At 61.7% G+C, this 56350-nt stretch carries 55 protein-coding genes and 1 tRNA gene; 29 read left to right on the plus strand and 27 right to left on the minus strand.

Annotated elements, in window-relative coordinates; genetic code table 11:
- The first annotated feature begins 547 nt into the window (after positions 1-547).
- Complete coding sequence (locus GGR20_RS13675) at positions 548-2386, plus strand: EAL domain-containing protein (RefSeq protein ID WP_183311932.1); 1839 nt, start codon at positions 548-550, stop codon at positions 2384-2386.
- Between the two features lie 2 nt (positions 2387-2388).
- On the opposite strand, the gene GGR20_RS13680 is transcribed toward GGR20_RS13675, so the two are convergent.
- Positions 2389-2556 carry a hypothetical protein gene (locus GGR20_RS13680; RefSeq protein ID WP_183311933.1) on the minus strand — a complete coding sequence of 56 codons (168 nt, stop codon included), beginning with the start codon at positions 2554-2556 and terminating at the stop codon, positions 2389-2391.
- A 184-nt stretch (positions 2557-2740) separates the two neighbouring features.
- Here GGR20_RS13680 and uxaC point away from each other — a divergent pair, with 184 nt between their 5' ends.
- The 3 genes from uxaC (at position 2741) to GGR20_RS13695 (ending at position 5709) form a co-directional block, all read left to right on the plus strand.
- Positions 2741-4198: a glucuronate isomerase gene (gene uxaC / locus GGR20_RS13685; RefSeq protein ID WP_420827448.1), complete on the plus strand. Its 1458-nt coding sequence runs from the start codon at positions 2741-2743 to the stop codon at positions 4196-4198.
- Between the two features lie 190 nt (positions 4199-4388).
- A complete protein-coding gene (locus GGR20_RS13690; protein ID WP_183311934.1) occupies positions 4389-5198 on the plus strand; it encodes an aminoglycoside phosphotransferase family protein in 810 nt (269 codons plus the stop codon).
- Positions 5199-5202: 4 nt separating this feature from the next.
- Positions 5203-5709 carry a CAP domain-containing protein gene (locus GGR20_RS13695; protein ID WP_183311935.1) on the plus strand — a complete coding sequence of 169 codons (507 nt, stop codon included), beginning with the start codon at positions 5203-5205 and terminating at the stop codon, positions 5707-5709.
- On the opposite strand, the gene GGR20_RS13700 is transcribed toward GGR20_RS13695, so the two are convergent.
- The 4 genes from GGR20_RS13700 to GGR20_RS13715 all read right to left on the minus strand — a co-directional run bounded on the left by GGR20_RS13700 (position 5706) and on the right by GGR20_RS13715 (position 8375).
- On the minus strand, positions 5706-6395 hold the full coding sequence (locus tag GGR20_RS13700) for a TlyA family RNA methyltransferase (RefSeq protein ID WP_183312142.1): 690 nt from the start codon (positions 6393-6395) through the stop codon (positions 5706-5708). The two genes, GGR20_RS13695 and GGR20_RS13700, sit on opposite strands and share 4 nt — an antisense overlap.
- A 41-nt stretch (positions 6396-6436) precedes the next feature.
- Positions 6437-7036, minus strand: coding sequence for an SCO family protein (locus tag GGR20_RS13705; RefSeq protein ID WP_183311936.1), 600 nt, complete (start codon positions 7034-7036; stop codon positions 6437-6439).
- A gap of 130 nt (positions 7037-7166) precedes the next feature.
- Positions 7167-7418 (minus strand): exodeoxyribonuclease VII small subunit, encoded by a 252-nt coding sequence (locus tag GGR20_RS13710; RefSeq protein WP_183311937.1) that lies wholly within the window; start codon positions 7416-7418, stop codon positions 7167-7169.
- A gap of 30 nt (positions 7419-7448) precedes the next feature.
- The gene (locus GGR20_RS13715; protein ID WP_183311938.1) at positions 7449-8375 is read right to left on the minus strand and encodes an arginase family protein; all 927 of its coding nucleotides are present in this window, start codon (positions 8373-8375) and stop codon (positions 7449-7451) included.
- Between the two features lie 113 nt (positions 8376-8488).
- Here GGR20_RS13715 and GGR20_RS13720 point away from each other — a divergent pair, with 113 nt between their 5' ends.
- Positions 8489-9427 carry an L-threonylcarbamoyladenylate synthase gene (locus tag GGR20_RS13720; protein ID WP_183311939.1) on the plus strand — a complete coding sequence of 313 codons (939 nt, stop codon included), beginning with the start codon at positions 8489-8491 and terminating at the stop codon, positions 9425-9427.
- Here GGR20_RS13720 and GGR20_RS13725 read toward each other — a convergent pair.
- Positions 9424-10377, minus strand: a complete 954-nt coding sequence (locus GGR20_RS13725; RefSeq protein ID WP_183311940.1) for a DnaJ C-terminal domain-containing protein — start codon at positions 10375-10377, stop codon at positions 9424-9426. The two genes, GGR20_RS13720 and GGR20_RS13725, sit on opposite strands and share 4 nt — an antisense overlap.
- A gap of 112 nt (positions 10378-10489) precedes the next feature.
- Here GGR20_RS13725 and pdxH point away from each other — a divergent pair, with 112 nt between their 5' ends.
- Both pdxH and GGR20_RS13735 read left to right on the plus strand, forming a co-directional pair.
- A complete protein-coding gene (gene pdxH, locus GGR20_RS13730) occupies positions 10490-11119 on the plus strand; it encodes a pyridoxamine 5'-phosphate oxidase (protein WP_183311941.1) in 630 nt (209 codons plus the stop codon).
- A 77-nt stretch (positions 11120-11196) separates the two neighbouring features.
- Positions 11197-12027 carry a DUF1499 domain-containing protein gene (locus tag GGR20_RS13735; protein ID WP_183311942.1) on the plus strand — a complete coding sequence of 277 codons (831 nt, stop codon included), beginning with the start codon at positions 11197-11199 and terminating at the stop codon, positions 12025-12027.
- Between the two features lie 2 nt (positions 12028-12029).
- Here GGR20_RS13735 and glpK read toward each other — a convergent pair whose 3' ends face one another.
- Both glpK and glpD read right to left on the minus strand, forming a co-directional pair.
- Entirely contained in the window at positions 12030-13520 is a 1491-nt protein-coding gene (gene glpK / locus GGR20_RS13740; protein ID WP_183311943.1) for a glycerol kinase GlpK, read from the minus strand.
- An 83-nt stretch (positions 13521-13603) separates the two neighbouring features.
- Positions 13604-15094 (minus strand): glycerol-3-phosphate dehydrogenase, encoded by a 1491-nt coding sequence (gene glpD / locus GGR20_RS13745; protein WP_183311944.1) that lies wholly within the window; start codon positions 15092-15094, stop codon positions 13604-13606.
- A 162-nt stretch (positions 15095-15256) separates the two neighbouring features.
- On the opposite strand from glpD, the gene GGR20_RS13750 reads away from it, so the two are divergent.
- Positions 15257-16192 (plus strand): AEC family transporter, encoded by a 936-nt coding sequence (locus tag GGR20_RS13750; protein WP_183311945.1) that lies wholly within the window; start codon positions 15257-15259, stop codon positions 16190-16192.
- Between the two features lie 21 nt (positions 16193-16213).
- Here the strand turns inward: GGR20_RS13750 and GGR20_RS13755 are convergent, their stop codons facing one another.
- The 3 genes from GGR20_RS13755 to GGR20_RS13765 are packed head-to-tail and all read right to left on the minus strand — an operon-like array spanning position 16214 to position 19395.
- Entirely contained in the window at positions 16214-17023 is an 810-nt protein-coding gene (locus tag GGR20_RS13755; protein WP_183311946.1) for a transglutaminase family protein, read from the minus strand.
- A 3-nt stretch (positions 17024-17026) separates the two neighbouring features.
- A complete protein-coding gene (locus tag GGR20_RS13760) occupies positions 17027-17971 on the minus strand; it encodes an alpha-E domain-containing protein (protein ID WP_183311947.1) in 945 nt (314 codons plus the stop codon).
- A gap of 2 nt (positions 17972-17973) precedes the next feature.
- A complete protein-coding gene (locus tag GGR20_RS13765) occupies positions 17974-19395 on the minus strand; it encodes a circularly permuted type 2 ATP-grasp protein (RefSeq protein ID WP_183311948.1) in 1422 nt (473 codons plus the stop codon).
- Between the two features lie 219 nt (positions 19396-19614).
- On the opposite strand from GGR20_RS13765, the gene GGR20_RS13770 reads away from it, so the two are divergent.
- Positions 19615-20544, plus strand: a complete 930-nt coding sequence (locus GGR20_RS13770) for a 2-hydroxyacid dehydrogenase (protein WP_183311949.1) — start codon at positions 19615-19617, stop codon at positions 20542-20544.
- Here the strand turns inward: GGR20_RS13770 and GGR20_RS13775 are convergent.
- Positions 20528-21016, minus strand: coding sequence for a GNAT family N-acetyltransferase (locus GGR20_RS13775; protein ID WP_183311950.1), 489 nt, complete (start codon positions 21014-21016; stop codon positions 20528-20530). The two genes, GGR20_RS13770 and GGR20_RS13775, sit on opposite strands and share 17 nt — an antisense overlap.
- A gap of 99 nt (positions 21017-21115) precedes the next feature.
- Between GGR20_RS13775 and GGR20_RS13780 the strand changes: the two genes are divergently transcribed.
- On the plus strand, positions 21116-22750 hold the full coding sequence (locus tag GGR20_RS13780; protein WP_183311951.1) for an alpha-glucosidase: 1635 nt from the start codon (positions 21116-21118) through the stop codon (positions 22748-22750).
- Positions 22751-22767: 17 nt separating this feature from the next.
- On the opposite strand, the gene GGR20_RS13785 is transcribed toward GGR20_RS13780, so the two are convergent.
- The 3 genes from GGR20_RS13785 to GGR20_RS13795 form a co-directional block, all read right to left on the minus strand.
- A complete protein-coding gene (locus tag GGR20_RS13785) occupies positions 22768-23106 on the minus strand; it encodes a hypothetical protein (RefSeq protein ID WP_183311952.1) in 339 nt (112 codons plus the stop codon).
- A complete protein-coding gene (locus GGR20_RS13790) occupies positions 23103-24173 on the minus strand; it encodes an AbrB family protein (RefSeq protein ID WP_183311953.1) in 1071 nt (356 codons plus the stop codon). The genes GGR20_RS13785 and GGR20_RS13790 overlap by 4 nt, the downstream gene beginning before the upstream one ends.
- Positions 24174-24242: 69 nt before the next feature.
- A complete protein-coding gene (locus GGR20_RS13795; protein ID WP_183311954.1) occupies positions 24243-25409 on the minus strand; it encodes a M20 aminoacylase family protein in 1167 nt (388 codons plus the stop codon).
- A 211-nt stretch (positions 25410-25620) separates the two neighbouring features.
- Here GGR20_RS13795 and GGR20_RS13800 point away from each other — a divergent pair, with 211 nt between their 5' ends.
- The 7 genes from GGR20_RS13800 to GGR20_RS13830 all read left to right on the plus strand — a co-directional run bounded on the left by GGR20_RS13800 (position 25621) and on the right by GGR20_RS13830 (position 32487).
- The gene (locus GGR20_RS13800) at positions 25621-26379 is read left to right on the plus strand and encodes an electron transfer flavoprotein subunit beta/FixA family protein (RefSeq protein WP_183311955.1); all 759 of its coding nucleotides are present in this window, start codon (positions 25621-25623) and stop codon (positions 26377-26379) included.
- Complete coding sequence (locus GGR20_RS13805) at positions 26379-27302, plus strand: electron transfer flavoprotein subunit alpha/FixB family protein (protein WP_183311956.1); 924 nt, start codon at positions 26379-26381, stop codon at positions 27300-27302. Before GGR20_RS13800 ends, GGR20_RS13805 begins: the two co-directional genes overlap by 1 nt.
- Before the next feature lie 68 nt (positions 27303-27370).
- Positions 27371-28555, plus strand: a complete 1185-nt coding sequence (locus GGR20_RS13810; protein WP_183311957.1) for an amino acid aminotransferase — start codon at positions 27371-27373, stop codon at positions 28553-28555.
- Between the two features lie 81 nt (positions 28556-28636).
- Positions 28637-29290, plus strand: coding sequence for a fructose-6-phosphate aldolase (gene fsa / locus GGR20_RS13815; protein ID WP_183311958.1), 654 nt, complete (start codon positions 28637-28639; stop codon positions 29288-29290).
- Between the two features lie 73 nt (positions 29291-29363).
- A complete protein-coding gene (locus GGR20_RS13820) occupies positions 29364-30422 on the plus strand; it encodes an Mrp/NBP35 family ATP-binding protein (protein ID WP_183311959.1) in 1059 nt (352 codons plus the stop codon).
- A gap of 124 nt (positions 30423-30546) precedes the next feature.
- Positions 30547-31860, plus strand: coding sequence for a GH1 family beta-glucosidase (locus GGR20_RS13825; protein WP_183311960.1), 1314 nt, complete (start codon positions 30547-30549; stop codon positions 31858-31860).
- Positions 31861-31905: 45 nt separating this feature from the next.
- A complete protein-coding gene (locus tag GGR20_RS13830) occupies positions 31906-32487 on the plus strand; it encodes a UPF0149 family protein (protein ID WP_183311961.1) in 582 nt (193 codons plus the stop codon).
- Between the two features lie 10 nt (positions 32488-32497).
- Here GGR20_RS13830 and GGR20_RS13835 read toward each other — a convergent pair whose 3' ends face one another.
- The 5 genes from GGR20_RS13835 to GGR20_RS13855 all read right to left on the minus strand — a co-directional run bounded on the left by GGR20_RS13835 (position 32498) and on the right by GGR20_RS13855 (position 40298).
- The gene (locus GGR20_RS13835) at positions 32498-34069 is read right to left on the minus strand and encodes a dipeptide ABC transporter ATP-binding protein (protein ID WP_183311962.1); all 1572 of its coding nucleotides are present in this window, start codon (positions 34067-34069) and stop codon (positions 32498-32500) included.
- Positions 34056-34904, minus strand: coding sequence for an ABC transporter permease (locus GGR20_RS13840; protein ID WP_183311963.1), 849 nt, complete (start codon positions 34902-34904; stop codon positions 34056-34058). The genes GGR20_RS13835 and GGR20_RS13840 overlap by 14 nt, the downstream gene beginning before the upstream one ends.
- Complete coding sequence (locus GGR20_RS13845) at positions 34901-35851, minus strand: ABC transporter permease (protein ID WP_183311964.1); 951 nt, start codon at positions 35849-35851, stop codon at positions 34901-34903. The genes GGR20_RS13840 and GGR20_RS13845 overlap by 4 nt, the downstream gene beginning before the upstream one ends.
- Before the next feature lie 144 nt (positions 35852-35995).
- Positions 35996-37474 carry an ABC transporter substrate-binding protein gene (locus tag GGR20_RS13850; RefSeq protein ID WP_183311965.1) on the minus strand — a complete coding sequence of 493 codons (1479 nt, stop codon included), beginning with the start codon at positions 37472-37474 and terminating at the stop codon, positions 35996-35998.
- 70 nt (positions 37475-37544) lie between these two features.
- Positions 37545-40298, minus strand: coding sequence for a histidine kinase dimerization/phospho-acceptor domain-containing protein (locus tag GGR20_RS13855; protein WP_183311966.1), 2754 nt, complete (start codon positions 40296-40298; stop codon positions 37545-37547).
- A 320-nt stretch (positions 40299-40618) separates the two neighbouring features.
- On the opposite strand from GGR20_RS13855, the gene GGR20_RS13860 reads away from it, so the two are divergent.
- Positions 40619-40695, plus strand: a tRNA-His gene (locus tag GGR20_RS13860).
- 14 nt (positions 40696-40709) lie between these two features.
- Here GGR20_RS13860 and GGR20_RS13865 read toward each other — a convergent pair.
- The 3 genes from GGR20_RS13865 to GGR20_RS13875 all read right to left on the minus strand — a co-directional run bounded on the left by GGR20_RS13865 (position 40710) and on the right by GGR20_RS13875 (position 43827).
- Positions 40710-42575 (minus strand): TadE/TadG family type IV pilus assembly protein, encoded by a 1866-nt coding sequence (locus GGR20_RS13865; protein WP_183311967.1) that lies wholly within the window; start codon positions 42573-42575, stop codon positions 40710-40712.
- Positions 42576-42620: 45 nt separating this feature from the next.
- On the minus strand, positions 42621-43250 hold the full coding sequence (locus GGR20_RS13870; RefSeq protein WP_338084731.1) for a L,D-transpeptidase: 630 nt from the start codon (positions 43248-43250) through the stop codon (positions 42621-42623).
- 157 nt (positions 43251-43407) lie between these two features.
- On the minus strand, positions 43408-43827 hold the full coding sequence (locus GGR20_RS13875; protein WP_183311969.1) for a response regulator: 420 nt from the start codon (positions 43825-43827) through the stop codon (positions 43408-43410).
- 471 nt (positions 43828-44298) lie between these two features.
- Between GGR20_RS13875 and GGR20_RS13880 the strand changes: the two genes are divergently transcribed.
- The 7 genes from GGR20_RS13880 (at position 44299) to GGR20_RS13910 (ending at position 50029) form a co-directional block, all read left to right on the plus strand.
- A complete protein-coding gene (locus tag GGR20_RS13880; protein ID WP_183311970.1) occupies positions 44299-44565 on the plus strand; it encodes a hypothetical protein in 267 nt (88 codons plus the stop codon).
- Positions 44566-44662: 97 nt separating this feature from the next.
- Positions 44663-46081 (plus strand): histidine--tRNA ligase, encoded by a 1419-nt coding sequence (gene hisS / locus GGR20_RS13885; RefSeq protein ID WP_183311971.1) that lies wholly within the window; start codon positions 44663-44665, stop codon positions 46079-46081.
- Positions 46078-47142 carry an ATP phosphoribosyltransferase regulatory subunit gene (locus GGR20_RS13890; RefSeq protein WP_183311972.1) on the plus strand — a complete coding sequence of 355 codons (1065 nt, stop codon included), beginning with the start codon at positions 46078-46080 and terminating at the stop codon, positions 47140-47142. The genes hisS and GGR20_RS13890 overlap by 4 nt, the downstream gene beginning before the upstream one ends.
- Entirely contained in the window at positions 47139-47825 is a 687-nt protein-coding gene (hisG, locus tag GGR20_RS13895) for an ATP phosphoribosyltransferase (protein WP_183311973.1), read from the plus strand. Before GGR20_RS13890 ends, hisG begins: the two co-directional genes overlap by 4 nt.
- A gap of 9 nt (positions 47826-47834) precedes the next feature.
- Positions 47835-47993 carry a hypothetical protein gene (locus GGR20_RS13900; RefSeq protein WP_183311974.1) on the plus strand — a complete coding sequence of 53 codons (159 nt, stop codon included), beginning with the start codon at positions 47835-47837 and terminating at the stop codon, positions 47991-47993.
- 64 nt (positions 47994-48057) lie between these two features.
- Entirely contained in the window at positions 48058-49272 is a 1215-nt protein-coding gene (locus tag GGR20_RS13905; RefSeq protein WP_210283188.1) for a glycosyltransferase, read from the plus strand.
- A 7-nt stretch (positions 49273-49279) separates the two neighbouring features.
- Entirely contained in the window at positions 49280-50029 is a 750-nt protein-coding gene (locus GGR20_RS13910) for a TSUP family transporter (RefSeq protein ID WP_183311975.1), read from the plus strand.
- Here the strand turns inward: GGR20_RS13910 and GGR20_RS13915 are convergent, their stop codons facing one another.
- The 3 genes from GGR20_RS13915 to GGR20_RS13925 form a co-directional block, all read right to left on the minus strand.
- On the minus strand, positions 50030-50263 hold the full coding sequence (locus tag GGR20_RS13915) for a BrnA antitoxin family protein (RefSeq protein ID WP_183311976.1): 234 nt from the start codon (positions 50261-50263) through the stop codon (positions 50030-50032). It lies immediately after the preceding gene.
- Positions 50264-50395: 132 nt separating this feature from the next.
- Entirely contained in the window at positions 50396-52039 is a 1644-nt protein-coding gene (gene groL, locus GGR20_RS13920) for a chaperonin GroEL (RefSeq protein ID WP_183311977.1), read from the minus strand.
- 60 nt (positions 52040-52099) lie between these two features.
- Positions 52100-52390: a co-chaperone GroES gene (locus GGR20_RS13925; RefSeq protein WP_104891883.1), complete on the minus strand. Its 291-nt coding sequence runs from the start codon at positions 52388-52390 to the stop codon at positions 52100-52102.
- A 197-nt stretch (positions 52391-52587) separates the two neighbouring features.
- Here GGR20_RS13925 and GGR20_RS13930 point away from each other — a divergent pair, with 197 nt between their 5' ends.
- From GGR20_RS13930 to GGR20_RS13945, 4 genes are all read left to right on the plus strand, one after another.
- Positions 52588-52947 (plus strand): DUF427 domain-containing protein, encoded by a 360-nt coding sequence (locus tag GGR20_RS13930; RefSeq protein WP_183311978.1) that lies wholly within the window; start codon positions 52588-52590, stop codon positions 52945-52947.
- Positions 52948-53008: 61 nt separating this feature from the next.
- The gene (locus GGR20_RS13935) at positions 53009-53200 is read left to right on the plus strand and encodes a hypothetical protein (protein ID WP_183311979.1); all 192 of its coding nucleotides are present in this window, start codon (positions 53009-53011) and stop codon (positions 53198-53200) included.
- Between the two features lie 18 nt (positions 53201-53218).
- Complete coding sequence (locus tag GGR20_RS13940; RefSeq protein ID WP_246349611.1) at positions 53219-54187, plus strand: DMT family transporter; 969 nt, start codon at positions 53219-53221, stop codon at positions 54185-54187.
- Between the two features lie 285 nt (positions 54188-54472).
- Positions 54473-54835: a hypothetical protein gene (locus tag GGR20_RS13945; RefSeq protein WP_210283189.1), complete on the plus strand. Its 363-nt coding sequence runs from the start codon at positions 54473-54475 to the stop codon at positions 54833-54835.
- Here GGR20_RS13945 and GGR20_RS13950 read toward each other — a convergent pair.
- The gene (locus GGR20_RS13950) at positions 54832-56259 is read right to left on the minus strand and encodes a sigma-54-dependent transcriptional regulator (RefSeq protein ID WP_183311981.1); all 1428 of its coding nucleotides are present in this window, start codon (positions 56257-56259) and stop codon (positions 54832-54834) included. The genes GGR20_RS13945 and GGR20_RS13950 overlap by 4 nt on opposite strands.
- Positions 56260-56350 lie beyond the last annotated feature (91 nt).

The following is a 56350-nucleotide window of genomic DNA, read 5'->3' on the forward strand; positions in this document are numbered from 1 at the left end:
TAGACCAAGTTTGGCCATTGACGGGTCGCAATACTCAACTAAGCTATTGAAACTGTTAGGCAGTCAGTTGAATTGGCTCCGGCTCTGGGCACCACCATTTCCCCAATGAAATCAATAAGTTGCTGACGAGCGCGAGTCGCGCATGTCTTGTTTCATGTCGCGCATGTTGCGTTCAGCCAAGTCGCTGAGAATCCAGCACCTCGTACGGCCGCGCCACGCGACAAGGGCGCGACATGGGGACGAGTCCAGTGGATCGACACGCGCTTTTGAAGACTGCCTCCAGGCGTCCAATTGACGCGGACATGGCCTGATTGATTTCGCCACAGGTCAGCAGGGCCGAGGTGAGATACCGCGATAGGACTGGGCGCCCGCCGGTCAAATGGGCCCGCTAAGCGCTTGTTGCCGTGGCCGTGGCAACAGCGATCGTGGGGCCTCTATTCGCGGGACGGACGCGCCGCGCAAATTGTTTCAAACTGCGCTTTTCCGCACATATTTGCTTTACGGCCTGCGGCTACTGTGCCTCCCTAGCTAACTGGGAGCCAGCACGGTGGCAGGCAATACCGAACTCTTGCTCCGCGTACAGACCGACGTCCTGGAGGCCGTGGCACGTGGCCAGGGACTAGCCGAAGTTGGCGACATCTTTTGCCGCCGCATCGAAAATTGCGTACCCGGTGTCGCCTGTTCCATCTTGCTGATCGAAGATGGCAAGGTGCATTCACTCGCCGGCCCCACCTTGCCCAACGCTTATTGCAGTGCCATCGACGGGATTTCTGTCGGCCCTTGCGTCGGATCCTGTGGCACGGCAGCCTGGCGCGGCGAACCGGTGCTTGTCACCGACATCGAAACCGATCCTCTGTGGGCCGACTACAAGGCACTCGCTCTGCCGCTCGGACTGCAGGCCTGCTGGTCCAGTCCGATTCACAACAGTGACGGCCAGGTCGTGGCGACCTTCGCCTTCAACTACGATACCAAGCGCGGTCCGTCCGATTTTGAACGCGAAGTGGTTGCCACCTGCGTCCACCTTTGTGCCCTGGTGATCGAACATGAGAATGTTCGGGTCAAGAACCAGCGCCTGGCCTATTTCGACGCGTTGACCGGCCTGCCCAATCGGGCGCATTTCAACGCGGCGCTCGCCGAACGCATCCTGGTTGGCGACCCCTTCGGGCTCATCCTGCTCGATATCGATTATCTCAAGCTGGTAAATGACAGTATCGGCCATGCCGCAGGGGATGCGCTCCTTTGCGTCATTGCCGACCGCCTGCGCCAATGCGGTCCCGATATCCTGGTTTGCCGCCAGGGTGGTGATGAAATTGCCATGCTGGTTTCCAATTGCGCCGACCACGCCAACCTCGCGGCCGCGGCTGCCCGTGTGCTTTCCGCCGCCGCCGGCATGGTCGCGGTCGGCGATCAGACCGTCGATGCCCATGTCACCCTGGGCGGAGCCTTGTTCGGCGTCGACGGTGTCGATTCCGATACGCTGTGCCAGAATGCGGATTTTGCGCTCTATCAGGCCAAGCAAACCCACCGCGGCGGATATGTTGGCTTCCGCCCGGATTTGCGCACCGAAATGGTTGAGCGGATCGCTACTGTGCGCCGGCTCGGCGTAGCCCTAAACGAGGGTCGCCTGATCCCACATTACCAGCCCATTGTTCGGCTCGAAACCGCCGAAATCGTCGGCGTAGAGGCGCTCGCCCGCATGGTCATGCCGGACGGCACCATTGTCTCGGCCAGTGCGTTTCAGAGTGGGCTTGAGGACCCGCGCGTCGCTTGCGATCTGACCGCCAGGATGCTCGAACATGTGGCGCGTGACGTACGCGCGTGGCTCGACGCCGGTCTTCCGTTTCAACATGTGGGTATCAACGTCACCACGGGCGATTTTCGGCGCGGTGACCTCGCGGAGCGGATCCAGAAGACCTTTGCCCGCCAAAACGTCCCCCTCGAACATCTCGTACTCGAGGTCAACGAAGCTGTATTCATGGGCGACAGTGATCAAACCGTGCCCCGGGCCGTCGAGGCCCTCCGCGCGCAAGGATTGCTCGTGGCGCTGGATGATTTTGGCACGGGCTATGCCTCGCTCACCCATCTCCTCAGTTTCCCGGTCGATATTATCAAAATTGACCGGTCTTTTGTTGAGAGGCTGGGCGTCGACCAGCCGAGCGGTGTGGTAACGCGGGCCATTCTCGACATTGCCCGACAGCTCGACATGCGCGTCGTGGCCGAAGGTATAGAAACCGGCCGGCAGGCCGATATACTAAGTGGATACGGTTGCCAGATGGGGCAGGGCTATCTGTTCTCGCGCCCAGTATCGGCCGATGACGTCGCCGCCATGTTGCAGTTATTTGGCCAGAAGCCTGATTTGCCCCGGCGCGTTTCTGCCAGCGCCTGAGGTTATATCAGGGCGCTGAGCACCGCCGCAGCCACCCCCACCATGGCAAGGGCACCCGCAAATCCAGATAGCACCATCAACCGCCGGTGCTGTGCTTGCACATGGCGCTGCGTTCCTTGCCGCAGACCGGCCAGGCCCGTATCAGACTGATTGAATTCGAGATGAACCATCCTGCCGCCTTCACAACACGCTTTCCCTGAAAGGAACGCTCAGTGTTTGCCGGGCAGCCGCCTTGCTGGGCCGTTTCTCACCCTGTCCGAACCGAGGGTACTCCGCGTCTCGCGCGATCCAAGCTGGTTGTTCGATCACGGTTAATTTGTTTTAAATTGCATTCCATTGCATCTTGTATGGAAGATGTTGAAACTGCTTGGCGAACGTGGCACAACCACCGGCATGACCCAGCCAAGCCATCTCCATCCTGACCGTTTGTTTCCTGCCTCCGACCCGGCGCGCTCCATCGCGCGCGATCTTCATGGCGCCGTCAGCGACCTGCCGCTGATCAGCCCGCATGGTCACACCGATCCCTCCTGGTTCGCGCAGAACGGCCGCTTCGCCAGCCCTACCGCGTTGTTCCTGACGCCGGATCATTATGTGCTGCGCATGCTCAAGAGCCGCGGCATCAGCTATGATGCGCTGGGCATCCCCCGCAAGGATGGCAGGGCCATTGAAACCGATGGCCGCAAGGCCTGGCGGCTGTTTGCCGACAACTACTATTTGTTCGCCGGCACTCCGTCGAAAACCTGGGTCGATCACTCCTTGCACGCGGTCTTCGGCATTACCGAGGAACTGTCCGGCGCCACGGCGGACAGCATTTATGACGCCATCGACGCCAAGCTGTCCTCGCCCGAATTGCTGCCACGCGCCATTCTCGATCGCTTCAAGGTCGAGGTCATCGCCACCACCGAATTCGCCCTTGATCCGCTGACCCATCACCAGTCGATGTCGGAACAGGGTCTCATTGGCCAGGTCCGCACCACCTATCGCCCGGATGACGTCACTGATCCCGGCCGCGCCGCGATTGTCGAGAACCTGCATACATTCGGCGAGCTCACCGGCGAAGATATCAGCAAATGGGACGGCCTGATCAACGCCCATCGCAAGCGTCGCGAATATTTCCGCAAATACGGGGCCGTGGCCACCGATCACGGCGTCCCCACGGCAAATACGGCCGATCTGCCGTTCAACGAAAAGCAGGCCCTGCTCGAAAAGGTGCTGGCCGGACGGCACGACGCCAATGACGCCGAACTGTTCCGCGCCCAGATGCTCACCGAAATGGCGCTTCTCTCGGTTGAAGATGGCATGGTCATGCAGATCCATGCCGGCTCGCGCCGCAACACCGATCCGCTGCTGTTCGACGAGCGCGGCGCCGATCTGGGCGCCGATATCCCGGGCCCAACCGACTATGTCGGCGGCCTCAAGGCACTTCTGGGCCGTTGCGGCAACGAACCGAACCTGCAGATCATCATGTTCGTGCTCGACGAGACCACTTATGCGCGCGAACTGGCGCCCATGGCCGGCTACTGGCCCTCGCTGATGATCGGTCCGCCCTGGTGGTTCCACGACAGCCCGCAGGGCATCCGCCGCTATCTCGACCAGGTCGTCGAAACCGCTGGCTTCTACAATCTCGCCGGTTTCAACGACGACACCCGCGCTCTGCTCTCCATTCCCGCCCGGCACGATGTCTGGCGCCGCGAAGTCAGCGGTTTCCTCGCCAATTGGGTCGCCGAAAATCGTCTGAGCAAGGCAAGCGCCGAGGAAGTCGCCCGGCACTTGAGCTATCAAGCGGCTAAGGACGCCTACAAGATCACGTAGATCGACAGTCTCGATCGGTCCCTCCCCCTATCAGGGGGAGGTTAGGTGGGGGTATCCAACAAACACGTTCCGCCCCACTTCCATCACCTTTCCACGCCAACAGCACAGAACCGTCGAATCGTTTCCTCGCTTCTGCTCTAATGGCGCAATGGTGAATCAGTCCCCAGTCGAAACGGCGTTGAGCCGTGCCATGATCCGTTGGTCCCTGACCAAGTCCACGCCTGTGGCGGAGACGCCGCGCAGTTGGATTTTCCGCGTAGAACAGAATGGGCGCAACTTTGCGGCCCTCAAGATCCTCAAGCCTGCTGTATCGGGAGAGGAGGGCAGGGGCGCTCGCCTGCTGTCTTGGTATGGTGGCGATGGCGCCGCCACGGTCTTCGACATGCATGGCGATACCATCTTCATGGAATGGCTCGACGGCGGCACCCTGGGTGAAGCGGCCCGCAATGGCCGTGATGCTGAAGCCACCACAGCTCTGGCGACCGTGGTGTCTAACCTCCATCGTCACCGCGATGATGCACCGGCCGATCTGCTGCCGCTGCGGCAACGCTTCCAGGCTCTGTTCGATACCGACGTGCGCGCATGGCCGCATACAGCGCGTGATCTTTACGCGCGCTGTGCCGGAATTGCGCTAAAACTCTTCGACAAGCCCATGCCGGAGATTCCGCTGCACGGCGACCTGCACCACGACAATATCATCTCGTCCGATCGTGGCTGGCTGGCCATCGATCCCAAGGGCTTGATCGGCGATCCGCACTACGAAGTCGCCAACGCCTTTCGCAATCCGCCCGGCGCCACCAAACTGGCGGCCGATCCCAAGCGCATCAACGCCATGGCCGATGCCTTCGCCGCGCGACTGGGATTCAACCGCAAGCGCGTGCTCGGCTTTGCTGCCGCCCATTCGGGCCTTTCGGTCTGCTGGGATCTGGTTGATGGCAATCCCGTCACCACCGATCTTGCCATTCTCCCCAATCTCTTGAGTGCATATGATCAGGCCTGACCCCATGACTAGCTACACCCGCCGTGCCGTCCTGGTCTTGGTCTCCGCGTCCCTGCTTTCGGCCTGCGCTTCAACCATCCCCCCCCTGCCCGCCAAGGTATCCGACCGGCCCGAAGACCTCACGCGCGACCAGATCGTGGCGACGGTCAACGCCGTCCGCCGCGCCAACGGGGCCGGAAGCTGGCGCTATAATCCACAATTGGAAGCCGCCGCCCGCTCGCAGGCCCGGCTGATGGCCGGCAAGGACACGCTCAGTCACGATCTCGGTGTCACCCTGCGCCAGCGCGTGTCGGAAGCCGGCTATCTGCTTGCGGTGGGTGAAAACGTCGCCAAAGGCTACAAGACCCTCCCCGCCGCCATCGAAGGCTGGCTCGCTTCGCAGGGTCACCGTAACACCTTGCTCTCCAATCGCTTCACCGAATTCGGTCTGGCCTTTGCCCGCACCAATTCGGGCAAGCTCTACTGGGCCCTGATCGCCGGCGGCCCCTATGAGGCGTGGGCTCAGGCCTAGAGCCGCCTGAACACCAGCGCCGTCTCGATATTCCCATCACCGCCGGCAATTGGCGAAACCACCTTTGTCCGCAATACAAACCCAGCGCCGGTCACAAAAGCCTCCACCTCGGCCATTGCCCGTTCCATGGCCGCCGGATCGCTGACGATCCCGCCCTTGCCGACAAATTCCCGCCCCACCTCGAATTGCGGCTTGAACAGGATCACCGCGTCGGCCACAGGCCCACACAGGGCCAGCGGGGCCGCCAACACCTTGGTCAGCGACACAAAGCTGACATCTGAGACCAGAAGGTCGATTGGTTCGGCAATAGTTTCTCGGTCGAGATCCCGGGCATTGGTGCCTTCCAGGCTCGCCACGCGCGCATCATCCCGCAGGCTCTGGTGCAATTGGTCATGCCCTACATCCACGGCAAAGACCTTGGCCGCGCCCCGCTCAAGCAGCACCTGCGTAAAGCCGCCAGTGGATGAACCGACATCGAGGCAGGTCTTGCCGCCAGCATCGATTTTTCCGGCATCGAGCCCGGCGATCAGCTTCAGCGCCGCCCGGGACACATAGCCTGCCGCGGGATCGTCCAGCGCGAGCACATCATCGAGCCCCACCATCTGGTTGGGCTTTTTGGCTGGCGCGCCATTGACCGAAACCGTCCCGCGCAAAATGGCGTCGCGGGCGCGTGCCCGGCTGGGCATCAGCCCGCGTTGTTCCAGCGCCAGGTCGAGCCGGGTGCGGCTCACCCCTTGACCATGCGTTCGATCTTGGCGAGGGCGGAGTCACTGGCTTCCTCATAGGCGATCGTGCCTTCAAAGGTGCCATCTGCGTCAATCAGAAAGGTCAACGCGGTGTGATTGATGTCGTAAAACTCGCTGTCAACGTCGCCGGTCTTCTCCGAAAACACTCCGAACGCTGACTTGGCGCGCTCAGTCTCAGCTTCGCTTCCAACAAGGCCTATGATGGTCGGATCGACACCTTCAACGTAGCCCTTGACCATGTCCAGGGTGTCACGATCAGGATCTACCGAAACAAATATGATCCTTAAGTCGCTGGCGGTCAGCCCGAGTTGTTCTCTCCATGCCGTCGTTTCGGACAAGGTTGTAGGGCAGACTATTGGGCAGTAAGTGAATCCAAAAAAGACCAGGCTTGGCGTCCCGCGCAGATCGTTTTGGGTGAAGCTGCCGCCCTGCGTCGAAGCGAGTGCAAATTCCTGACCTGTGACACCCAGCGGTCGCTGCGGCGGCCGGAATACATAAAGCGCCGTTGCCCCGATCGCCGCCACGGCCACCAGCACCCACAGCACGATGCGGAAATTGCGAAGGGTGTTGTTGGTCGTCATCTGCGTCTCAAAGGTGTCTCGGCGCCACATCACTCCTAAAGGAGGAGGTAGTAAAGCGTGGTCGCTGGATCCTAGCGCAGCTAGGAGGGGGTGAACACATCATCTCAAGGCAACCTATCCGCGAAAGGCCTCAGCCGGCGTCCAACGGCTCGGTGCCCACGGCCCTGCCTTCGCGATTGAGCGTGATCTTTTCGATCCGCGCCTCGGCGGTCTTGAGCAACGTTTCGCAGTGGGCCTTGAGAGCCTCGCCGCGCTCATAGATGGCAATCGACTCTGCCAGGGGGGCCTTGCCGCTTTCGAGCTTGGCCACGATCTGCTCGAGCTGTTCCAGCGCCGCTTCGAAGCTCAGCGTTTTCACATCGTCATGTGCCGTGTCAGCCATTCTCGTTCGCTCGCTCAAATCTCGTTCATCTTACAGGTCCAGGAGGGTCGAAACATGGCTCCGTACACCCCCTGCAAGCCCCTTGAGGTCATAGCCACCTTCGAGCAGTGACACAATGCGATTGCTGCAGCGCTTTTGCGCCACCTCCATCAACTCTGCCGTGACCCAGCCAAAATCGCCGTCCACCCATTCCAGCTGCGCCAGCGGGTCGCGAACATGGGCGTCAAACCCCGCGGAGATCAGCAACAGGTCGGGTGCGAAATTCTCCAGTGCCGGCAAAATGATATCACGATAGGCCTCCCGCATCGCTTCCCCGCCCGACTGGGCTGGCAGGGCCACGTTGACGATATTGCCCACCCCGGTTTCCGATGGGCTGCCGGTGCCGGGGAACAGCGGCATTTGATGGCTTGACGCGTAAAACACGCTCGGATCGTCCTTGAAAATGTCCTGCGTGCCATTGCCGTGGTGCACATCGAAATCGACAATCGCCACTCGTTCAGCACCATATTTCCGCTGCGCCTCCCGCGCCGCGATGGCGACGGTGTTGATCAGGCAAAACCCCATGGGCAGGGCGATTTCAGCGTGATGTCCGGGCGGACGAATGGCGCAGAAGGCGTTGTCCACTTCCCCCAGCAGCACCGCATCCAGTCCGGCCAGCGCGCCACCCAGGCCTGTCGCTGCCACCCCCATTGAACCGTCGGAAATAAAGGTGTCGGCATCCAATTGCCCAATGCCTTCAGCAGGCCGTGCATCGCGCAGACGGGAGAGATAGGTCCCGTCATGCACCAGTTCGGCCAGCATGATATCGCCAAAGGGCGCGCTGCGGCGCTTGAGCGCAGCATATTGGGGCCCCGAAAGTGCCTCTTCCACCGCCCGGATGCGATCCGCGCGCTCTGGGTGTCCCTGCGGGGTCAGGTGATCGGCAAAATTGGGCTGGCTGATCAGGAGCGTCGTCACCTGGCTCTCCTCAAGGCAGGGCGCGGAAAAATCCAGGTCGGTTTCCCGTGGTGCGCTGCATCCATGTTCCATCTCGTCTTGACGCGGCCATGCCCTGTTGTCAAACACCGCTCATGTCTGACCCGTTCCACACAACCGTTGAACAAGCCGCTGCACTGCTGCGCTCGGGAAAGCTGTGTGCTTTCCCCACCGAGACGGTTTACGGGCTTGGCGCCGACGCGACCAATTCCGATGCCGTGCTTGCCATCTACGAGACCAAGGGCCGGCCGCGTTTCAATCCGTTGATCATTCACTGCGCCGACGTGCGCATGGCCGAGCGCCTTGCGCTGTTCTCACCCCTGGCGCGCCAACTGGCAGATACCTTCTGGCCCGGCCCGCTCAGTATCGTCCTGCCGCTTCGCCCGGGGCACGGTCTGGCCGACATTGCCACCGCTGGCTTAGATACGGTCGCCCTGCGTGTGCCTGATCATCCCCTGGCCCTTGACCTTTTGCGCGCCACTGACCGGCCGCTTGCCGCACCATCTGCCAACCCCTCGGGAAAGCTTTCCCCCACGACCGCCGGGCAGGTCGACAGGGGCTTTGTTGGCGAAGTGCCCGTGCTCGATGGCGGCCCCTGCAAGGCTGGCGTTGAATCCACAATTATTGCGGTGGACGGCGATCGGCTGGTTCAACTCCGCGCTGGCGCACTGTCTCGCCAGGAGATTGAAGACGCCACGGGCAGGCAGGTGGAACAGGCCGAAGCGGGCGCGGCCATTGCGGCACCCGGCATGCTGGTCAGCCACTATGCACCTAATGCCGCCTTGCGGCTCAATACCACCCCGATGCCGGGCGAGGCCTATCTGGCTTTTGGTGAACTGGCGCCGCACAACAGCCTCGTGCGCAACCTCTCGGAAAGCGGCGATCTGCGCGAAGCCGCGCGCAATCTCTTTTCCATGCTGCATGAACTCGATGCGATGGGCGCCCAGATGATCGCCGTCGCGCCCATCCCCGAGACGGGGCTGGGCGAAGCGATCAACGATCGTCTAAAACGGGCAGCCGCGCCAAGAGCCTAGTCGCGCACCCTATACGGCTTCTGATCTCGCATGAACCGGGCCAGCGCTTCCAGGTCCGCATCACCCCCCGGCGGCAGCACCACACGGATGTTCACATACAGATCGCCGTCGCCATAGAGACCCTTGCCCTTGAGGCGCAGGGCCTTTGAGGTATCCATGCCCGGGGGCAGGGTCAATTCCACCGAGCCATCCAGTGTCGGCACGCGCACCTTGGCGCCCAGCACGGCCTCATAGAGGGTCACCGGAACATCGGTGCGCACATCATGCCCGTCCTTCCGGAAGGTCTTCGACTTTTCAAAGCGCACCGTCACCAGCGCGTCCCCCGGTTCCCCATAGGGGCTGGGCGAGCCTTGACCCTTGAGGCGGATCTGCTGACCTTCCTCGACCTTCTCGGGCAGCTTGACCGAAAGCACCTTGCCCGTCGGCATGCGCACCGGCACCGATGCCGCCTTGTGCGCATCTTCGAGCGATATGGTGACGTTGACGACCACGTCGTCGCCTTTGCCCATGCGACCGCCAGCGCCACCGGCCGCCGTGCCCGTAAACGGGTCCCATTGCGCGCCACCCGCCGCGCCCCGCGCACCCGCGCCGCCCCGCGGCTGACCACCGAAGCCGCTCATGAACTCCTTGAGAATGTCCTCAGCGGAAAATCCGCCCGCACCGGCGCCGGGCCGAGCACCGCCGCGCGCACCACCAAACCCGCCATTACCTAATCCGGCAAAGCGCGGATTGCCGTCAGCGTCGATTTCGCCGCGGTCGAATTGTCCCCGCTTTTCGGTGTCGTTGAGCAGGTCATAGGCGTGCGTTGCCTCGGCAAACTTGCCGTGCGCCGTGGGGTCGTCAGGATTTTGGTCGGGGTGATACTTCTTGGCCAGCTTGCGATAGGCGGACTTGATGTCCTTCTCGCTTGCGGACCGCGACACCCCAAGTACGGTGTAAGGATCGCGCATTGGTTCCAATCTTTGATTGGGGGCATTGTTCGCCCCGTATTTGAAGTCCTATATGGCCACGCCCCCCGCCCTTGTCCAGTTGTGGCAGGGGCAAAGCGCAGGAAATATCGCTATGTTGCAGACCCTGACGGAACGCTTGTTCGACGATACCGACCGCACCGAACTCGACCCCTTCGCCATCTTCGAGGAATGGTTCGCCATGGCCGAGGACAGCGAACCCAACGACCCTCACGCCATGGCCCTGGCCACAGCCGATACCTCCGGGCTTCCCGATGTGCGCATGGTGCTGCTCAATCGCCGCGACGCACGGGGGTTCTGTTTCTTCACCAATTTCGAGAGCGCCAAGGGTGATCAATTGCAGTCCAATCCACAGGCCGCCATGGTCATGCATTGGAAAAGTCTTCGGCGCCAGGTGCGTATGCGCGGCCCCGTGGAGCAGGTCACCGAGGCCGAAGCGGACGAATATTTCGCCTCTCGCGCCCGGGGCAGCCGCATCGCCTCGGCCACCTCGAAGCAATCCCGGCCGTTGGCCAACCGGCAGCAGATGATGGACGAGGTGGCGGCCCTGACCGCCATGATCGGAGAGGGCGAGATGCCCCGGCCGCCTCACTGGTCCGGCTACCGACTGGTTCCTACCGCCGTCGAATTCTGGAAGGATGGTGAGTACCGGCTGCATGATCGCGTGCGCTTCACCCGCGAGCTTCCCGGCGCCGCCTGGACCAGTACGCGCCTATATCCCTAGCTGGTCGCGGCAAAGTTATTCAAACAAGCGAAAGACCTTGCCGCTAATGTGCGCGCCGAACTGGAGAGCAGGCCTTCGTGCGAATACTGATCAGAACCTCAAAATGGGCGGTGCTGGCGCGGCGGCTGGGTGGACTTGCCGTTCCGCTGACGATCGTTCCGGTGCTCATGCATCGCGAACGCTTCCTCGATTCCGGCGCCTTTCTGGTCGTGGCGTTGTTCGCCGGGGCGGTTGCTGCCTTGGCCGTGTTGGCCGCGTGCGTCGGCCTGGTGCGCCTCTGGCATACGGGTGATCAGGGCTGGAGCAAGGCGCTATCTGGGCTGTTCCTGGGACTGATTTGCCTCGCGCCCTTCGCATTTTATGGCGCCCAGGCGCTGCGCTACCCCATCGTTACCGACATCGCCACCGCTCCGCGCAGCGAGCTGCCGCTGATTTTCGAACCTGACATGGCTGATATGCCCGCGCCGCGGCTGCTGACAGCGGAAGAGCAGCAGCGCTTCTTCCCCAATGCCACCACCCGCACCTATCCGCTCGATCCGCTGCAGCTTTTTGCCATCGTCGAGCATCTTGTACAGGTGCAGGGCTGGGATGTTCGCCAGCGCCGTGAGCCGGGCATTGCTGGCGCACCGGGCCAGCTCAATGCGCGTATTCTCACTTTGGTCGGCTGGCGTGAAGAGGCGGTGCTGCTTATCACCGCCTCGGGCCGGGGCGCCGCTGTCGATATGCGCTCCGCCTCAATTGGCGCGCTGCATGATCTGGGCTCCAATGGCCAGCGCATCAGCGACTTTCTGGTGGCGCTCGATAGTGAGGTGACTGCCTTCCTGCGCGATAACCCCAATGTCAATCAGCTGGTACCTGATGAAGCTGTAGAGCCGGAAGCCGGAGCTGAGACCGGCGAGGGCGGCTGATACTACTGCGTCAGCGTACGGCGCACGGCATCGTCCCAGCCAGCAATCTTGGCCTTCCGGGTGGAGGTATCCATCTCCGGTTCAAAGCGACGGTCACATGCCCAGCCGTCGGCAAATTCGGCCATGCCGGGCCACACCCCCGCTTTCATTCCGGCCAGCCAGGCCGCACCCAGGGCCGTGGTTTCAAGAATTGTCGGTCGATCCACCGGCGCGTCGAGGATGTCCGCCAGAAACTGCATGGTCCAGTCCGAGGCCACCATGCCGCCATCGACCCGCAGCACCATTTCCGTGTTGCCGCTTGTCCAGTCCTTGCGCATGGCTTCAAGGAGGTCGCGCGTCTGGTAGCTAACCGCTTCCAATGCCGCCTTGGCGATTTCGGCCGGGCCGGTATTGCGGGTAATGCCATAGATCGCCCCGCGGGCATCAGCATCCCACCAGGGCGCCCCCAGCCCCACGAAGGCCGGCACCATGTAGACATTCTGGCTCGGATCGGCGGTGCGCGCCAGCGGGCCAGTTTCGCTGGCATGGCTCACCAGCTTCAGCCCGTCCCGTATCCATTGCACTGCGGCCCCGGCAATGAAGATTGAGCCCTCCAGCGCATAGGTGGATTGGCCATCCAACCGATAGGCTATCGTTGTCAGTAGCCGGTTCTGCGAGGGCACCATCTCGGTGCCGGTATTGATTAGTGCAAAGCATCCGGTGCCATAGGTCGATTTGACCATGCCCGGCTCAAAACAAGCCTGTCCGATCGTTGCCGCATGCTGGTCTCCGGCCACCCCGAGAATCGGGATCGCTGCCCCGAAGAGTTCGGCCTCTGCCGTCCCGAAATCATCAGCACAATCCTTCACCTCGGGCAGGATTGCCATGGGCACATCGAACAGGGCGCAGAGTTCGGCATCCCACTGGTTCTGCCCGATGTCGAACAGCAAGGTCCGACCGGCATTGGTGGCATCGGTAGTGTGCACCTTGCCCCCCGTCAGTCGCCAGATCAGGAAACTGTCTACGGTGCCAAAGGCCAGTTCGCCCTTCTCGGCCCGCACTCGCGCGTCCTCGACATTGTCGAGCAGCCACTTCACCTTGGTGCCGGAGAAATAGGGATCGAGCAGCAGGCCGGTGCGCTGAGTCACCATAGACTCACGCCCTGCCTTTTTCAGCTCTGCGCAATAGGCCGCAGTGCGCCGGTCCTGCCAGACAATAGCATTGTGGATCGGTTCTCCCGTCGCCTTGTCCCAGATCACCACCGTTTCGCGCTGATTGGTGATGCCGATTGCCGCGATGTCGGAAGCCGTGACGTTCGCCTCAGAGAGCGCCTTCTTGACCGACCAGACGACACTTTCCCAGATTTCCTCCGGATCGTGCTCGACCCAGCCATCCTGCGGGAAATACTGGGTGAACTCCTTCTGGCCGACGCCCGCAATTTTGCGTTCCCTATCGAACACAATCGCCCGACTCGATGTGGTGCCCTGATCGATCGCCAGAATGAATTTGGTCATGCCCAACTCCCCGGGGAATTCGCTTCCCGCTCAATTTTCGGTATGCTGCCATGCCCGCTCCGTGCGGGCATTTCCGCTCGACGCTAGCTGGCGAGGGCGGTGCTGGCTAGATACTCCTCCAGCCGCGCCGCATCCTCGGTACTGACCTTCAGCCCCAGCTTGGTGCGCCGCCACAAGATGTCCTGCGCCGTCCGCGCCCATTCATTGGCAACCAGGTAATTGACTTCCGCAGCATAAAGATCGGCCCCGAAATGTGTCCCGAGGTCGGCCTCGGACCGGGCCGCGCCGAGCACCGCCTTTGCCTTGGTGCCATAGAGCCGCATCATGCGCCGGAGCAGGCCTGCATCCATCTGCGGATAGTCCATGCCCAGCCGGCGCAGTTCTGCGTCAAAACTCTTGGGGCCAAAATCTCCGCCGGGCAGGGTGCCCGATTTGGTCCAGGCTGGCCCTTTTCTGTCCAGAACCTCTTCGATCTTTTCCAGCACCGACTCTGCCAGTCGCCGCGAGGTGGTCAGTTTGCCGCCAAACACATTCACCACCGCCCCGCTTGCCGCATCGCCATCGACCTTGAGCACGTAGTCGCGTGTCGCTTCCTGGGCGGCACTGGCGCCATCATCGAACAGCGGGCGCACGCCCGAATAGCTCCAGACGATGTCGTCGCGCCCAATGCTCTGGGCAAAATACTCATTAGTCGCCTTGAGCAGGTAGTCGGTTTCTTCGGAGGTGATCGCCACCTCCTTGGGGTCGCCATGATAGTCGCGATCGGTCGTCCCGATCAGCGTGAAATCACCCTCATAGGGAATGGCAAAGAAAATGCGGCCATCGCTGTTCTGGAAAAAATAGCAGCGGTCGTGCTCATAAAGTTTTTTGACCACGATATGGCTGCCCTGCACCAGCCGCACATTATGCGCCCCGTTCTTGCCCATCGCCTGGTTAATCACATCATCCACCCAGGGACCGGACGCATTGACCAGCATGCGCGCACGCACACTCTGCTTGCCCGCCTCGCCGTCCAGTTCCACGGTCCAGCCACCATCTTCACGCCGCGCCGAAACCACTTTGGTTCGCACATGGATGCTGGCGCCGCGATCCGCCGCGTCACGTGCATTAAGCACCACGAAACGCGAGTCGTTCACCCAGCAATCGGAATATTCGAACGCCAGCTTGTAGCCTGGCTTGAGCGGCTGGCCTGCTTCGTCCTTGGACAGGTCCAACGTCTTGGTTGGCGGCAGCAGGCGCCGCCCGCCCATATAGTCATAGAGCGCAAGTCCAGCCCGCAGCACCGCCGCGGGGCGCAGCCCTTTGTGATGCGGCAGCACGAAACGCAATGGCCAGATAATATGTGGCGCTGAAGCCCAGAGGACCTCTCGCTCGGCGAGGGCTTCGTGCACCAGTCGGAACTCGTAGTGTTCAAGATAGCGCAGGCCGCCATGGATCAGCTTGGTAGCCGCCGATGATGTCCCTGATGCCAGATCATTCATTTCGGCCAGAGCCACGGTATAGCCACGCCCCACGGCGTCGCGTGCAACGCTGGCGCCGTTGATTCCGCCACCTATGACAAAAATATCCAGCATCTCGCCGCCTCATGCATCATCTTGGTTCGTTTCTAATGCATATTGTTTCGCTTTAAAAGGAGTAGACTTTCGCTTCAATCTACCATACAAGGTGGCGATTGACCTTGCTTCCTGCCGGAGCTAGGGCTTGCAAATCCTTCCTCTGGCCCGGACCGCTGGCCGATGCTTTCCATACTTGCCGTTATCGCGCCCATCTTCGCGCTCATCGCGTTGGGCTACCTGGCTGTGCACCGGCGGCTTTTCCCCGCCGATGGGGTGAAAGCGCTGATTGGCTTCGTCAACAATTTCGCTACCCCCTGCCTTCTGTTCTATTCCATCGGCACCAGCGATTTCCGCGCCGCGTTCAATATTGGCATTATCGGTCCCTATTATTTCGGCGCCATTGTCTGCTTTGTGCTCGGCATTTTGGTGGCGCGTCGCGTCTTCGGCAATCGGCCGGGCGAGGCCGTGTCTGCCGGCTTTTCGGCGATGTTCACCAACACCGTGCTGGTCGGTTTACCGATCATGACTCGGGCCTATGGAGACGGGGCCCTGCCGGTAACCCTGTCCATCATTGGCCTGCATGGTGCCATCCTGCTCACCCTGGCAATGGTAACGATGGAACTGACCCGTCGCGATGCCCAGCCCCTCGGCGCTACGTTGGTTCTGGCCTTCCGGCGCGTCGTCTCAAATCCGCTGATCTGGGGCATAGCCGGCGGAATTGCGCTCTCGATCTCGGGTGCTGAGCTAGCCGAGCCGATTGCCGCCTTCTTTCGGATGATGGCGCAGGCGGTGGTGCCGGTGGCACTGTTCGGCATTGGCGGCGCGCTCAACGAGTTCAAGCTGTCCGAGAATTGGCAACAGGCTCTGGTGGCCTCCTTCATCAAGCTGATTGTTCATCCGGCGATCGCGTATGCCCTGATGATCTGGGTATTCCATGTGCCCATGGACATCGCCCGCTACGGCATTCTGCTTTCGGCCATGCCCTCGGGTATCAACATCTATGTTTTCGCCACCTTCTATGAGCGGGGAGTCAGCGTTGCCGCAAATACCATCCTCATCGCGACGGTGCTGTCGGCACTGACGATTTCAGGCTGGCTCTACGTGCTAAGTGTGTAGCCGGGCCAGGATGAAAAATCGTCAGGCCGGTTTCACCACCGCTTCTTGCACGATCTCGCCTATAGGCACCGTTCGCAGCGGCAGTGCACTCTCCGCATCGAGTCCCACCGCCAGCCGCACATAGCGCTCGGTGGGGCAGACCTGGTTCTGCGCGTCAAAACCGATCCAGCCCAATTTGTCGTCATAGGCTTCGGCCCAGGCGTGCAGCCCTCCCGCCATGCCGTCGCCCGGCGCCAGATAACCGCAGACGAAGCGGGCCGGAATGTCCAGCGCCCGCGCCCCACCAATGAACAGATGCACATAATCGATGGTTGGCGGCAGGTCGCTGTCTGGCTCAGCGCTTTGACGTTGCGTTTGCTCGCCCGTCGCCTGCATCTGCGTTGCAGGCTCGGCTTCCTCAGCCAGTCCCAGCGTCTCGCCGACACGTGCCATCAACCCATGCAGCACATCCAGGCGATTGTCCTTCGCGGAGCGAAACTTGCCATAGAGTGTCACCGGGGCTCGGGTCAGCGCCGTCACCCGCTTGTACAGGGTTGGAACCGGCTCGTCTGGCAGCTTTCTGCCCAGCACGCCGTTGGTGTCGGTGGTGCGCACAACCCCGCGTGCTACCAGGCGCATCTCGCCGTCGGGTCGAGTTTGATTGACCAGATGGGCGGCATTGCCATACCCGTCTCGAAAACGGCCTGCATTGCCGATGCCGGCGGCTTCGATACTCCAGCTTTCCACGGTTTGAGACGGTCCGCTGGCCGGTGTCAGCAACAAATGCATGACCAGTTGTGCCGTGTCCGGCGGGAGCGAGAAGGTCAGCGAATGGTCGATCTCGATACGCATGGATCAGTAAAAATTATAAGAGTCGGACAGGCAGTCAGTTACCCGGTTGTTGCGAGAGATGAACTCGTTGAGAAACTCGTGCAGGCCTTCCGAAAATATTGCGTCCATGCTCGCGCCCTCGACCATGGCCAACAGGCTGTCTGCTGCATCCTGACATTGTTCCCGACGGCCATAGATTTTGGCCAGGCTGTCCAGGTTCTGCTGCACAAAATTAGCGCAATAGACTAGGGAACGAGGCATTTCTGGGCGCAGGATCAGGAAGTCGGCAATATTCTCGGCCTTGTAGCGGTCGTGGTAGACATGGCGATAGGCGCGATGTGCCGATGCCGCCCGCAGGATCAAGGTCCATTGCTGAATGTCGAGATCTCCGCCCACCTGAGTGGCGCGCGGCAGCAGTACGTAATATTTCATGTCGAGAATACGCGCGGTGTTATCCGCCCGCTCAACAAAATTGCCTGCTTGCAAGAAGTTAAAGCCGTCGTCGCGCAGAATGGTGCCCAGCAGCGCGCCCCGGAATTCATGGCTCCGCTGTTTCACCCATTGCAACAGGCCCTGCAGCTTGGCGCCCCGGACATCTCGCGGCTTGATCTGGGAAAATTCCAGCCAGGCCCCGTTCATGCTTTCCCACATGTCCCCGGTCAGGGCCGTGCGCACCGCGCGCGCATTGGTCCGCGCGGCCTGCAAGCACGAATAGACCGACGAGGAATTGTCCGGGTCGAACATCATGTAGTGGGCAACCGTGTCGACATCGGCCAACTCATGCTTGGCATCGAACCCTTCGTCGACTTCGGCGGCCTGCATCATCGAAACCAGATGCTCGCTTGCCCCACCTTCGCGGCGGCTGGTCAGCGACATGCGGTAACCCACTTCGAGCAGGCGGGCCATATTCTCGGCCCGCTCCACATAGCGCGAAAGCCAGAACAGATTGGCGGCGGTACGTCCGAGCATCCTCAATCTTCCAGCACCCACGTATCTTTCGTCCCGCCACCCTGGGACGAGTTGACCACCAGTGAACCCTTCTTCAGCGCCACGCGTGTCAACCCACCCGGGGTAATCCTCACTTCGTCGCCCACCAGCACATAGGGCCTGAGATCGACATGGCGCGGGGCCACATCGCCCGAAATGTGCGTGGGACAGGTGCTAAGGTTCAGCGTCGGCTGCACGATGTAATTGTCCGGCCGCGCCTCAATCTTCTTTCGGAACTCGGCATGCATGGCCTTGGTCGAGGTCGGGCCGACCATCATCCCATAGCCGCCTGAGCCATGGACCTCCTTGACCACCAGATCCGCAATGTTCTCCAGAACCCAGGCGCGCTGATCCTCATCGGTGCAATTATAGGTCGGGACGTTTGAAAGCAGCGCCTTCTCTCCGAGATAGAACTCGATGATATCCGGCACATAGGTGTAGACCGCCTTGTCGTCGGCAATGCCTGTTCCCGGCGCATTGACTAACGTCACATTGCCAGCACGATAAGCGTCGAACAGCCCCGGCACGCCCAGCATCGAGTCCGGACGGAAGGTCAGCGGGTCGAGATAGTCGTCGTCGATGCGGCGGTAGATCACATCTACCTGTTCGGGACCGCATGTGGTGCGCATATAAACCTTGCCGCCATCCACAAACAGGTCCGGTCCTTCACAAAGCTGGGCTCCCATCTGGTCAGCCAGGAACGAGTGCTCGAAATAGGCCGAGTTGTAGATTCCCGGCGTCAGCACTGCGATATTAGGAGCGCCACGCGCGCTATCGGGCGCCACGCTCTCGAGCGTCCGCCGCAGATTTTCGGGATAGATTTCGACCGGCGCTACCTTCGAACGATGAAACAGGTCCGGCGCCAGCAGCATCATGGCCTCGCGGTCTTCCAGCATGTAGCTGACGCCCGAGGGAGTCCGGAGATTGTCTTCCAGCACATAGAATTCGTCGGGTCCGACCCGCACGATGTCCACGCCAATGATATGGGCATAAACGCCCTTGGCCGGTTCCAGCCCCATCATCTGAGGGCAGAACGCCTCATTGTTGAGGATGAGCTTTTCCGGGACACGCCCGGCCTTCAGGATTTCCTGGCGGTGGTAGATGTCGTAGAGAAATGCGTTGAGGGCCTTGACCCGCTGCTCGATCCCCTTGGAGAGCCGTCGCCATTCATTGGCTGCGATGATGCGGGGGATCACGTCGAAGGGAATGACCTTTTCGTTACCTTCATCCGAGCCATAAACGGCAAAGGTGATACCCAGCTTGCGGAAGATTGCCTCAGCATCTGTCTGCATCAGGGCCAAGCCCTTGTCCGGTTGCTCGGCCAGCCATTCGGCAAGCGCGCGATAGGGCTCGCGGACCGACCCATCCGGGTTGTACATTTCGTCAAATGGCGTTTTCTCGCCCATCCTACTCCGCTTCTGAAATGCGGCTTCCCGATCGCCCCTGTATTGCTACACGTTTGAAATCTGCCGTCCAGACGCTCAAAGGGTTGGTTTGCCGCTTTTTCGTGCAGGCCAGACTTGCGCAACCAGCGTTGAAAATGCTCTCATTCGCGCGCAATCCAAGCCATCGTTCCAAAGCCGAGCAGAGTGGGGGCGTCGGCACCCCATTTCGGACCTATTTGCATGACCATCGAGATTCTACAGACCCATACCCTCCTTGCCAGTTGTGAAGAGGCCCTTGCAGCCCGCTACACCGTGCACAAGCTGCATGAGATGGCCGACCAAGACGCTTGGCTGGCCGAAAACGGCCCGCGCATCCGCGCCCATGCCGGTTCCGGGGTACAGGCCGACCTGATGGACAAGCTCCCCAAGCTCGAAATCATCGCCAGCTTCGGCGTTGGCTATGACAACATCGACGTTGGCGCTGCAAAGGCCCGCAATATTCGCGTCACCAACACCCCCGACGTGCTCAACGACGCCGTGGCGGAAATGACCATCGGCCTGATGATCTCGCTCGCCCGCCGGATACCCCAGGCAGACCAGTTTGTACGTCAGGGGAAATGGCCTTCTGGGAATTATGGTCTGTTTTCCGAGCTGATGGGCAAAACCGTGGGAATTGTGGGGCTCGGTCGGATCGGCAAGGAAATTGCTGTGCGGGCTCAGGCCATGAAAATGCGTGTGGTCTATCACGGTCGACATTTGCAGCCGGCAGTACCCTATATCTATTATGATGACCTTGAAGACATGGCCCGCGACAGCGATTGGCTCGTGGTCATCGCGCCAGGCGGCCAGGGCACCGAAGGCATTGTCAGTCGCAATGCGCTTGAAGCGCTCGGCCCCAGAGGATGTCTCGTCAATGTCGCCCGCGGAACCTTGGTTGATGAGCCGGCAATGGTCGAGCTCCTGGTCAATGGCGGGCTCGGCGGCGCGGCGCTGGACGTGTTCGAGAAGGAACCGCAGGTTCCCGCCGAATTGCTCACCCTCGACAACGTGGTGCTCTCTCCTCACCAGGGCAGCGCCACCCGCCAGACCCGCGACGCCATGGGCGCCCTGCTGGTCGCCAATCTCGAAAAGCACTTCGGTGGCGAGCCGCTCATCAGCGCAGTGGTTTGACGGAGATCTCTCCGATCAGCTCGGCGCAATAGATCGCGTGAGCCTGGCCGTCGAGTTCGATGTTCTCGATCCGCTGCCAGCCCTGGCTGCCGAATAGCTCGTGTGCAGTGGCCGTCAGGGCATAGAGTCGCTCATGCCCCAACAGTTGCGCTTCTTCGGTCGCCCGCGCCAGCAGCGCCGCGGCCAGACCCTTACGCCTGAGGCCCGGATCAACGAGCAAGCCGCCGACCCATGGGGTGCGGTCGGTCACCAGTCCGCCGCTGGATAGTGTGAGGGCACAGGCGCCGGCGGCACGGCCATTTGCGAATGCCACCAGCCCCAATGGCAACCTGGCATCGTTCAGCCGGGAAACGAGATCTCCGCGCGCCTTTGCTGGATCCCGATACCAATCCGGCCATTGCTGCTGCATGAGCCGGGCAAGTGGTTCGATAGTCTCGGCATGGTCGATGAGCCGACCGGTGGTGATTTGCATAGCCAACTTTCCTGGGCCCAGCACAAACTGCCCGATTAACAGCATCGGCGGAACCCGCTAGCTTCAGGCGTAATCGGCCTTTGGCCCAGGGAGCGTTTTATGAGTGATTGGTGGCGCGGCGGAGTGATCTATCAGGTCTATCCCCGCTCGTTTCAGGACAGCAATGGCAATGGCGTAGGCGACCTGCCGGGCATAATCGACCGGCTTGGCCATATCGCCAGTCTGGGTGTGGATTGCATCTGGCTCTCGCCCATTACCCAGTCGCCCCAGGCCGACATGGGCTATGACGTGTCAGAATATACGCAGGTCGATCCCCTTTTCGGTTCGCTGCAGGACTTTGATCAGCTCATCGAACAGGCCCACGCGCTTGGGCTGAAGGTGATCATGGATCAGGTCGTCAGCCACACATCCGATCAGCATCCTTGGTTCCGCGAATCCTGCTTCTCGCGTGAGAACGCGCGGAGCGACTGGTATGTCTGGGCCGACGCCAACCCGGATGGTTCGCCGCCAAACAATTGGCTCTCGGTTTTCGGCGGATCGGCTTGGGAATGGCACACATCGCGCAAGCAATACTACCTGCACAACTTCCTGGCCGCGCAGCCAGACCTTAACTTCCATAATCCTGACGTGCAGGATGCGGTGCTCGACGTCATGCGCTTCTGGCTTGATCGCGGGCTTGATGGCTTCAGGCTCGACACCGTGAACTATTATTTTCACGACGCCAAAATGCGTTCCAACCCGCCGCTCAAGTCATTGAAGGGGCTGCCGGCGACCAACCCCTATGACATGCAGAGCCACAAATTCTCCAAGAGCCAACCGGAGAATGTCGCCTGGCTCAAAAAGCTGCGCAAATTGCTCGACCAATATCCCGGCACCACAACGGTGGGCGAGGTCGGCGATGACGAGCGCGGTCTGGAGCTGATGAAGCTCTACACCTCCGGCAGCGACATGCTGCACCAGTGCTACTCTTTCGATTTTCTCGGCCCCAAATTCACCGCCAAGCACTTCCGCTCCAAGGTCGAGGCTTTCTTTGCGGATGGGGAGACCGGCTGGCCCTGCTGGAGCTTTTCCAATCACGACGTCATCCGCCATATGACGCGTTGGGCGCCCCACAGCGTGTCGCCCGCCGATCTGGCCCGACAGGCCGCGGCGCTGATGCTGACGCTCAAGGGATCGGTTGGCCTCTATCAGGGCGAGGAACTGGGCCTGCCAGAAGCCGACATCCTCTATGAAGAACTGACCGATCCGCGCGGCATTCGCTTCTGGCCCGAGGACAAGGGACGCGATGGCTGCCGAACGCCCATGCCCTGGCAGCACGACCTGACCCATGCCGGCTTTACCACCGGCAAGCCCTGGCTTCCCGTCAAGCCGGCACACTCCGCGCTCAGCGTAGATGTGCAGAACCACGACCCGGCATCCACGCTCAATGCCTACCGAACACTGCTGGCTTGGCGCAAAAGTCACCCGTCCCTGCGCACTGGCGATATTGCCTTCTTCAAATGCGACGAGCCGGTGCTCGCCTATCGCCGCTCGGGCGAGAGCAAGGATCTGATCTGCGTCTTTAACCTCTCGGCTGATCCGCGCAACGTAAAGCTGTCGAAAGTGGAATTGGCCCTGGAGCCCGTGAGCCACAACGCAACCCTGGATGGTGCGTCGCTGCAACTCGGACCCAACGGCTTCGCTATCTTGCCCGCTCCGGTCGGGGAAGGCAGGGTGAGCTACAAGGCTGGTTAGGTCGGCGCGGCGCGACCCTACATATAGACGCGCTCGAAGGACTGGGGGTGGAAGAACTGCATTTCCTCGCCGCTGGATGTGCGCACGAAAGCGCGGATGCACCCGCCCCACATTTCGGCGCGGGTGGCGTCCACACCCATGCGGCGCAGCCGCATCAGGTTGAACTCGTTCTGATCGCTTTCACTGAACGTGTCTCCCAGGGTCACCCCAAAGGAAATGCTCACGCCCGGTCGGTCGGCCAGGCATTGCGCGCTCGAGGCCTGGGCCGTTCCGCAAAGGGTGAGGACAAGAAGGACCGGTGCACCAAACCGGATCATCACTGCAATCTCCTTTTGGTCCGATTTCATGCCGCTCAATTGTGGCTCCCTTGCGTCCCGCGCTCCAAACTGCGCACGAGAACGGCGACGGCCGGAATGGCAAAGCTGAGCAAGAGCAATCGGATCACATGGTGGGCGGCAATGAACGCTGTGTCATAGCCCAGCGCAATCCCCAGGGCGCCCATGCCTTCAAGCGCACCAGGCGACAGTCCCAGCCAGATTTGGCCGAACGGCATGTCCACCAACTGCCCGACGCCGAACGCCATGACGGTCACGATGCTGACCGTCATGGCGGTGGCGATCAGCCCGCCTGTGGCCGCCGCCAGAAATTCGGTGCGCGTGATCCCTACAAAGCGCGACCCGATAAGCGCCCCGGTCAGTACAAAGGTTGCGATCACCAGCGGCGTCGGCATCGCCTCGGTATAGAACCCGCCCAACTTCGCCCCAGTCGCCGCTGCCATGGCGCCCAGCACCATGCCGGCCGGCACCTTGAGTCGCATGAATATGAGTCCTGCCGCAACGCAGACTGCAGCCAGCAGCATCAGTTGCAGCGGGCTGAGATAGGCTGAAGCAACCTGCGCTGCATAATGGTCGATGGGCAAGAACACCGCGCCAATCGGCACGGCAATGGTCAACATCAAGATCCGGATCACCTGAATGATCACGATCTGCCGGGCATTACCGACGCCCGTGGCGGCAATGCCCATGACAAAGGCCAGATGCCCGGGAAACGAGCTGAGATAGGCGGTGCCAGGATCGAGCTTGAACACCTTGGTCAGCATCCAGCCGGTCGCAGCGACGATGATCACCAGTTCGATCGCCAGCGCGGCCAACGAAATGGGCCAGCTTCCCAGCAATTGCAGGCTGTCCGGCGCCACGCTGGCGCCCATCGACATGCCAATCAGCACAAACACCACATTGCGTAACCCGTCGGGCAGGATCATGGGCAATCCTGCCATCGCCGCAATCGTCACCGCCAGCGCCCCGCCCATCAGCCATCCGGCGGGAAGACCAAGAAACGTGGCTATGCCGCCCCCCGCCGCGGAAATGGCGAGGGTCAGTAGGACAGAAAGAATGGTTCGGGAAGAAACGGCGAGGGCTGGCATGGTACTGGCAGCCTTAGACGATCAGCCGTGCGGGCAAAAGCTTGATCTTTCCCATCAACCCGGCAGTTCTCACGCTAGGGGCAGGGCCTTTTCGACCAGCCGCACCCAGTAGCTCACGCCGACTGGAATGGCTTCGTCGTTGAAGTCATAGGTGTCGGTATGAAGCTCGGTCGAGTCCCCGTTGCCCAGAAAAATATAGGCGCCCGGGCGCTCATTGAGCATGAAGGAAAAGTCCTCCCCGCCCATGGAGGGTTCTGCATCGGCATCAACTTGGCCGGCCCCGACAATGTCGCGCGCCACGGACGCGGCAAATTCGGTCTGCTCGGGCGCATTGACCGTCACCGGATAGCCGCGCGCATAGCGCACGCTGGCTTCGGCACCGAAGCTTCGCGCGAATTGCGGGACGAACTCGGCCAGCCGCGCCTCGATAAAATCCTGCACCCCGCCATCGAGAGTGCGCACCGTGCCGGTGATCTTGGCCGTGCGCGAAATCACATTGTCGGCCTCGCCGGCCTCGACCATGGTGACGCTGAGCACCGCGCTTTCCAGCGGATCGAGATTGCGCGACACGATGGTCTGCAGCGCCGTCACCATCTGGGCTGCGACAATGATCGGGTCGATCGTGGCATGGGGCCGGGCCGCGTGCCCACCCTTGCCGACAATGTCGATATAGAAGCGGTCGGTGGCCGCCATGATGCCGCCCGTGCGAATGCCGAAGGTGCCCACCGGCATGCCCGGCCAATTGTGCATGCCATAGACTTCGGCGAGGTCGAACTTGTCGAGCAAGCCGTCATCAAGCATCACCTTGCCGCCACCGCCGCCCTCTTCCGCCGGCTGGAAAATCAGCGCGACGCGGCCGTCGAAATTGCGTGTTTCCGCCAGATATTTCGCGGCGCCCAGCAACATAGCCGTGTGCCCGTCATGGCCGCAGGCATGCATCCGGCCCTCGTGTGTGGAAGCATGCGGCAGCCCGGTCTTTTCCGTCATCGGCAGGGCGTCCATGTCGGCGCGCAGACCGACCATCCGATTGTCCGTCCCGCGGCCATTGATGACGCCAACAACGCCGGTGCCGCCAATCCCGGTCACCACCTCATCGCAGCCGAACGATTTGAGCTTCTCCGCGACGATACCGGCCGTCCGGTGCACATCGAACAGCAGTTCGGGATGGGCATGAAAGTCTTGCCGCCAGGCGGCAATTTCGGGCTGGAATTCGGCAACGCGGTTGAGAACGGGCATGCAATAATCCGGGACTCGGGAAGGAAGGCCGCAATGTCTCTGTCCGGGCCTCGGCAGTCAACTCCACACCGTGTCGCGCCGAGAGGCGTGGGCACACTTTCCAACATTTTGCATCAGACCGAACCGATATTCTCCCTGCGCGCCTTGCTCCTGTCTGACCTTTTTGCCAGAAAGCCGGCAACTACCGGGGATAGCCCAGAAAAGGTTGGCTATGAAAATTCTCGTCGCGGTCAAACGCGTGGTCGATCACAATGTCCGTATTCGGGTTCGACCCGATGGATCGGGCGTCGAGACCAACGGCGTACGCATGTCCATGAACCCATTCTGCAAGCACGCCGTGGAAGCGGCCGTGCAATTGGCCGAGGCAGGATCGGCAGACGAGATCGTTGTTGTTTCCATTGGGCCCAAACCCGCCAATGATGTCATCTTGACGGCTCTCGCCATGGGTGCCCATCGCGGCATTCTGGTTGAAGCCGACCAGCCGCTCGAAACCCTGGCTATCGCCAAGCTCCTGGCCAAGGTGGTCGAGGAAGAACAGCCCGATCTGGTCCTGCTCGGCAAACAGGCCGTGGATGATGACAGCAACCATGTCGGCCAGATGCTCGCCGCCCTGACCGACCGCCCGCAGGCCACTTTTGCCTCCGAAATCAAAGTCGATGGCAGCGCGCTTGAAATCACCCGCGAGGTGGACTCCGGTCGCGAAACGATCACTGTGCCGCTGCCCGCCATTGTCACTGCCGATCTGCGTCTCAACACGCCGCGCAACGCTGCCCTGCCCATGGTAATGAAGGCCCGCTCCAAGCCGCTGGCCGTGCGCCCCGTGGCCGAGTTCGGCGTCGATCTCACTCCGCGTCTCACAGTCGAGAAGGTCTCGCCCCCGCCTGAGCGGACTGCGGGAGCGTCCGTTGGCACGGTATCCGAACTGGCGGCCATCATTGCCACCGAGGTCAATGGGATGGAGGCCATCTGATGAGCGTTCTGGTTCTCGCCGAACTCGACAATGGGGCCCTTTCAGCCTCCACCGCGCGGACCGTCGCCGCAGCGGCGCAGCTCGGCCCGGTCGATCTTCTGGTCCCCGGCCCCCGCGCTGCCGCCGATCAGGCCGCTACTATTGCCGGCGTCGCCAAAGTTCTCCACGCCAAGGAAGCCTTGCTGGCCGACGGCCTTGCCGATCTACTCGCCGGGCTGGCTGAGAGCTACACGGTCATCGCAGCTTCCGCCTCGACCACGGGCAAGGATGTCATGCCGCGCCTCGCCGCCAAGCTCGACATTCAGCCGGTCACCGACATCGTCGCCATTGAAGGCACCAACCGCTTCGTCCGGCCCATCTATGCCGGCAATGCGCTTGAAACCGTCACCGACCCGCAGCAAAAACATGTTCTGACCTTCCGCGCTTCTGCCTTCCGCCCGGCGGCAGCAGGCAATGCGGCAACTGTCGAAACGCTCGACACCGAAATCGCCTCGGCAGCGCGTTTCATCGCCGCCCATCGCACTCAAACCGACATCCCTGATCTCGCCACTGCGCAGATCGTCGTCGGTGGCGGCGTCTCGGTTGGTTCTGCACAAGGCTTCAAACTCATCGAGGCACTCGGCAAGACGCTGGGTGCGGCTGTCGGCGCCACTCGCGCCGCCGTGGATGCGGGCTACGCCCCCAATGACTGGCAGGTGGGGCAGACCGGCAAGATCATCGCGCCGGAACTCTATATCGCTGTCGGCATTTCGGGGGCACTACAGCATCTCGCCGGAATTCAGGGCGCCAAGAAGATCATCGCCATCAACTCCGATCCCGAGGCGCCACTCGTCAAGATCGCCGATGTGGCACTGATCGGCGATCTCTTCGAAGTCCTGCCGCAACTGACAGCGGAACTGGAGAAATCGGGCGTTAGACACTAGCGCTGAATTTGCAAATTATCCCATGCGGCCTATAAAGGCCGCGCCTTCTCACCGGATCTTCGGAAAAAATGTTCGAAACCCTCTCCAAGGCCCCTGGCGACAAGATTCTTGCGCTCATGGGCGAATACGCTGCCGACTCCCGTCCTACCAAGATCGACCTTGGCGTCGGTGTTTATAAGGACGAAAAAGGTGTGACCCCGATCATGTCTTCGGTCCGCAAGGCCGAGCAGCGCATGCTTTCGAACGAGAAGACAAAATCCTATCTCGGCATAGCCGGCAACAAGGGGTTCGGCGCTGCCGTGCTGGATCTTGTACTCGCCGACAGCGTGGATCGGGCCCGCGTTCGCGTCGCCCAGGCCCCAGGCGGTACCGGTTCGCTCTGGGTGCTGATGCAACTGGTCAATCGCGCCCGTCCCGGCGCCACGGTCCATGTCTCCGATCCCACCTGGGCCAACCACAACCCGATCGCCATCGGCTCGGGTCTGAAGGTCGCCACCTATCCCTATTTCGACCCGGCCACCCGCGCGGTGAAGTTCGACGACATGCTCGCCGCGCTCGACAAGCTCGGCGCTGGCGACGTCGTCCTGCTGCATGGCTGCTGCCACAACCCCACCGGCGCCAATCTTTCCGATGCCCAGTGGGATCAGGTGGCGCAGAGCCTTGCCCGCACTGGCGCACTGCCCTTTATCGACCTGGCCTATCTCGGATTTGGCGATGGCATCGAGCCCGACGCCTATGGCACCCGCAAGATCCTGGCTTCGGTCCCCGAAGCGCTGATCGCCTTTTCCGGCTCGAAGAATTTCGGTCTGTATCGCGAGCGGATCGGCGCCGCCATTCTCGTCGCCCGCGACGGCGAGCAGGCCGATGTGACCAATTCCCAGCTCCTCAATATCATTCGCGGCGCTTATTCCCAGCCGCCCGATCATGGTGCCGAAATCATCCGCACTATCCTTGAGGATGCAGATCTGCGCGCCGAGTGGGAAACCGAGCTGGCTGAGATGCGCGACCGCATGATCGTGTTGCGCGAAAAACTTGCCGCGGCCATTCGCGAGCGCTCCAACTCAAGCGATTTCGACTTTGTCGCCGATCACCGCGGCATGTTTTCGCTGCTCGGCCTGCCGGTCGAGTCGGTTGATCATCTTAAGGCCGAAAATGGGGTCTATATGACCTCTGATAGTCGCATCAATATTGCCGGCATCCCGGAAGATCGGGTTGGCGATCTGGCCGACGCCGTTTTGGCCGCCATTCGCTGATCCTGTGGCTTGCGGCAACCCGCGGCCATGTCTACATCTGGTCTAACCGCCAGGCAGAATTCGAGTTTTTAGGAGGGAACGATGAAGTTCTTCGTCGACACTGCAGATACCGCCGCCATCAAGGAGCTTAATGAGGCTGGGCTCATCAACGGGGTGACCACCAATCCGTCGCTGATCGCCAAGTCGGGCCGTGATTTCAAGGAAGTCATCAAGGAAATCTGCGACATCACGCCTGATCCGGTCTCCGCTGAAGTTGCCAGCCTGGAATACGATGGCATGGTTGCCGAGGGCGAAGTGCTTTCCAAGATCGCATCCAACGTGGTCATCAAGTTGCCACTGACTCTGGATGGCCTCAAGGCCACCAAGTACTTCAAGGAGAAGGGCACCAAGACCAACGTCACGCTCTGCTTCTCGGCCAATCAGGCGCTGCTCGCTGCCAAGGCCGGCGCCACCTATATCTCGCCCTTTATCGGTCGCCTCGACGATATCAATATCGACGGCATGGAGCTGATCGAGACGATCCGCACCATCTATGACAACTACCAGTTCGAGACTCAGATTCTGGCCGCCTCGATCCGTTCGGCCAACCACGTCACCCAGGCAGCTCTTGCCGGTGCTGACGTCGCCACCATCCCGCCCGACGTCATCAAGAAGCTGGCTCTCCACCCGCTGACCGACAAGGGCATCGATGGCTTCCTCAAGGATTGGAAGGCCACTGGCCAGTCCATCCTCTAAGAGCTTTCGCTCCGCATTCGGACCCCGCCCATCGACAAGTTCGGGGTGGGGACTTTTCTTTTGGAAACTCCGCATGGCCGAAGCCGATCTCGCCGCTCAGATCAAGACCGCCCTTGCCGACGTCGAAATCCCCGGCGGTGGTGACCTTGCCAGCTATGGCGGCCTCTCCGACGTCATCGTCACGCCCGGCGCCATTGCTTTTGCCATTGCCGTGGCGCCAGGCATGGAAGCCGCCTTCGGGCCGGCTCGCGAGGAGGCCATAAAGCGCGCTCAGGCGCTCGGCGGCGCCCGCAAGGTCATGGTCTCGCTGACCGCGGAAAAGTCCAATGCCCCCAAGTTCGGCCATGGCGCCACCCAACCGCAGGGCAAGACGCGGGTCGATGGCGTCAAGCGCATCGTTGCCGTCGGCTCTGGCAAAGGCGGCGTGGGTAAGTCGACCACCGCCGTCAATATCGCACTGTCGCTGGCCGCCGAGGGCCTGAAGGTCGGTGTGCTTGACGCCGATCTTTATGGGCCGTCCATCCCCAAGCTGCTCGGCATTGAGGGCAAACCCGCCATACGAGACGACGGCATCTTCACACCGCACGATGTCTTTGGGCTCAAGGTCATGTCCATTGGCTCCATGCTGGTGCCCGGTCAGGCCGTGGTCTGGCGCGGCCCCATGGCCACGTCAGGCCTGCGTCAGCTGCTGCGCGAAACCGATTGGGGAGGGCTCGACTGCCTGATCATCGATCTGCCCCCCGGCACCGGCGACATCCATATTGCGCTCTTCCAGCAGACCATTGTCGATGGCGTGGTCATCGTCTCGACCCCGCAGGATCTTGCGCTTATCGATGCGCAAAAAGCCATCGACATGCTGCGCCGCATGTCCGTGCCGGTGCTCGGCCTGGTCGAGAACATGAGCTATTTCATCGCTCCGGACACCGGCAACCGCTACGACATCTTCGGCACCGGCGGCGCCGAGAAGGCCGCCGAGCGTCTCGAAATTCCTTTTCTCGGTCCGGTCCCCCTGGTCATGTCGATCCGCGAGGGCTCCGATGCCGGTACCCCGCCACTGGTGACCGCGCCCGATGGCGCCGAAGCCAAGGCATACCGCCTGATCGCGCATCGGCTCGTAGCCAGCATTTCCTGATCTGCATCCTGACGTTTTGAGGCACGTACACCATTTAAATCGATTGCTGAAATCGATTGCATAACCTCCCGCGTGAATGTTATCGGCCTTCCCCACAAGGGTAAAATGCCCGCATGGAGGGGATATGTTCTCGTTTGATCGCCGCGATTTCGGCTCCGATTTCACCTTTGGCGTGGCCACCGCTGCCTATCAGATTGAAGGCGGGCAGGGCGACGGACGCGGCACATCCATCTGGGACACTTTTGCGGCGACGCCCGGCAATGTCCACAATGGCGATACCGGCCTTCACGCCTGCAATCATTACGAACTCTGGCCGCAGGATCTGGACCTGATCCGCGATGGCGGCTTTGACGCCTATCGCTTCTCCTTCGCCTGGCCACGCCTCATCCCAGAGGGGACCGGCACCGTCAATCAGGCCGGCATCGATTTCTATGATCGCCTGATCGACGGCATGCTTGAGCGCGGCATCAAACCCTATGCCACGCTTTACCACTGGGATTTGCCCTCGACACTGCAGGATCGTGGCGGCTGGATGAACCGCGACATCGCCAGCTGGTTCGCCGACTATGCCACGCTGGTAGCCCAGAGATTCGGCGATCGCCTCGAAGCGACCGCCACTATTAACGAGCCCTGGTGCGTGGCCTTTCTCAGCCACTATCTCGGCGTGCATGCCCCTGGCTATCGCGACCTGCGCGCGGCGGCCCGCGCCATGCATCACGTGCTTTTTGCCCATGGTACGGCAATCGATGCCCTTCGTGCGTCCGGCGCGAAAAACTTGGGCATCGTGCTAAACTTGGAAAAATCCGTACCTGCCAGCGACAGCGACGCAGACAAATCGGCCGCAAATTTCGGTGATGCGGTGTTCAATCGCTGGTATCTCGGCGGCGTCCTCAAGGGGCAATACCCCACGGAAATGACCGACTGGCTCGCGCCCTATCTGCCGGCGAACTATCAGGACGATATGGCCGTGGTCTCCCGCCCGCTCGATTGGCTGGGGATCAACTATTATACCCGCGGTCTCTACACCGCATCGACCCAGCCCGGTCGCCCTGTAGAGCAGGTCCCCGGACCGCTGGAAAAGACAGATATTGGCTGGGAAATCTACCCCCAGGGGCTCACCGATCTTCTGGTCCGCGTCTCCAACGACTACACCAAGCTGCCGATCTACGTCACCGAGAACGGCATGGCCGAGGTCGAAGGCGACAACGATCCGCGCCGCACCAAATATTACGAGGACCACCTCAAGGCCGTGCTCGCCGCCCGCGAGGCCGGCGCCGATGTGCGGGGCTATTTTGCCTGGTCGCTGCTTGACAATTACGAATGGGCCGAGGGTTACAACAAGCGTTTCGGTCTCGTCCATGTCGACTACGAAACGCAGAAGCGCACACCCAAATCCAGCTATCGCGCGTTTCAGGGCCTGCTGCACAACGCGCGCTAATCCTGTAGGGTTCTGGCGTATTGATAGCCGCCAGGACCCTTCTGCATGGAACAGGAATACGCCGAACTCTCCCCCTCGCTGCTGCGTCTCGAAGAGCTTCTCGAAGAGGCCGGAGACCAGTCCATGCTGCTTGCGGAGTTGGACGGGTTCCTCTGCTGCCTGGCAGTCGGGCCCGAGCCCATTGCCAACAGCGAATGGTGGCCGTTTGACTGGTTGACCGATGAACGCGGCGTGCTGCCCAGCGGTAGCGAAGAGATTGCCGACCTGATCGAAACGCGACTGGCTGAAATCAATGCCGAACTGGCGGCCGACGCCTATGCGCCGCTGTTTGAGGTCGATGAACACAGCGACGACATCATCTGGGAGGTGTGGATCGCCGGCTTTCAGCAGGCCATGCTGTTGCGCTTCGATGCCTGGGACGACTTGTTGCGCGACACTGAGAGCGACATCCGGGGAGAAGCCGCGATGGGGCTGGCGTCTGCCCTGATGCTGGCTCAGCCTGATACCCGTCCCGACGATACAGCGGGCGACGAGGAATGGGCAGAGTTCGACGAGATGCATGAGAATATGCCCATGATCATCGCTCGCACTGCAGTCCTGCTCCACCGGTTGCACAAGCCAAACTAAAGCCGATTTTTCAGGCGGCTATTTCGGGCAGCCTTGCCGCCATCAGCGCCTTGGTCAGGCTATGCTGCGGCTCGGCAAACAGCCGCTGCGGCGCGCCTTCCTCCACGATTTGCCCCCGCTCCATCACCAGCACACGGTCAGCCATGGCGGCGACCATGTCGAGATCGTGGCTGATGATGAGATAGGTCAGGTCATGCTCTTCCTGCAGCCGCGAAAGCAGGTTGAGGATGTCGCCGCGTACCGAAACATCGAGCGCCGAGACCGGTTCATCCAGCACGACCAGGCGGGGCCGTGTCACCAGCGCACGGGCAATCGCCAGGCGCTGGCGCTGCCCGCCAGAAAATTCGTGCGGATAGCGCTCCAGCATCGTCGCCTGCAGCCCAACGGCTTCTATTGCCTCAGTCAGCCGCGCGTCGTGTTCGCCACGCGATAAGCGCCCCAACAGATGCAGCGGCTCGCCCAGCGAGTCGCCAATGGTCATGCGCGGGTCAAAGCTGCTGAATGGATCCTGAAAAACCAGCGACATGCCCGCGCGCAGCAGCGGCGGAAGGTCTCGGCCTCGATAGGCCGCTCCATCGAACACCAATCGCCCCGTGCTGACATCGTCCAGGCCAACGATCATTCGCGCCAAAGTCGTCTTGCCACAGCCCGACGGACCTACCAGGGCCACGCATTCGCCCGTCGCAATGTCGAGGGTAACCCCATCGACAGCGCGGACCGGGGCGTCACGCCAAGGCCACAGGGCGCCATGGCGATAGACCCGACTGACATTTTCAGCACGCAGCAAGGGCGCTCTGTCCGCCTGGCCTGCCGCGACTGGCCTTTCCCGGCGCTGCATCTGACCGGCCGCCAGCAGCTTGCGCGTATAATCGGCCTTGGGCGTCGTGAACACGTCTCCAGTATCGCCCTGTTCGACCATCTCGCCTGCACGCATTACCCCGACCCGGTCGCACAGTGCCGCCACAGCCCGAATGTCATGGCTGATGAACAGCAGCGTCATGTGACGCCGTTTGCAGATTTCGGCAATCAACTCCAGCACGGTGCGCTGGGTGATGACATCGAGTGCCGAGGTCGGCTCGTCTGCGATCATCAGCTCTGGCTGACTGGCCAGCGCCATGGCGATCATCGCCCGCTGCCGCTGTCCGCCCGAGAGTTGGTGCGGAAACCGCCCCACGTGCCCCGCCGTTAGTCCCACCTCATCGAGCAGGTTGGGTAGGGCCAGCGGCATCACTTCGGCAATACCGGCCATGTTGATGGCTTCTTCGATCTGCTCCCCAATCGTCATCAGCGGATTAAGGGCGGTCATGGGCTCCTGAAACACCATGCCAATGCGCTTGCCCCTGAGCAGCGCCATCTTGCGCTCATTGTCCGGCAGCGGCGATCCGTCAAACGCGAGGCGCCCTGAGACCTGAGCGGCATCGGGCAGCAGGCCGGCAATCGAGAGGGCCGTTAGCGACTTGCCCGAGCCGCTTTCCCCGATAATGCCAAAACGATCACCGCGTTCGATACGCAGGGATAGGCCTGACACGGCGATGTGCCCATCAAACCCGATAGTGAGTTGATCGATCTCAACCAGCGCCATGGTTCAATCCTTGATGGCGCAGACGTGGATCGATCGCATCACGCAAACCGTCGCCCGCAACATTGAGGGCAATCACGATCAACACGATGGCCAGCCCCGGCACCACGCTCAGCCAGGGATGGATCAGGAACAGGCTCTGTGCATCACGCAGCATCAGCCCCAGACTCGTCGCCGGTGGCTGCGTGCCCAACCCGATATAGGACAGGCCCGCTTCCGCCAATATGCCCAGCGACAGCTGGATCGTGCCCTGCACGATCAACAGGCTCATGATGTTGGGCAATAAATGCCGCGCAGCAATGGCCGCATTGCCCAATCCTGCCAGCCTTGCGGCGGCGACATAGTCTTGCGCGGCTATGGCCAGTGCACCGCCCCGCGCGACCCGCGCAAAGACTGGAATATTGAAGATGCCTATAGCGATGGTCGCATTGGCCGCTCCCGGTCCAAACAACGTCGCGATCAAAATGGCCACAATCACCGCTGGAAAGGCAAAAGTGATATCGGACAGGCGCAGGACCAGCCATTCCACCACACCGCCCCAGGCCACGGCAGCCAGGCCCAGCGGCACGCCAATGCCGATCCCGATAATCACGCCCAGTCCCGCCACCACGAAACTGGTCAGCGTCCCGCGCATCACGAGCGAAAGCATGTCGCGGCCCAGATGGTCGGTCCCCAACCAATGCTCGGCTGTCGTGCCCAGAAAGCGCCGGGCGATGCTGATCTGCTCGATGGGAAACGGTGTCCACCACAGCGACACCAGACCCAGCAGGGCGAACAGCGTTGCCGCCATAAGTCCGATGACAAGGCTCGGATGCCGTCTGAACTGTTGCCAATTCATGCGTTCCGCCCCGTCAACCGCGGATCGACAAAGGCATAGGCCAGATCGACGACGAGCATGGTAGCCGTAGTCACCACAACCAGCACGATGGTCGCGCCGCGTACCAGCACCAGATCCCGCTCGGAAATCGCAGTGAAGATCAGTCGTCCCAGCCCCGGTAGGTAGAACACATTCTCCACGATAATGGTCCCGGCGATGAGGAAGGCGAATTGCAGCCCCAGAATGGTCAGCACCGGCAGCAGCGCATTGCGCACGCCATGGCGCCAGATCGCCTCCGACTTGGTCATGCCCTTGGCCCGCGCGGTGCGGATGAAATCCTGCTCGGTCACATCGACCAGTGCCGTGCGCATCACCCGCGCCAGGATCGAAGCCTGCGGCAGGGCCAGCGCCAGCCCCGGCAGGATCAACCCGCGCATGGCCGCGCCCGCATCCTCGTCCCAGGGTATGAACCCGCCCGTCGGTAGCCAGCGCAGGCTCACCGCAAACACCAGCGTAAGCAGCATGCCGAACCAGAAATTGGGAATGGCCACCCCGGTCTGCGCCAGCACCATCAGCGCGGTATCGGTGGCCTTGCCGCGCCGCATCGCCGCCAGAATGCCGATCGGCAGCCCCACCACCACCGACACAACCATGGCGATCAGCGAGAGCGGCAGCGTCACCGCCATGCGCTCGGCAATCAGCTCGGCGACCGGCAGCCGCTGCGTGGTCGAGAGCCCGAAATCGCCCACCAGCATGCCCCCGACCCAGGCCAGGAACCGCTCATGCGCCGGCGCGTCGAGACCCATTTGCGTACGAAGCGCAGCAACGGCTTCTGGTGTGGCATTGATGCCCAGAACGAACCGCGCGGGATCACCCGGCAAAAGGTCCAGCAACAGGAAGATCACCAGCGCCGCCACGAACAGCGTAACCGCAAACCCGGCAATCCGTCGGATCACAAAGAGAGTCAACGCCGCCCCCTTGCAAGACTCTCTGCTATCCGCCGCTCTACCGTTTTCTCTGCGGGCAGGGGAGCGGCACAAGACCCGGAGAGCCATGACAAGACGGGGGAGTGGGGCGGTCTAATCCCTGCGGCCGGCCCAGTGGCACAGTGCTCACTCCGCCCAGTGAATGTCGCGCAACACCACGCCTTCCACGGGGGCGTTCTGCCACATGCCTTCGAGCTTGGCGTTCCATACCCCGGTCTGGGCCAGCTCAAACAGATACCCGTTGACGGCGTCGCGGGCGATGATGGTCTGAATCTCCTGCGCCAGCGCCAGGCGTTCGGCCTCGTCCGTAGTGGCATTGAGCGTCTCGTTGAGGGCCTGAACTTCAGGGTTGTCATAGCCGAAGTAGTAGTCGGGGTTGGCGTAGATGCCAACATCGAACGGCTCGACATGGCTGATGATGGTCAGGTCGAAATCCTTGTTGCCAAACACATCTTCCAGCCACTGCGCCCATTCCATGTTGATCAGCTCGAGCTCAATCCCCACCTCGGCGAACTGGCTGGCAATGATCTGGCCCGACAGGCGTGCGTAAGCCACCGGCGGCAGTTTTAGGGTCGCGGAGAAGCCATCCGCATATCCCGCCTCGGCCAACAAGGCTTTCGCCTTGTCCTGATCGTGCGGATAGGTGTCGGTCAGATCGAGATAATAGGGGTGGTGCGGCGCAAAATGGGTGCCAATCGGCACGCCATAGCCATAGGTTGCGCCTTCGATGATCTCCTGCCGGTCCAGCGCATGCGCCATGGCCTGGCGCACCTTGAGATCGGTGAAAGGCTCTTTCCTGTTATTGGTGGAGAGAATGGTCTCGCCTTCGGTCGACCCCACCAACACCTTGAACTGCGGATTGTTTTCGAACACCGCCAGCGCCTCGGCGGCAAAATTGTTGGTGCCGTCCACATCGCCGGCCAGCAGCGCATTGGTTAGCGTCGCCGTGTCCGAGATGAACACAAAGCTCGCGCGGGTCAGCGCCGGGCTCTCGCCCCAATAGGGGCCATATTGCTCCAGCACCACGCGGCTGCCGCGATCCCATTGGATAAAAGCGAAGGGCCCGGTGCCAATGGGTTCCGCGCCATTGTTTTCCGCGCTCTCCGGCGCCACGATTACCGCGTCGCCCCGGCCCAGATTGAACAAGAACATCCCATCCGGCCGCGACAGGGTAAACTCTACAGTCATCGGGTCGACTACGCTTACTGCCGAAATTGGTTCGTAAAGCGCCTTTTGCGCATTGACGCTGTCTTCGGCCAGCAGCCGGTCAAAGGTGAATTTGACGTCCTCGGCATCGAAAGCGGTGCCGTCATGGAAAGTTACACCCTCATTGAGCGCGAACCGATAGGTCTGCCCGTCTTCCGAAATGGTCCAGCTTTCCGCCAGCCCCGGCTGCACCGCCCCGGTCTGGTCGATCCGCACCAGACCCTCGAACACATTCTGGTACACCACCACGTCGATGGCTTCGGCCGCCCCGGCGGTCGGGTCCAGGGCAGGGGGCTCCAGTGCTACACCAATGCGGATTTCTGTGGGCTGGGCCAAAGCCGGCCCGGCCATCAGCATCAGGCCTGCCACCGTCAGCGCCAGTGTCTTGCGTGCAGTCATGGTGGTCTCCTCCATCGTGGCCAGATGGTTCCTAGCTATAGAGGAAGCGCGCGCCCTTGCGTAGCGGGGGCTACTCGGCTTCCTCGGCATTTTCGATCAGCGGCCGCTCCTCGACCAGATCGGCGGGGACTTTAAGCGTGAACAGCATGCCCTCGGGCCCTGCTGGATCCACTGAAAGCGACACGGCATTAACTGCCAGCAGCGCCCGCGTCAGCGCCAGACCCACGCTGGAGCGCACCGGCGTCAGCATTTGACCCTCGCGACTCACGCCATCGCGGAACACCACGAAACGCTCGGCCATGTCCACCGCGTTGATTGACGCGTCGCGCACATGAATGGCGATCGAGCCATCATCATGGCGCTGCGCCGAAATCACCACCGCGCCTCCCATCGGGGTCTGGTCGATGGCGCTGGCCAACAGGTTCAACACTGCCTGCGCCAGCGAGGCCCGGTCGGCCGTAATACGCGGCAGCATCTCCGAGATCGCATTGCGCACGATCACCCGGGCGCCATTGGCCTGGTTGCGGATGCGCAGCACGCATTGCTCGAGCAGGTCCGTCAAGTCCAGGCTTGCGCGTTGGGGCAGATAGCGGCCATCGCGCAGCCGTGCGTAATCGTCCAGCTCATCCACCAAGGCCGCTATTTCCTGGCCCGCCTGGGCAATGTCGTCGGCATAGCCCACGTAGCGCTCGTTATCGAGTTCGCCAAAGGCCTTGGAGCGGATGATGTCGGAAAAGCCAATAATCGTATTGAGCGGACGCCGCACCCCGCGACTGATCCGATTCAGAAGCGCCGGGTCAATATCGCTGGCCGGCCTGATCCGTGCCGGGCTCGTCTCGCGCGGCTTGACCAGGCCAAAATAACCCGAAACGACACCGGCCTGACCCAGTGCAAACAGCAGGATTTCGGCTCTGCCATCGGCCGAGCGCAATGTCAGGCAGGGGCGGGCGGTTTCGGCAAAGCGCGCCGGGCGCTCCAGAAACGCCCTCAGCGCCACTGCATCGTCCTGCCCGACCACCGCCGATAGCGGCCGCCCGGTCATTGCCTTGCCTTCGCCCAGCATCGATGTTGCCGCCGCGCTGGCAGAGCTCACCATGCCGTTGCGATTGGCCTCGACAAAGCCATCGCCGCGAATGTCGGCAAAGGTCTGGGCAAATGCTTTCACTGCATCTTCATGGCCGGTGCGCACCTCGGTGGTGCTGGCCGAGAGCATAAGGGCAGGGCGGCCATGCCAGGAGATCGATTGCAATCGCGCGGTTACCGGCACCAGCGTGCCATCGCGCTGCACCAGATGGTTGACCGGCCCGGCGTCCTGACCTTCGCCACCCAGCACCGGGAATACCGCGCCAAGCCCGGCCTGACGCAGACTATCCACCGAGTCGTAGCCCACCATTTCGGTAATGGCGCGATTGGCAAACAGAACCTGCTGGTCGCGGAAGACCAGGATGCCCAGCGGCAAACGGTTCAGTACCAGCGTTTCGCCGCCCAGATTGACCAGCGCACCAGACCCGCTTGCCCCCTGTACGGCGGGCAGCGCCGGATGCGCCGGTCCACTATTGGCCTGGCCGCGTTCGCCCACCCGATCATTGAGGATGCGCGACAGCTCGTCGAAATTATAGCGCGACACCCGCTCCACCGTTTCGGGGTCGGGCTGGACATCGGCCTCCGATGCCGTCTCTGTCGGCTCGACGCCGGCCTCCATTGGCGTAAAGCCTTGGCCGGAAACCTTGTAATATAGCTTCTCCGGCGCCTCGACAGGATCCGCGGGCGGCCCGGCGGGAGGGGGAGCAGCTTCAAACGCCGGCGCATCGTCTTCTTCGCCCAGGGGCGCATAAAGCGCCTCGTCATCGGCCAGCTTTTCCACCAGATCGCTCAGCCGGCGCGACACTCCTGGCAATGCGTCGGGCGCTTCGGGTTGGTCCTCGTCCTGAGAGATATCCTTGTCGGCGTTCGCGTCGTCATTATCTGCGTCCTGCAGCCTCTGTTCCTCGGAGACAGCCGCGATCGCCTCAAAAATGCTTGGCATCGGACGCGGCCCTGTGCCGTCATCCGCGGCCGGAGCCTCATCCTGCGGATCAGACCAGCTTTCGGGATTGTCCGTTTCGGGGGCGGGGCGATGCGGTTCGGCTGGCTCATAGGCGATCTCGGCATCGCCGTCCTGCCAGCTTTGCAGCTCGTGGGCATAGGCCTCATCCCCGGCAATGGGGGCCATCCCGCCCTCCGCTTCCGGCGCAGCCTCATCCGCGTCGGGCTTGGCTTCTTGTTCAACCGTCTCAGCGGCGATGTCTTGCACCGTTGCCGGGTCAACGGCCGCGATGTCCGCTGGCAGCTGCTCTGTATCAGCCGGTACATCACCGGCGGGCTCTGCCTGCACCGGCTCGACGGCCACCGCTGCTATTTCGGCAGGCGCGACGCTTTCCCAGTCTGCCGCATCCGTCTCGGTGCTCGCCGCCTCAAGCACCTCCGGCGCGATCGGGTCGACCCCCACGATCAGCAGGACCGGCTCATTGTTATCCCAGCGCAGCGGTGTCGTGGCGCAGGTCGCCGAGGCCGGTTTCTCGCCGGCAAGGAACTGAATGCGGGCCAGACTCGTCCGGCCGATCGACCCCAGCCGGATAATGCGCGCAACCTGTCCCTTGATTGGCACGGCGGGCGCCGGACGCTTCAGCCCGTGTTTCTTTACCTTGGCCAGGAAGAGATCGGCTGCCTGGTTCGACCAGATCAGGCTGCGGCCATCCTGGGACCATAGCCACGCGGGACGTGAATCATCCTCATGCTGCTGCACGCGCCGCGCGTCTGGCAATGTGTTCCAGCGGTCATCCATGGACTGCCTTTGTCTGGTCACGACCCCGTGGATTTGTGCCATTTCGGCACAAACGTCGAAGGTTCCTTAAGTGTTCTTCAATATAGTGCAGCGACGGGCGAATCCACCCCACCAACAGGCGGCATGGGTCCAATCACGGACCATGGTTAAGTGCGCTTTCCTAAGGATTGGTCACGCCGCCCTACAAAATTCGCCGTCAGAGGGGCATTTTAGGGGCACTGTCCACAGCGCAAAATCGGTGCTTGTCATCTCGGCCATCTCGACCTATGTTCCGCCCGCTTTCGGAGCCCAGTCACCGACTTCGGTTCCCAGCGGGTCCTGCCGCCTTAGCTCAGTTGGTTAGAGCGCTAGATTGTGGATCTAGAGGTCCCCCGTTCAATCCGGGGAGGCGGTACCACCCATTTTCTGAACTCACTGCGCCAGTCTAAGCGATGATATGTTGCGCGCAATCTGCTCGAATGCATCGGACAGGTCCGAGGCATTTGCGGCGAGAAAGTAATTGTCCGCACTGCTGGCGCAGTAGCGCAACACATTGGCGGCATTGCTGCCCTCCACGATACCGAAGCCAACCGTGTAGACCGCAATGCCGGTCGAGGCATCGTTCATCGCATCGCAATAGGCGCGCGCCTGATCATATGGGGCGCCATTGTGGGCGTCGCGGTTAATTTTTTCATTGTTCCCACCACTGCCGCCTGCTGAGTTTCGCGCGATTACGCCGTCATAGTGTACGGTGTTGAATTCACCATCCGTCATGATGATCGCGGCCTTGAGCAGGCGTTCGCGATTGTAACTGGCCGGGCGGCTGGCCTCTGGCCACACATAGCCGTACTCAGGTGAGAGCATGTACCAGCTCCACAGGATGCCAAGGCTGCCCGAGGTCGAACCGCGTGCCACGAGGTCATCCGACAGGTCGTGCAGCACGGACTTGTTTGAGGTCAGCGGGACAATCTGGTTGGTCGGGCAACCATTGCTGCCCGGATAGTTGCGTCCCACATAGCTTACGCTGGGCGCAGCATCGGTAAAGGCTTCCGCGCCGCCGCGCTCGGTCACGCAATTGGTGATCCCGTGCAGCGTCGCAGAATTCGACGCATTGATGAACAGGTAGTAATCGCAACCGACCGAGGCACTTTGCTTGGTGCAATGGAGCTTACCAGTGTTGGCTCTATACGTACCCTGGCCGATCATCGAATAGCCTTCGAGCCGCAGGGTATTCCTCGTGACATTGGTCACCCGGAAAATGCGGTCGTTAATGCCGTTGAGCCAGGAGACCTGCCTGACGTAGGTATAATCCCCTTCCGAAAAGCCATGGTCGTTGGCGGTGACCACTGTTTCGCAACGGGCAACCAGGCATTCCACGACCTTTCCACCACCCCAATAATTATCGTACCAGCGGCTGTCGACCCAGTTGCCATTTTCGTCCTGGAGCTCGAAAGTGTCCCGCGACCTGTTGGCGACCTGGTAGGCCCGCTGGTTGATCTGGTTCATATGATTGACGTCCCAGATATAGACCCAGTCACCGTTCCGGAAGCCGTGCCGGTTGGAAGTCACGCGGGCGCGATAGCTCTTCGTGACATCGTCGATGTTCTTGGTATTGCCCGTGGCCCAGGACATGTCGCTTATGTCGCTGGGACCGCGAATGGGGCCGCGCAGCGCCTCGGCATACCCCCCCACATTCACCGCCTGAGCATAGGGGATCAGCGCCATCTTGGTATAGTTTGGCTCTTGCTCGTCCTGCACGATCGCATCGATCAAGTCATCCAGGGCATCCTGCAGGTCTTCCAGCCGCTGTCCGCTCATTGATCCGGTCACATCCAGTGCCACCGCGACTTCGACATCCACCGCGCCACGCACGGCTTCTGCAGTAAATGAGGCGCCGAGCTGTTCTACCCCGACAAGTCGCACGAACCTGGTCGGCAGAGCAAAGTCCCCTCCCAGCGTCAGGCGCCCTGCCTCGGTGTCGATGTCGATCTGGTCAACCTGGGCTTCAGTCACATCGATATCGCCGATACGGTCCAGCACGATGGCCTGAGCCTTGACCAGCAGTTCCGCCTCCAGTTCACTCCTGGTCAGTCCGGTCCTGTAGATTTCCGGTTGCAGCGCCAGGGCTGCGGCGTCGAGCGCCACCTGGGCGCGTTGCCGGGTCTGCTCGAGCGAAACATAGTCCACCGTTGCGCCGCCCAGCGCGATCAGCACAATCGCCATCAGCCCGAAAAGGACCGCGAATACGCCGCTCTCGTCCTTGGCAAACCGTCGCAACAATAGAACAAATCTGGACATCAGGACACCTGGTTGCGCGATCGACCGCACCTTCGCGCAAACACGTTAGGAAAGAACGACCACCTTGGTGTTGAGCTTAACGCGGCCATAAAGGTCGATGACGTCTTCGTTGGTCATGCGGATGCAGCCCGATGACACATTCTGGCCGATCGACCAAGGCTCATTGGTGCCGTGAATACGATAAAGCGTTGATCCCAGATAGAGCGCCCTGGCGCCCAGCGGATTATTGATACCGCCCGGCATATGTGCCGGCAGACTTGGCTGGCGCTTGCGCATCTCGGCTGGCGGTGTCCAGCCCGGCCATTCCGCCTTGCGGCTGATCCGGTGCGTTCCGCGCCATTCAAACCCTGCGCGGGCCACTCCGATGCCATAGCGCAGCGCCCGGCCATCGCCGAGCACGAAATAAAGAAAGTGCTGCCGCGTATCGACCACGATGGTGCCACTGCGCTCATTGGTGGCGTAGGGCACCACTTGGCGCAGATAGACCGGCGGCACATGCATGTTGGCCTGCAGCGCCAGTGCGTGGCGCGGCCGGCTTTCGGTGATGGTCACGCCGGGCGGCGGGGCGAAGCGCCAGCCGGGGCTAAACGTTTCCGCCTGGCTGGGCAGCGTCGTGCTCACCAGTGCAAATGTGGCGAGCGCAATGGCTGGCCCGGTCAGATGTCGGATAGTCATGGCCTGCATCCCCAAAATAGGTTTGGCCGCATTTTCCCGCACAAGCGCAAAGGAGTCCTCAAGCCGCGTGGTTAACCACGCGTGGGCGAGGGCCGTTAACAAACCCTTGCCGCGCTGCCGCAAAGCACCTGAAACTAGAGAAAGAAAGCACCTGAAACTAGAGAAAGACCGAGTCGTCCAGCCCTTCAGCCGGCGGCAGAACCCGTTGCACGGCAAGGCCCAATTGCTCGGTGGTAAAGGGCTTGGGCAGCACTTCGTTGACCCCGAGCGCGCGCGCCCGATCGATATTTTCCCGGGACGGGTAAGCCGTCATCAGGATCACCGGTGTGTTCTGCGGCGCGCCGAACCGGGCATCGCGCAACACCTGCATCACCCCGGCGCCGTTGATGTCGGGCATGTACCAGTCCATCAGCATGAAGTTGAACGGCGTACGCATCAGCTTGAGTATGGCCTCGCCCCCGTTCTCAGCCTCCTCCACGTCCCCGACGCCCAGCTTGTTCAGACCCACCGTACAAATCGCGCGCGCATAGGTGTTGTCGTCCACCACCAGCGCCCGCAATCGTCCAGGTATAATCATGCCGCCCCTCCAACGCCGCACGCTCTGCGCCCGAACGGGCGTATGAAAAAATGTGCGGGGCTGCTGTCAATGCCGGCTGGATAGCAGGCAGCGCGCCCCAGTCAATCCGTTCCACTACCAGGTGCGAACACGCTTTTTGTGGCTTCCATGCAACACCTGCCGCAGAGTGCGACAGACTGCCACATCTCCGCTTGCAGCTCACGGATTCGTGAGTTACCCAAGTGCCGTCTGCAAAGCCAACCGAGGGAGGCGTTTCATGTTCAAAACTGTCACCCGCCACTCGGGGCCAACTTACCTTCATCACGGTCGCGCCTGGGCGTGACCCTGACGGTACCCTCGGCCGCCTCGCGGCGCGCGGACGCCCCCAACTCTCCATCCTGAATTGCTGAAGCGGGTCGCTCGACGTCCCGATTCCGCTGTTCTTCCGTCTACTCACATCAGAGGCCGGCAGGGTGACCTGTCGGAACAGCAATGACTTCGAACGTGCTCAATGAGCGCAGCGTGGTGCTGCGTCTCGAATTCTCCATCGCCGATGCTGTCCAGCAGCGCGGACTGGTCCCCGTCATCGGGGCAGCGATTCGCGCCCGGTTGGCCCAGCGTCCGACGCGCTATCCTCAGGTGCCCGGCCATCTGCGCGAAGATGTCGGCCTGCCGCCCGAGAATGAATATCGCAACTTATATTCGGTCCCCGCCCAGCTCTGGCAATTCCACCCGCCGGATCAGGACATCCGAAGATGAGTGAACGGCAGCCGGGGTTCGTCCCCGGCTGCCATCCCGCCATTGTCTCACTGGCTTCGATCGTCTAAGCAAACGACCGACTTTCCAGGGCGAAGAAATGACCGAAAAGACCAAGCTCATCACGCCCCGCCTGCCGCGCGGGTTCGAAGATCGCAGCCCAGGCGAAATCGCCGCTGTTGGCGCTATGATCGACAAGATCAAGGCCGTCTACGAGCGCTATGGCTTCGACCCCGTCGAAACCCCGCTTTTTGAGTACACCGAAACGCTCGGCAAGTTCCTGCCAGATACCGACCGGCCCAATGCCGGCGTCTTCTCTTTGCAGGACGATGACGAGCAGTGGATGAGCCTGCGCTACGACCTGACCGCGCCGCTCGCCCGCTACTTCGCCGAAAATTTCGAGACCCTGCCCAAGCCCTACCGCTCCTATCGGCAGGGCTATGTGTTCCGCAATGAAAAGCCCGGCCCCGGCCGCTTCCGCCAGTTCTTGCAGTTCGACGCCGACACCGTCGGCGCCCCCGGACCGGAAGCCGACGCCGAAATGTGCATGATGATGGCCGACGTCATGGACGCGCTGGGTCTGGCGGGCAAATACGTGGTTCGGGTGAACAACCGCAAGGTGCTCGATGGCGTTCTCGAAGCTGCTGGCGTTACATCAGAAGAGCAGAAACTCACCGTTCTCCGCGCCGTCGACAAGCTCGACAAGTTTGGCGCTGAAGGTGTGAAACTTCTGCTTGGCGCTGGCCGCAAGGATGAAAGCGGGGACTTCACCAAGGGCGCAGGCCTCTCTGACAGTCAGGCCGCTGTGGTGCTCGACTATGTTGGCGGCAAGCCGCCGGCCGACAATGAGGGCGTCGCTGAGCTCGCTGCGATGCAATCTCTGTTCGACGCCGCAGGCTATGGCCCCGACCGTATCAAGATCGACCCCTCCGTCGTCCGCGGCCTCGAATACTACACCGGCCCGGTCTTCGAGATCGAACTGACCTTCAAGGTGCAGAACGAAAAGGGCCAGGACGTGGTCTTTGGCTCCGTCGGCGGTGGTGGCCGCTATGATGGACTGGTTTCCCGCTTCCGCCGCGAGCCGGTGCCCGCCACCGGCTTTTCCATCGGCGTCTCGCGCCTCGCCAATGCCCTGAAACTCACCGGCAATCTCGGCGCCACCGAACCGGCCGGTCCGGTCGTCGTCCTCGTCATGGACAAGGCCGAAACCGCCCGCTACCAGGCCATGGTGTCCGAGCTGCGTCAGGCCGGCATCCGCACCGAAATGTTCCTGGGGCAAACCAAGAATTTCGGCAAACAGGTCGCCTATGCCGACAAGCGCAATGCCCCTGCCGTCATCATCGAAGGCAGCCAGGAGCGCGAGCAGGGCATCCTGCAGGTCAAGGATCTCATCGCTGGCAAGCAGGCCGCCCAGGCCATCACCGACAACGCCGAATGGAAGGCCGCCCGCCCCGGCCAGTTCGAAATCAAGCGCGAGGATCTGGTGTCGGCGGTCAAAAAATTGCTGAGCGAGCAATGACCAACGCCGCCTATCGCCGCAGCCAGCTCGAATCCCTTGTCGAAGCCCAGGGTGGTTGCCGTGCCACCCCGCCGCTGTTGCTCAGCGCCGATCCCTATTTCGATCTTGCCGGCGAGGAATTCGGCCGCCGCCTTCTGCTCACCACTGACGTCACCGGCGCCGAATACTGCCTCCGCCCTGATTTCACTCTGCCTATCGTCGCCGACTACATCGCCGATGGGGCAGGGGAGCCAGCGGCGTTTTCCTATCTCGGTCCCATCTTTCGCCAGCGCGAAACCGGCCCCGCCGAATTCGATCAGGCTGGCATTGAGCTTTTGGCCCAGCCCGATGGCGATATCGCGCTCGATCAGGTGCTGACCTTCGCCCGTGCGGCGCTTTCGCTTTATGGCATCACCCCCAATGTGCGCCTGGGCGGCGTCGGGCTGTTCGAAGCCCTGCTTCAGCAGGCCGACATGCCAGAAGCCTGGCGTCCCCGCATTCGCCATCGCTTCGGCCACACCGAGGCCATGGATCGCCTGCTGTCCCGGCTCGAACAAGCGCCCGACCTGCCCCGCACCGAACAGCCCGGCCGCGACGAACTGATTGAGGATGTCACCGCCCGCATGGTCGCGGCGGGTCTCAGCCTTTCCGATGGCCGCTCGCCCGAAGAGGTTGCCGACCGCTATCTGGAACAGCAGGCCCTCGACGCAGCCCAAGTGCCGCGCTCCACGCTGAAATTGCTGCGCGACTTCCTCGCCATCAAGGGCGACGCCCTGTCGGCCCTGCGCCAGATCGAGGCGCTGGCCGAGAAACATCGCCTGTTCCTTGGGCCACCCATGAAGGCGATCCGGCGTCATCTCGACGGCCTGGGCGAAGCCCGCGTGACTTTCGATGCGAGCTTCTCGCCGCGCCTCGATTATTACACCGGCATCGTCTTTGAAATGCGCGGGCAGGGCGGCACTGTCCTGGTCTCGGGCGGCCAATATGATCGGCTCCTCGAACGCCTCGGCGCCACCGCCCCCATCGCTGCCTCCGGCTGCGCCCTCTGGGTCGATCGCATGGAAGCGGAGTGGCCGAAATGACCATCACCCTCGCCGTGCCCTCAAAGGGGCGCCTTGAAGAACTCACCCGCGAATGGTTCGCCCGGCGTGGCCTCATCATCACCCGTCCCGGCGGCGCTCGCTCCTATCTCGGCGCCATCGAAGGCCTGCCCGAGGTCACGGTGCGCTTCTTTCCGGCCTCGGAAATCGCTCGCGAACTCATTCGCGGCAATATCGATCTCGGCGTCACCGGGCGTGACTTGATCCATGAGACCAGCGAGGCCGGCCCCGAAGCGGTAGACTTCGCACGCGATCTCGAATTCGGCCGTGCCGATGTGGTCATTGCGGTGCCCGAAGCCTGGATCGACGTCACCCATATGCACGATCTGGCCGATGTCGCCTCCGATTTCCGCTCCCGCCACGGGCGCTGGCTGCGCATCGCCACCAAATACATCACCATCACCCGTCAGCATTTTGCCAAAGCCGGCATCGCCGAATATCGCATTGTCGAAAGCCTCGGTGCCACCGAAGCCGCGCCCGCTTCGGGTGTCGCCGATATCGTGGTCGACATCACCTCGACCGGCTCGACCCTCGCCGCCAATGGTCTGCGCGTGCTTGAAGACGGCGTGATGCTCAAGAGCGAGGCCAACCTTATTGTGTCGCGCACCGCCGAGTGGACCGAACAGCGCCGCGAAACCCTTAATACGCTGCTCGGAAAATTGTAGGGCAGAGCGATGGAACTGGCCTTTGTCATGCTCCTTGTGGTCTGCGGCGTCAGCCTGATCGCCTATGCCGGCCTGGCGCAACAGAAGCCGGCCCAAAACCCGGAAGCCGCGCAACCCTCCGATGCCACCGATGATGCGGACAGCGGCGGCATGGGAGACGGCGACTGATGTGCCATTGCCGCTGCAGCCCAAATCACGGCACAAGGTCTCAAGGGTCCTGCGGGGGCGCGCTGTGGGCGAAGCACTTGAACTAACCATTCTCATGCCCTGCCTCAACGAGGCAGAAACGCTGGCGAGTTGTATAGAGAAGGCCAAGACCTATCTCGCCCGCTCCGGCGTCGCTGGCGAAGTGCTGGTCGCCGACAATGGCTCGACTGACGGTTCCCAGGCCCTTGCCGAGGCCAGTGGCGCCCGTCTGGTTATTGCCGAGCAGCGTGGCTACGGTGCGGCCCTTGCCAGTGGCATAGCCGCGGCACGTGGCAAATTCGTCATCATGGGCGATGCCGACGACAGCTACGACTTTGCCAATCTCGATGCCTTTATGAACGAACTGCGCCGTGGCGCCGATCTGGTCATGGGCGACCGCTTTGCCGGCGGCATTGCCCCCGGCGCCATGCCCTGGCACCACCGCTATATTGGTAACCCTCTGCTCAGCTTTGTGGGGCGCCTGTTCTTCAAGACGCCGGTGCATGATTTCCATTGCGGCTTGCGCGGCTTTTCCCGCGCCGCCATTGCTGACCTCAATCTGCGTACCACAGGCATGGAATTCGCTTCGGAAATGGTGGTCAAGGCGACCCTGTCCCACCTGGATATCCGCGAAGTGCCAACGGTGCTCCGGCCCGATGGCCGCTCCCGCCAGCCCCATCTGCGCTCATTCCGCGATGGTTGGCGGCATTTACGTTTCCTGCTGCTGTTTTCGCCGCGCTGGTTGTTTCTCTATCCCGGTCTGTTCCTTTTGACCGTCGGGCTGGTCTTCAGCTCAATGCTGGTCAGCGGTCCTGTCCGGATCGGTACGGTGACGCTGAGCGTGCACAGCCTGCTGGTGGCGTCGCTCTGCGTCATCATGGGCACTCAATCGATCGCCTTCGCCATCATTGGCCGCCGCTTTGCCTCGCGCTACGGCTTCATTCCCCGCTCCGGCGTCTATGACCGCGTCCTTGAGAACCTGACCCTGGAGCGCTTGTTGCTGCTGGCAATCCTGCTGATGACCGCCGGGCTCGCGGCAATGGGCTGGGGAACCTGGGAATGGGCCAAACGCGATTTCGGGCCCTTGACCTCCACCGCAACCCTGCGGGCCCTCATCCTGGCTATGACGGCCTTGGTCACCGGCTTCCAATTGATGATGAGCGCCTTCATGTCCTCCATGATCAACATTCCCATCTATGAGCGCCGCCTGGCCGATCAAGTCATTCCGGACGATCGGTTTCACCGCACCGACCCGGACTGACACTTAGATGCTTGATCCACTTATTCTTTTGGCCCTCTTGGGCGTCGGCCTGCTCGCCGGTTTCGTCGATGCCATTGCTGGCGGCGGCGGCATGCTGACCGTTCCCGCTCTGCTCTCCGCCGGCCTGCCGCCCGTTGCCGCGCTGGCGACCAACAAGATGCAATCGGTGGTCGGCACCGGCATGGCCGTCCTGACCTATTGGCGCCGGGGCTTTGTGCATCTACGCAATCTCGTGCCGGCCATTGCCTTGACTTTTGCCGGCAGCTTTCTCGGCGCCCTCACGGTCACCCAGCTCGATACTGGCCTGCTCGACATCGCCGTGCCGGTGGCGTTGATCGCCATTGCCCTCTATTTCCTGTTCGCGCCCAAATTGTCCGATGCCGACAAGGCTGCACGACTACCTTTTGGACTTTTCGTTCCCATTCTGGGCTTCGCCATCGGTTTTTACGACGGCGTCTTCGGTCCCGGCACCGGGTCCTTTTTCACCATTGGTTTCGTGCTGCTGTTCGGCCTGGGTCTCACCCGGGCCACCGGTAATACCAAGGCACTGAACTTCACCTCGAATCTGGCCGCGCTGGCGATATTCATTCCGCAGGGCCATGTCGTCTGGCCGGTCGCCCTGGTCATGGCCCTCGGCCAGATCATTGGCGGCTATATCGGCGCCCGCACCGGCATTCGCTATGGCGCCAGGGTCATCAGGCCGCTGGTGGTGGTGGTGTCCATCGCCATGGCCATCAAGCTCTTGTTCTTCCCCTAGTCACGCTGGATCCAGCCCCGCGGCCGCGCGCAGGGCGGCGTTGATGCGCGCCTGCCAGCCCGGGCCATCATCCTGAAAATGCGCAAGCACATCCCGGTCGAGCCGCAGCGACACCATCTCTTTGCCGGCCGGCGGGGTCACCGGCGCCTTTGGCATCGGCTCGTTCTTTTTCGTAGCCGCTTTGAAAGCGGCCTCCGCCTGTTCAAAGGCGTTGCCGCGTCGGGGAGAGCGCATGATTGGTCCTCTTGAATTGGTGCGTGCATCCTACGCCATGCCGACAAAAAAGCCCCGGTGTTTCCACCGGGGCTTCCACGAAGTTCGTGACTGGGAAGAGACGAACTTCGAAGCGTAGAGGAGTGGGCTGGACTAGAAGCCCATGCCGCCCATGCCGCCCATATCGCCACCGCCGCCCGGCATAGCCGGAGCTTCAGGCTTGGGAGCCTCGACGATGATGGCCTCGGTGGTGATCAGCAGCGAAGCAACCGAAGCGGCGTCTTCAAGAGCGGTACGAACCACCTTGACCGGGTCGATAACGCCCAGAACAACCAGATCGCCATATTCGCCGGTCGCGGCATTGTAGCCGTACGAGATTTCTGCGTTCTCCAGAATCTTGTCCACAACGACCGAGCCTTCGGCGCCGGCATTGTTGGCAATGGTGCGAACCGGAGCCTGCAGGGCACGACGCACGATTGCGATACCAGCGTCCTGATCGGCATTGGCGCCCTTGGACTTGATGTTGGCCGATGCGCGGAGCAGGGCGACGCCACCACCCGGCACGATGCCTTCTTCAACAGCAGCGCGGGTTGCGTTGAGCGCGTCATCGACGCGATCCTTGCGTTCCTTGACTTCCACCTCGGTGGAGCCACCAACGCGGATCACGGCAACGCCACCGGCCAGCTTGGCCAGACGTTCCTGCAGCTTTTCACGGTCGTAGTCCGAGGTGGTTTCCTCGATCTGCGCCTTGATCTGGCCAACGCGAGCCTGAATGTCGTCGGCTGTGCCGGCGCCATCAACGATGGTGGTGTTTTCCTTGGTGATCTCGACGCGCTTGGCGGTGCCGAGCATGTCCAGGGTCACGTTCTCGAGCTTGATGCCGAGATCTTCGGAGATCACCTGGCCGCCGGTCAGGACAGCGATGTCTTCCAGCATGGCCTTGCGGCGGTCACCAAAGCCAGGGGCCTTGACGGCAGCAACCTTGAGGCCGGCGCGCAGACGGTTGACGACCAGGGTCGGCAGAGCCTCGCCATCGACGTCTTCTGCAATGATCAGCAGCGGGCGCTGGGACTGAACGACAGCTTCCAGGATCGGCAGGATGGCCTGCAGATTGGAGAGCTTCTTTTCGTGCAGCAGGATGTACGGGTCTTCCAGGGTTGCCGTCATCTTTTCCGTGTTGGTCACGAAATAGGGCGACAGGTAACCACGGTCGAACTGCATGCCTTCAACGACATCGAGTTCGGTTTCGGCGGTCTTGGCTTCCTCGACGGTGATGACACCCTCATTGCCGACCTTCTGCATGGCTTCGGCGATCATGTCACCGATGGAGGTCTCGCCATTGGCAGAAATGGTGCCGACCTGGGCCACTTCGGAGGACGAGGTGATGCCCTTGGCCGAGCCCTTGAGGCTCTCGATCACATCGGAGACCGCCAGATCGATACCGCGCTTGAGATCCATCGGGTTAAAGCCGGCGGCGACGGCCTTGACGCCCTCGACGACAATGGCCTGACCCAGAACGGTCGCAGTGGTGGTGCCGTCACCGGCAACATCGTTGGTCTTGGAAGCGACCGAACGCAGCAGCTGCGCGCCTAGGTTCTCGAACTTGTCTTCCAGTTCGATTTCCTTGGCGACGGTCACGCCGTCCTTGGTGATGCGCGGAGCGCCGAACGACTTTTCGATTACGACGTTACGACCCTTGGGGCCGAGCGTGACCTTCACCGCATTGGCGAGGACGTTGACGCCGCGCAGCATCTTATCGCGGGCGTCGGTCGAGAATTTGACTTCCTTGGCGGCCATTTATGGCTCCTTGAGAATATCTGTTGAGTGGGAACGACAAAAAAGACGGGAGAAGCCGAATTAGGCTTCGATCACGCCCATGATGTCGCTTTCCTTCATGATGATCAGGTCTTCGCCATTGAGCTTGACCTCGGTGCCGCTCCACTTGCCGAACAGCACACGATCACCGGCCTTGACGTCGAGGGCGACAACCTTGCCGCTCTCGTCGCGGGCGCCGGGGCCCACGGATACGATCACGCCCTCAGAGGGCTTTTCCTTGGCGGTATCGGGAATGATGATCCCGCCTTTGGTCTTTTCTTCACTGTCGACGCGACGGACGACCACGCGGTCATGCAGGGGACGGAAGCCCATGTTTTGTTCCTCTTGGCATCATTTCTGAATGCAATTTCGGACCTGTTAGCACTCGCTTTAGGTGAGTGCTAACAGGCTGTCGGGGATATAGGGATCGAGCCGGTCCAGAGTCAAGGCGAGTGAACCGAAGTTTTCACTCATGCGTTAGCAAGCCAGCACGACATATTCGAGACATCGTCCAGCACAAGGTGGTTCATATGGCCCAGACGACCCAATCAACGCCCCAGATAGTTCCAGTCGAGGGAAGGGTGCACATTTCTTTCGACGATGCCGAGATCGCCAGCTCAACCAAGGCCCAGCGGCTGGAACGCAGCGGCATGGACTCGCAGATTTTCGTGCCGCTCGACGACGTCCATCCCGGCATCCTGGAGGCATCCGATACCAAGCGCACCGATGCCGGGCCCGGTGAGGCACACTTCTATACGATAAAGACATTGACCGCCAATGGCGCCGACGAGGCCTGGTACTATCCCTATGCCGAGGGTGATTACGCGCCGATCCGAGACATGCTGACATTCGGTGGCAACCGGATATCGGTCCGCGTCTCCCAGGTCTGAGCCGCGCAAGGCCGCATATTCCCCCTTCCCCCCGATCCAAGTCTGGGCCATAAGCACAGTTATGAGCGAACAATCCTCCTTGCAGATCAAGCTGCGCCGCACCGGCGGCGTTGGGGCTAATACCAATTGGCATTGGGAGGTCCAGGACGCGTCTGGCTCGGTCCTCAAGACCGGCAGTGCAGTCGGCCCTGAGCACAAGGCCTTTGCCACGGCCCGCATCGCCAAGGAAAAGCTGGAAGCTGCGGGCAAATAGGCCCCGGACAGGACCGAATTGACAGCGCCATCTGCCGAGCCTGCTGACGCGCCAGCCAAAGGCGATTTGGGTGGTCCGCTGCGCGGCATTGCGCTCAAGATTGCGTCGGTCTGTTGCTTCGTGGTCATGGCGACCATGCTCAAGGCCACACTCACCATCCCTTCGGGTCAAATGGTGTTCTTCCGCTCCTTCTTCGCGCTCCTGCCTGTCTTGGGTTATCTGGCCTGGAAGGGCAATCTGACGCGCGCCTTTCAAACCAAAAGGCCGCTGGGGCACATCCTGCGTGGTCTGATCGGCGTGTCGTCCATGAGCCTGGGCTTTTTTGCGCTCACCCGCCTGCCGCTGCCAGAAGCAACGGCCATTGGCTACGCGGCCCCGCTGATCATCGTCATTCTCTCGGCGGTTTTGCTGCGCGAAAGCGTGCATGTCTTCCGCTGGACCACCGTCCTTGTGGGACTCGCTGGGGTGTTGGTCATTCTCTGGCCGCGCCTGACCGTATTCTCCGGCGAAACGCCGATGGGCGATGCTCAATCCATCGGCGCCATTGCCGCGCTCTGTGCCGCTGTCCTGTCTGCATTCGCCATGTTGCAGGTCCGCACCCTGGTGCAGACCGAGCGCACCGAAGCCATCGTCACCTATTTCTTTATCAGCGCCAGCACCATCAGCCTGTCCACTATCCCCCTGGGCTGGGTCTGGCCCACGCCTGAACAGGCTGCATTGCTGGTTGGGGCAGGGTTCTTCGGCGGTATTGGCCAGCTTCTTCTGACTTCATGCTACCGCTATGCCGACATGTCCGTCATTGCGCCTTTTGAATACGTCTCGCTGCTCCTGACCATCATCATCGGCTTCGTCATCTTCGCCGATGTGCCGACAGCAGCCATGCTGATCGGGGCCCTGATCATTGTTGCGTCGGGCATTGCCGTCATCCTGCGAGAGCGCTACCTGGGCCTTGATCGCGCCAAGTCGCGCCAAGCCAACACGCCCTAAGGCGCCTCGATATCGTCGCGTTAGTTAGATGGTGCGGCTACCGCCGTCGCAACCAATGGGAAACCGATTTCGGGCCATTGGACATTGTCCAGCTTTGGCGTGAGCACGACGATTGCTAGAGCTGCCGCTACGCCTGTCTTGAGCCTCTTGGCTCTTCTGCGTTTTTGGGCGATGGTAAGCACTTGAATTCACCTCTCTTTTCAGGTGAATAATGCGCCTGTGCGGCGGCGGGTTGCATCGGACTTGATCACGTTACACTGGGGCAGAATGGCACAAGCGGCAGCAATGTTTTTCGTAGCCCTGATGGGCGGCCTAGCGATCTTTCAGGGCGTTCTCATCGCGGGCGCGCCCTTGGGACACTTTGCCTGGGGCGGCCAGCATCGCATCCTGCCACGTCGCTTGCGCATCGGCAGTGCAGTGGCCATCGTGCTTTACGGACTGTTTGCGCTTATCCTGATGATGCGGGTCGGCTTGCTGGCGCCGTGGCCGGATACAAGCTGGATCAAGTTCGCCAGCTGGGTCATCCTTGCCTACATGGCACTTGGAGTGGTGATGAACGCGATTTCACGCAGCCTGCCCGAACGCCTCACCATGACGCCTCTGGTCGCCGTGTTGTTGGGGCTAACCCTGATTGTGGCGCTCTCCTAGCCGGTCGCCGCCAGTTCCGACCAGCTCTGGCGCTTGCGATAGATTGTCGACGGACTGATTTCCAGCGCCGCCGCGGCCATGGAGATATTGCCACCGAATGTGGCAATGGCATCCTCGATAATGCGCTGTTCCTGCTGCCACATCGGCAGCACGGTGCGTTTTTCGGAGCGCGGCGCTTCGACCCGTGCAGGCGTTGGGACCCGCGACTCGATATCGGCCGCTTCAATCATATCAGTGGTGATCTGGCCACCATCGAACATGACGACCAGCCGGCGCACCAAATTCTGCAATTGGCGAACATTGCCAGGCCAATCCGCCGCCGTCAGCCGCTGCGCTGCTTCCGGGGTGACGCCCAGGAAGCTCTTGTGCTCTTCCTGGGCATAGCGTGAGAGAAAATGCCGGGTCAGCAGCATGATGTCGCTTGGCCGTTGCCGGAGCGGGGGCAGATGAATGGGCAGCACATGCAGGCGATAGAAAAGATCTTCGCGAAACTGCCTGTCGGCGATCATCTGCATGGGATTGCGATTGGTGGCGCAGATGACGCGCACATCCACCTTTCGGGCCGCCGTCTCGCCAACGCGCGACAGGCAGCCGGTCTGCAAAAACCGCAACAGCTTGGATTGCAGCGACAAGTCAAGCTCGCCGACCTCATCGAGAAACAATGTGCCGCCATCGGCCAGTTCGGCTGCGCCCTTGCGATCTTCATGCGCGCCGGTAAAGGCGCCGCGCACCACCCCGAACAATTCGCTTTCCATCAGGTCGCGCGGAATGGCCGCACAATTGATCGCCACAAACCGGCTGGCCGCGCGCCGCCCGCGGCCATGCAGGGCCTCGGCACAGACATCCTTGCCAGTGCCGCTTTCCCCCGTGATGAAGACCGGCGCCGCCGAGGCGGCCACCCGTCCAATCTGCTCGTAGAGAAACTGCATTGCGCTGGACGCGCCGACAAATCCGGCAAAATCGGACACTTCAGGCTCGGGGGTGACTTCTACCCCCAGCGAGCGCGGCCGCCCATGCCGCTGGGCGAGCTCCGCCAGGCGTCCGGCCAGCGTGCTGCCACCGGCAGGCTTGGCGAGATAATCGTGCGCGCCGGCACGCATGGCGGCTAGCGCGGCACTCACCGACCCGCTATCGGCCACGGCCAGGATCAGCGCGCCATCGGCCAGGCGCACCAGGCGGCTCATGGCGTCTTCTACATTGGCTGCAAGATCGCCCAGGCTGGCGAGTTCGCAGATGATGACGTCATAACGCAGCTTGCGCAGGTGGTCCGCCGCCTCACGGCCGGTTTGGGCATGGGTAATCTGAGGGGCAACCAGCAGGGCTTCTGACAATTCGGCGCTGGTCTGATGGGCGCATGCGTCATCGTGGTCGATCAGCAGAAGCCGGCCGCACAGCACATTGTCGCTTCCGCTCGTCTTCGTCATGCCGCTATATACCTTATTCCGTCCGCAACCGGACCGTTCTTGTCGTTCATCCAAGTGTTGTCGATTAGGGTAAATATTCCGTTCTTGCACC

This window comes from Devosia subaequoris, from assembly GCF_014197055.1.
Lineage (GTDB): Bacteria > Pseudomonadota > Alphaproteobacteria > Rhizobiales > Devosiaceae > Devosia > Devosia subaequoris.

Coding starts and splice junctions, on each gene's coding strand:
- GGR20_RS13830 (WP_183311961.1), top strand. CDS start 31,906: ATGGAACAGGAATACGCCGAACTCTCCCCCTCGCTGCTGCGTCTCGAA.
- groL (WP_183311977.1), bottom strand. CDS start 52,039: ATGGCCGCCAAGGAAGTCAAATTCTCGACCGACGCCCGCGATAAGATG.
- glpD (WP_183311944.1), bottom strand. CDS start 15,094: ATGCTGGATATTTTTGTCATAGGTGGCGGAATCAACGGCGCCAGCGTT.
- GGR20_RS13900 (WP_183311974.1), top strand. CDS start 47,835: ATGGAACTGGCCTTTGTCATGCTCCTTGTGGTCTGCGGCGTCAGCCTG.
- GGR20_RS13765 (WP_183311948.1), bottom strand. CDS start 19,395: ATGGGCGAGAAAACGCCATTTGACGAAATGTACAACCCGGATGGGTCG.
- GGR20_RS13930 (WP_183311978.1), top strand. CDS start 52,588: ATGGCCCAGACGACCCAATCAACGCCCCAGATAGTTCCAGTCGAGGGA.
- GGR20_RS13725 (WP_183311940.1), bottom strand. CDS start 10,377: ATGCGCGATCCTTACACCGTACTTGGGGTGTCGCGGTCCGCAAGCGAG.
- GGR20_RS13910 (WP_183311975.1), top strand. CDS start 49,280: ATGCTTGATCCACTTATTCTTTTGGCCCTCTTGGGCGTCGGCCTGCTC.
- hisS (WP_183311971.1), top strand. CDS start 44,663: ATGACCGAAAAGACCAAGCTCATCACGCCCCGCCTGCCGCGCGGGTTC.
- GGR20_RS13795 (WP_183311954.1), bottom strand. CDS start 25,409: ATGCCCGTTCTCAACCGCGTTGCCGAATTCCAGCCCGAAATTGCCGCC.
- GGR20_RS13835 (WP_183311962.1), bottom strand. CDS start 34,069: ATGGCGCTGGTTGAGATCGATCAACTCACTATCGGGTTTGATGGGCAC.
- GGR20_RS13820 (WP_183311959.1), top strand. CDS start 29,364: ATGGCCGAAGCCGATCTCGCCGCTCAGATCAAGACCGCCCTTGCCGAC.
- GGR20_RS13945 (WP_210283189.1), top strand. CDS start 54,473: ATGTTTTTCGTAGCCCTGATGGGCGGCCTAGCGATCTTTCAGGGCGTT.
- pdxH (WP_183311941.1), top strand. CDS start 10,490: ATGTTGCAGACCCTGACGGAACGCTTGTTCGACGATACCGACCGCACC.
- glpK (WP_183311943.1), bottom strand. CDS start 13,520: ATGACCAAATTCATTCTGGCGATCGATCAGGGCACCACATCGAGTCGG.
- GGR20_RS13710 (WP_183311937.1), bottom strand. CDS start 7,418: ATGGCTGACACGGCACATGACGATGTGAAAACGCTGAGCTTCGAAGCG.
- GGR20_RS13925 (WP_104891883.1), bottom strand. CDS start 52,390: ATGGGCTTCCGTCCCCTGCATGACCGCGTGGTCGTCCGTCGCGTCGAC.
- hisG (WP_183311973.1), top strand. CDS start 47,139: ATGACCATCACCCTCGCCGTGCCCTCAAAGGGGCGCCTTGAAGAACTC.
- GGR20_RS13805 (WP_183311956.1), top strand. CDS start 26,379: ATGAGCGTTCTGGTTCTCGCCGAACTCGACAATGGGGCCCTTTCAGCC.
- GGR20_RS13810 (WP_183311957.1), top strand. CDS start 27,371: ATGTTCGAAACCCTCTCCAAGGCCCCTGGCGACAAGATTCTTGCGCTC.
- GGR20_RS13950 (WP_183311981.1), bottom strand. CDS start 56,259: ATGACGAAGACGAGCGGAAGCGACAATGTGCTGTGCGGCCGGCTTCTG.
- GGR20_RS13880 (WP_183311970.1), top strand. CDS start 44,299: ATGACTTCGAACGTGCTCAATGAGCGCAGCGTGGTGCTGCGTCTCGAA.
- GGR20_RS13705 (WP_183311936.1), bottom strand. CDS start 7,036: ATGACGACCAACAACACCCTTCGCAATTTCCGCATCGTGCTGTGGGTG.
- GGR20_RS13875 (WP_183311969.1), bottom strand. CDS start 43,827: ATGATTATACCTGGACGATTGCGGGCGCTGGTGGTGGACGACAACACC.
- GGR20_RS13700 (WP_183312142.1), bottom strand. CDS start 6,395: ATGCCCAGCCGGGCACGCGCCCGCGACGCCATTTTGCGCGGGACGGTT.
- GGR20_RS13825 (WP_183311960.1), top strand. CDS start 30,547: ATGTTCTCGTTTGATCGCCGCGATTTCGGCTCCGATTTCACCTTTGGC.
- GGR20_RS13720 (WP_183311939.1), top strand. CDS start 8,489: ATGTCTGACCCGTTCCACACAACCGTTGAACAAGCCGCTGCACTGCTG.
- GGR20_RS13750 (WP_183311945.1), top strand. CDS start 15,257: ATGCTTTCCATACTTGCCGTTATCGCGCCCATCTTCGCGCTCATCGCG.
- GGR20_RS13890 (WP_183311972.1), top strand. CDS start 46,078: ATGACCAACGCCGCCTATCGCCGCAGCCAGCTCGAATCCCTTGTCGAA.
- GGR20_RS13850 (WP_183311965.1), bottom strand. CDS start 37,474: ATGACTGCACGCAAGACACTGGCGCTGACGGTGGCAGGCCTGATGCTG.
- GGR20_RS13855 (WP_183311966.1), bottom strand. CDS start 40,298: ATGGATGACCGCTGGAACACATTGCCAGACGCGCGGCGCGTGCAGCAG.
- GGR20_RS13690 (WP_183311934.1), top strand. CDS start 4,389: ATGATCCGTTGGTCCCTGACCAAGTCCACGCCTGTGGCGGAGACGCCG.
- GGR20_RS13935 (WP_183311979.1), top strand. CDS start 53,009: ATGAGCGAACAATCCTCCTTGCAGATCAAGCTGCGCCGCACCGGCGGC.
- GGR20_RS13840 (WP_183311963.1), bottom strand. CDS start 34,904: ATGAATTGGCAACAGTTCAGACGGCATCCGAGCCTTGTCATCGGACTT.
- GGR20_RS13755 (WP_183311946.1), bottom strand. CDS start 17,023: ATGCGTATCGAGATCGACCATTCGCTGACCTTCTCGCTCCCGCCGGAC.
- GGR20_RS13865 (WP_183311967.1), bottom strand. CDS start 42,575: ATGTCCAGATTTGTTCTATTGTTGCGACGGTTTGCCAAGGACGAGAGC.
- GGR20_RS13680 (WP_183311933.1), bottom strand. CDS start 2,556: ATGGTTCATCTCGAATTCAATCAGTCTGATACGGGCCTGGCCGGTCTG.
- GGR20_RS13915 (WP_183311976.1), bottom strand. CDS start 50,263: ATGCGCTCTCCCCGACGCGGCAACGCCTTTGAACAGGCGGAGGCCGCT.
- GGR20_RS13790 (WP_183311953.1), bottom strand. CDS start 24,173: ATGCCAGCCCTCGCCGTTTCTTCCCGAACCATTCTTTCTGTCCTACTG.
- GGR20_RS13770 (WP_183311949.1), top strand. CDS start 19,615: ATGACCATCGAGATTCTACAGACCCATACCCTCCTTGCCAGTTGTGAA.
- GGR20_RS13695 (WP_183311935.1), top strand. CDS start 5,203: ATGACTAGCTACACCCGCCGTGCCGTCCTGGTCTTGGTCTCCGCGTCC.
- fsa (WP_183311958.1), top strand. CDS start 28,637: ATGAAGTTCTTCGTCGACACTGCAGATACCGCCGCCATCAAGGAGCTT.
- uxaC (WP_420827448.1), top strand. CDS start 2,741: ATGTTGAAACTGCTTGGCGAACGTGGCACAACCACCGGCATGACCCAG.
- GGR20_RS13780 (WP_183311951.1), top strand. CDS start 21,116: ATGAGTGATTGGTGGCGCGGCGGAGTGATCTATCAGGTCTATCCCCGC.
- GGR20_RS13775 (WP_183311950.1), bottom strand. CDS start 21,016: ATGCAAATCACCACCGGTCGGCTCATCGACCATGCCGAGACTATCGAA.
- GGR20_RS13800 (WP_183311955.1), top strand. CDS start 25,621: ATGAAAATTCTCGTCGCGGTCAAACGCGTGGTCGATCACAATGTCCGT.
- GGR20_RS13760 (WP_183311947.1), bottom strand. CDS start 17,971: ATGCTCGGACGTACCGCCGCCAATCTGTTCTGGCTTTCGCGCTATGTG.
- GGR20_RS13870 (WP_338084731.1), bottom strand. CDS start 43,250: ATGACTATCCGACATCTGACCGGGCCAGCCATTGCGCTCGCCACATTT.